This is a genomic window from Streptomyces sp. NPDC090083 (assembly GCF_044747445.1).
Classification (GTDB): Bacteria; Actinomycetota; Actinomycetes; order Streptomycetales; family Streptomycetaceae; genus Streptomyces.
In genome coordinates this window covers 1-57,671 of record NZ_JBIVED010000010.1, presented here as the reverse complement: position 1 = coordinate 57,671, position 57,671 = coordinate 1, and the positions used below count along the sequence as shown (strand labels likewise).

General features: G+C 69.5%; 48 protein-coding genes and 1 pseudogene (1 of these 49 running past the window's edge). 20 read left to right on the top strand and 29 right to left on the bottom strand.

Annotated features, from left to right (window positions below; translation table 11 throughout):
• Both ACIPTO_RS30660 and ACIPTO_RS30655 read left to right on the top strand, forming a co-directional pair.
• Window positions 1-3,723: the final stretch of a ricin-type beta-trefoil lectin domain protein gene (locus ACIPTO_RS30660; RefSeq protein ID WP_401197530.1), read on the top strand. 4,311 nt of this gene lie to the left of the window's left edge; 3,723 of the gene's 8,034 nt are visible here — the last part of the coding sequence; its start codon lies beyond the left edge, outside the window; the stop codon is at window positions 3,721-3,723.
• Window positions 3,724-3,794: 71 nt separating this feature from the next.
• Complete coding sequence (locus ACIPTO_RS30655) at window positions 3,795-4,514, top strand: hypothetical protein (RefSeq protein WP_401197527.1); 720 nt, start codon at window positions 3,795-3,797, stop codon at window positions 4,512-4,514.
• A 22-nt stretch (window positions 4,515-4,536) separates the two neighbouring features.
• On the opposite strand, the gene ACIPTO_RS30650 is transcribed toward ACIPTO_RS30655, so the two are convergent.
• The 10 genes and pseudogenes from ACIPTO_RS30650 to ACIPTO_RS30605 all read right to left on the bottom strand — a co-directional run bounded on the left by ACIPTO_RS30650 (window position 4,537) and on the right by ACIPTO_RS30605 (window position 14,439).
• Window positions 4,537-5,336, bottom strand: a protein-coding gene (locus ACIPTO_RS30650; RefSeq protein WP_401197926.1) for an IS5 family transposase whose coding sequence is annotated in 2 segments (ribosomal slippage) — window positions 4,537-4,997 and window positions 4,997-5,336 — 801 coding nt in all. Because the reading frame shifts where the segments join, the coding sequence is not laid out codon by codon here.
• 44 nt (window positions 5,337-5,380) lie between these two features.
• Window positions 5,381-5,644: pseudogene (locus ACIPTO_RS30645) on the bottom strand (helix-turn-helix domain-containing protein); the annotation flags it as partial.
• Between the two features lie 168 nt (window positions 5,645-5,812).
• The gene (locus ACIPTO_RS30640; protein ID WP_401197524.1) at window positions 5,813-8,926 is read right to left on the bottom strand and encodes an SUMF1/EgtB/PvdO family nonheme iron enzyme; all 3,114 of its coding nucleotides are present in this window, start codon (window positions 8,924-8,926) and stop codon (window positions 5,813-5,815) included.
• Entirely contained in the window at window positions 8,923-10,116 is a 1,194-nt protein-coding gene (locus ACIPTO_RS30635) for a hypothetical protein (protein ID WP_401197522.1), read from the bottom strand. The genes ACIPTO_RS30640 and ACIPTO_RS30635 overlap by 4 nt, the downstream gene beginning before the upstream one ends.
• Before the next feature lie 75 nt (window positions 10,117-10,191).
• A complete protein-coding gene (locus tag ACIPTO_RS30630) occupies window positions 10,192-11,346 on the bottom strand; it encodes a hypothetical protein (RefSeq protein WP_401197519.1) in 1,155 nt (384 codons plus the stop codon).
• 6 nt (window positions 11,347-11,352) lie between these two features.
• A complete protein-coding gene (locus ACIPTO_RS30625; RefSeq protein WP_401197517.1) occupies window positions 11,353-12,330 on the bottom strand; it encodes a radical SAM protein in 978 nt (325 codons plus the stop codon).
• Window positions 12,331-12,357: 27 nt separating this feature from the next.
• Window positions 12,358-12,771, bottom strand: coding sequence for an NUDIX domain-containing protein (locus tag ACIPTO_RS30620; protein ID WP_401197514.1), 414 nt, complete (start codon window positions 12,769-12,771; stop codon window positions 12,358-12,360).
• A gap of 355 nt (window positions 12,772-13,126) precedes the next feature.
• Window positions 13,127-13,498, bottom strand: a complete 372-nt coding sequence (locus ACIPTO_RS30615; RefSeq protein WP_401197511.1) for a hypothetical protein — start codon at window positions 13,496-13,498, stop codon at window positions 13,127-13,129.
• Window positions 13,495-14,103: a transposase gene (locus ACIPTO_RS30610; RefSeq protein WP_401197509.1), complete on the bottom strand. Its 609-nt coding sequence runs from the start codon at window positions 14,101-14,103 to the stop codon at window positions 13,495-13,497. Before ACIPTO_RS30610 ends, ACIPTO_RS30615 begins: the two co-directional genes overlap by 4 nt.
• 111 nt (window positions 14,104-14,214) lie before the next feature.
• Window positions 14,215-14,439, bottom strand: coding sequence for a hypothetical protein (locus tag ACIPTO_RS30605; RefSeq protein ID WP_401197506.1), 225 nt, complete (start codon window positions 14,437-14,439; stop codon window positions 14,215-14,217).
• A gap of 55 nt (window positions 14,440-14,494) precedes the next feature.
• Here ACIPTO_RS30605 and ACIPTO_RS30600 point away from each other — a divergent pair, with 55 nt between their 5' ends.
• Both ACIPTO_RS30600 and ACIPTO_RS30595 read left to right on the top strand, forming a co-directional pair.
• On the top strand, window positions 14,495-14,908 hold the full coding sequence (locus ACIPTO_RS30600) for a hypothetical protein (protein WP_401197503.1): 414 nt from the start codon (window positions 14,495-14,497) through the stop codon (window positions 14,906-14,908).
• A gap of 61 nt (window positions 14,909-14,969) precedes the next feature.
• Window positions 14,970-15,191 carry a recombinase gene (locus ACIPTO_RS30595; RefSeq protein WP_401197501.1) on the top strand — a complete coding sequence of 74 codons (222 nt, stop codon included), beginning with the start codon at window positions 14,970-14,972 and terminating at the stop codon, window positions 15,189-15,191.
• Window positions 15,192-15,456: 265 nt separating this feature from the next.
• Here the strand turns inward: ACIPTO_RS30595 and ACIPTO_RS30590 are convergent, their stop codons facing one another.
• From ACIPTO_RS30590 to ACIPTO_RS30575, 4 genes are all read right to left on the bottom strand, one after another.
• Complete coding sequence (locus ACIPTO_RS30590; protein WP_401197498.1) at window positions 15,457-15,816, bottom strand: hypothetical protein; 360 nt, start codon at window positions 15,814-15,816, stop codon at window positions 15,457-15,459.
• An 828-nt stretch (window positions 15,817-16,644) separates the two neighbouring features.
• Window positions 16,645-16,932 carry a hypothetical protein gene (locus ACIPTO_RS30585; protein WP_366326228.1) on the bottom strand — a complete coding sequence of 96 codons (288 nt, stop codon included), beginning with the start codon at window positions 16,930-16,932 and terminating at the stop codon, window positions 16,645-16,647.
• A gap of 53 nt (window positions 16,933-16,985) precedes the next feature.
• On the bottom strand, window positions 16,986-17,342 hold the full coding sequence (locus tag ACIPTO_RS30580) for a PRC-barrel domain-containing protein (RefSeq protein WP_366326230.1): 357 nt from the start codon (window positions 17,340-17,342) through the stop codon (window positions 16,986-16,988).
• Window positions 17,343-17,472: 130 nt separating this feature from the next.
• Complete coding sequence (locus ACIPTO_RS30575) at window positions 17,473-18,459, bottom strand: LLM class flavin-dependent oxidoreductase (protein ID WP_401197495.1); 987 nt, start codon at window positions 18,457-18,459, stop codon at window positions 17,473-17,475.
• Between the two features lie 179 nt (window positions 18,460-18,638).
• Here ACIPTO_RS30575 and ACIPTO_RS30570 point away from each other — a divergent pair, with 179 nt between their 5' ends.
• Both ACIPTO_RS30570 and ACIPTO_RS30565 read left to right on the top strand, forming a co-directional pair.
• A complete protein-coding gene (locus ACIPTO_RS30570) occupies window positions 18,639-19,679 on the top strand; it encodes a phosphatidylinositol-specific phospholipase C domain-containing protein (RefSeq protein WP_401197492.1) in 1,041 nt (346 codons plus the stop codon).
• A 35-nt stretch (window positions 19,680-19,714) separates the two neighbouring features.
• Complete coding sequence (locus ACIPTO_RS30565) at window positions 19,715-20,272, top strand: glycoside hydrolase family 25 protein (protein WP_366326236.1); 558 nt, start codon at window positions 19,715-19,717, stop codon at window positions 20,270-20,272.
• 41 nt (window positions 20,273-20,313) lie between these two features.
• Here the strand turns inward: ACIPTO_RS30565 and ACIPTO_RS30560 are convergent, their stop codons facing one another.
• Together ACIPTO_RS30560 and ACIPTO_RS30555 are read right to left on the bottom strand one after the other, a co-directional pair.
• Entirely contained in the window at window positions 20,314-21,015 is a 702-nt protein-coding gene (locus tag ACIPTO_RS30560) for an NADPH-dependent F420 reductase (protein WP_401197489.1), read from the bottom strand.
• A 136-nt stretch (window positions 21,016-21,151) separates the two neighbouring features.
• The gene (locus ACIPTO_RS30555) at window positions 21,152-21,829 is read right to left on the bottom strand and encodes an FCD domain-containing protein (RefSeq protein WP_366326240.1); all 678 of its coding nucleotides are present in this window, start codon (window positions 21,827-21,829) and stop codon (window positions 21,152-21,154) included.
• Between the two features lie 239 nt (window positions 21,830-22,068).
• Between ACIPTO_RS30555 and ACIPTO_RS30550 the strand changes: the two genes are divergently transcribed.
• Both ACIPTO_RS30550 and ACIPTO_RS30545 read left to right on the top strand, forming a co-directional pair.
• Window positions 22,069-23,673, top strand: a complete 1,605-nt coding sequence (locus ACIPTO_RS30550; RefSeq protein ID WP_401197486.1) for a 2-isopropylmalate synthase — start codon at window positions 22,069-22,071, stop codon at window positions 23,671-23,673.
• The gene (locus ACIPTO_RS30545; protein WP_401197484.1) at window positions 23,670-24,458 is read left to right on the top strand and encodes an ABC transporter ATP-binding protein; all 789 of its coding nucleotides are present in this window, start codon (window positions 23,670-23,672) and stop codon (window positions 24,456-24,458) included. The genes ACIPTO_RS30550 and ACIPTO_RS30545 overlap by 4 nt, the downstream gene beginning before the upstream one ends.
• A gap of 65 nt (window positions 24,459-24,523) precedes the next feature.
• Here the strand turns inward: ACIPTO_RS30545 and ACIPTO_RS30540 are convergent, their stop codons facing one another.
• Together ACIPTO_RS30540 and ACIPTO_RS30535 are read right to left on the bottom strand one after the other, a co-directional pair.
• A complete protein-coding gene (locus tag ACIPTO_RS30540; protein WP_366326292.1) occupies window positions 24,524-24,736 on the bottom strand; it encodes an EF-hand domain-containing protein in 213 nt (70 codons plus the stop codon).
• A gap of 49 nt (window positions 24,737-24,785) precedes the next feature.
• Complete coding sequence (locus ACIPTO_RS30535) at window positions 24,786-25,703, bottom strand: MerR family transcriptional regulator (RefSeq protein ID WP_366326246.1); 918 nt, start codon at window positions 25,701-25,703, stop codon at window positions 24,786-24,788.
• A gap of 57 nt (window positions 25,704-25,760) precedes the next feature.
• Between ACIPTO_RS30535 and ACIPTO_RS30530 the strand changes: the two genes are divergently transcribed.
• Window positions 25,761-26,396 carry a GNAT family N-acetyltransferase gene (locus tag ACIPTO_RS30530; protein ID WP_366326248.1) on the top strand — a complete coding sequence of 212 codons (636 nt, stop codon included), beginning with the start codon at window positions 25,761-25,763 and terminating at the stop codon, window positions 26,394-26,396.
• 49 nt (window positions 26,397-26,445) lie between these two features.
• On the opposite strand, the gene ACIPTO_RS30525 is transcribed toward ACIPTO_RS30530, so the two are convergent.
• The 6 genes from ACIPTO_RS30525 to ACIPTO_RS30500 form a co-directional block, all read right to left on the bottom strand.
• Window positions 26,446-27,633 carry a hypothetical protein gene (locus tag ACIPTO_RS30525; RefSeq protein ID WP_401197480.1) on the bottom strand — a complete coding sequence of 396 codons (1,188 nt, stop codon included), beginning with the start codon at window positions 27,631-27,633 and terminating at the stop codon, window positions 26,446-26,448.
• Entirely contained in the window at window positions 27,633-28,433 is an 801-nt protein-coding gene (locus ACIPTO_RS30520) for a polysaccharide deacetylase family protein (protein ID WP_401197477.1), read from the bottom strand. The genes ACIPTO_RS30525 and ACIPTO_RS30520 overlap by 1 nt, the downstream gene beginning before the upstream one ends.
• A gap of 203 nt (window positions 28,434-28,636) precedes the next feature.
• Window positions 28,637-29,245 carry an ATP-binding protein gene (locus ACIPTO_RS30515; RefSeq protein WP_366326294.1) on the bottom strand — a complete coding sequence of 203 codons (609 nt, stop codon included), beginning with the start codon at window positions 29,243-29,245 and terminating at the stop codon, window positions 28,637-28,639.
• 180 nt (window positions 29,246-29,425) lie between these two features.
• Entirely contained in the window at window positions 29,426-30,193 is a 768-nt protein-coding gene (locus tag ACIPTO_RS30510; RefSeq protein ID WP_366326254.1) for an enoyl-CoA hydratase-related protein, read from the bottom strand.
• Between the two features lie 80 nt (window positions 30,194-30,273).
• Entirely contained in the window at window positions 30,274-31,518 is a 1,245-nt protein-coding gene (locus ACIPTO_RS30505) for an Ig-like domain-containing protein (protein WP_401197474.1), read from the bottom strand.
• Between the two features lie 191 nt (window positions 31,519-31,709).
• A complete protein-coding gene (locus ACIPTO_RS30500) occupies window positions 31,710-32,942 on the bottom strand; it encodes an Ig-like domain-containing protein (protein WP_366326258.1) in 1,233 nt (410 codons plus the stop codon).
• A 152-nt stretch (window positions 32,943-33,094) separates the two neighbouring features.
• On the opposite strand from ACIPTO_RS30500, the gene glgX reads away from it, so the two are divergent.
• Complete coding sequence (glgX, locus tag ACIPTO_RS30495) at window positions 33,095-35,392, top strand: glycogen debranching protein GlgX (RefSeq protein WP_401197472.1); 2,298 nt, start codon at window positions 33,095-33,097, stop codon at window positions 35,390-35,392.
• On the opposite strand, the gene ACIPTO_RS30490 is transcribed toward glgX, so the two are convergent.
• From ACIPTO_RS30490 to ACIPTO_RS30475, 4 genes are read right to left on the bottom strand one after another with little or no spacing between them, the layout of a single operon-like run.
• Window positions 35,389-36,033: a response regulator transcription factor gene (locus ACIPTO_RS30490; protein WP_366326262.1), complete on the bottom strand. Its 645-nt coding sequence runs from the start codon at window positions 36,031-36,033 to the stop codon at window positions 35,389-35,391. The two genes, glgX and ACIPTO_RS30490, sit on opposite strands and share 4 nt — an antisense overlap.
• Window positions 36,026-37,294, bottom strand: coding sequence for a sensor histidine kinase (locus ACIPTO_RS30485; protein ID WP_401197470.1), 1,269 nt, complete (start codon window positions 37,292-37,294; stop codon window positions 36,026-36,028). Before ACIPTO_RS30485 ends, ACIPTO_RS30490 begins: the two co-directional genes overlap by 8 nt.
• A 27-nt stretch (window positions 37,295-37,321) precedes the next feature.
• Window positions 37,322-38,056 (bottom strand): ABC transporter permease, encoded by a 735-nt coding sequence (locus tag ACIPTO_RS30480; RefSeq protein WP_366326266.1) that lies wholly within the window; start codon window positions 38,054-38,056, stop codon window positions 37,322-37,324.
• Window positions 38,053-38,964 (bottom strand): ABC transporter ATP-binding protein, encoded by a 912-nt coding sequence (locus ACIPTO_RS30475; protein ID WP_366326268.1) that lies wholly within the window; start codon window positions 38,962-38,964, stop codon window positions 38,053-38,055. Before ACIPTO_RS30475 ends, ACIPTO_RS30480 begins: the two co-directional genes overlap by 4 nt.
• 206 nt (window positions 38,965-39,170) lie before the next feature.
• On the opposite strand from ACIPTO_RS30475, the gene ACIPTO_RS30470 reads away from it, so the two are divergent.
• The 8 genes from ACIPTO_RS30470 to ACIPTO_RS30435 all read left to right on the top strand — a co-directional run bounded on the left by ACIPTO_RS30470 (window position 39,171) and on the right by ACIPTO_RS30435 (window position 52,251).
• Window positions 39,171-41,015, top strand: a complete 1,845-nt coding sequence (locus tag ACIPTO_RS30470; protein ID WP_401197467.1) for an ABC transporter ATP-binding protein — start codon at window positions 39,171-39,173, stop codon at window positions 41,013-41,015.
• Window positions 41,012-42,880, top strand: coding sequence for an ABC transporter ATP-binding protein (locus tag ACIPTO_RS30465; RefSeq protein ID WP_401197465.1), 1,869 nt, complete (start codon window positions 41,012-41,014; stop codon window positions 42,878-42,880). Before ACIPTO_RS30470 ends, ACIPTO_RS30465 begins: the two co-directional genes overlap by 4 nt.
• A gap of 96 nt (window positions 42,881-42,976) precedes the next feature.
• Complete coding sequence (locus tag ACIPTO_RS30460; RefSeq protein ID WP_401197462.1) at window positions 42,977-43,903, top strand: alpha/beta hydrolase family protein; 927 nt, start codon at window positions 42,977-42,979, stop codon at window positions 43,901-43,903.
• Between the two features lie 130 nt (window positions 43,904-44,033).
• Window positions 44,034-45,746, top strand: a complete 1,713-nt coding sequence (locus tag ACIPTO_RS30455; protein WP_401197460.1) for an ABC transporter ATP-binding protein — start codon at window positions 44,034-44,036, stop codon at window positions 45,744-45,746.
• The gene (locus tag ACIPTO_RS30450; RefSeq protein ID WP_366326278.1) at window positions 45,743-47,509 is read left to right on the top strand and encodes an ABC transporter ATP-binding protein; all 1,767 of its coding nucleotides are present in this window, start codon (window positions 45,743-45,745) and stop codon (window positions 47,507-47,509) included. The genes ACIPTO_RS30455 and ACIPTO_RS30450 overlap by 4 nt, the downstream gene beginning before the upstream one ends.
• Window positions 47,510-47,719: 210 nt before the next feature.
• Window positions 47,720-49,747 carry a M4 family metallopeptidase gene (locus ACIPTO_RS30445; protein WP_401197458.1) on the top strand — a complete coding sequence of 676 codons (2,028 nt, stop codon included), beginning with the start codon at window positions 47,720-47,722 and terminating at the stop codon, window positions 49,745-49,747.
• A gap of 256 nt (window positions 49,748-50,003) precedes the next feature.
• Complete coding sequence (locus ACIPTO_RS30440; RefSeq protein WP_366326282.1) at window positions 50,004-51,659, top strand: M4 family metallopeptidase; 1,656 nt, start codon at window positions 50,004-50,006, stop codon at window positions 51,657-51,659.
• A gap of 82 nt (window positions 51,660-51,741) precedes the next feature.
• Window positions 51,742-52,251, top strand: a complete 510-nt coding sequence (locus ACIPTO_RS30435; RefSeq protein WP_366326284.1) for a DUF1990 domain-containing protein — start codon at window positions 51,742-51,744, stop codon at window positions 52,249-52,251.
• Window positions 52,252-52,325: 74 nt separating this feature from the next.
• On the opposite strand, the gene ACIPTO_RS30430 is transcribed toward ACIPTO_RS30435, so the two are convergent.
• Window positions 52,326-54,950 carry a glycosyltransferase family 1 protein gene (locus tag ACIPTO_RS30430; protein WP_401197456.1) on the bottom strand — a complete coding sequence of 875 codons (2,625 nt, stop codon included), beginning with the start codon at window positions 54,948-54,950 and terminating at the stop codon, window positions 52,326-52,328.
• Between the two features lie 253 nt (window positions 54,951-55,203).
• On the opposite strand from ACIPTO_RS30430, the gene ACIPTO_RS30425 reads away from it, so the two are divergent.
• Window positions 55,204-56,427 (top strand): S8 family peptidase, encoded by a 1,224-nt coding sequence (locus ACIPTO_RS30425; protein ID WP_401197454.1) that lies wholly within the window; start codon window positions 55,204-55,206, stop codon window positions 56,425-56,427.
• 219 nt (window positions 56,428-56,646) lie between these two features.
• Window positions 56,647-57,671: maltotransferase domain-containing protein (locus tag ACIPTO_RS30420; protein WP_401197452.1), on the top strand; the 1,025-nt coding region annotated here is incomplete at its 3' end.

Here is a 57,671-nt window from a genome sequence, read left to right as displayed (position 1 = left end):
GACAAGTACGACACCGTCGGGAACCTGCTGCAGACCACAGACGCGCGCGGCCAGGTCCTCTCCTATGCCTACGACTGGGACAACCGCCGCACCGCTGAGTACAACGGCGCGTGGTCGGCCACGCCCGACCCCTCCAAAGAGCTCTCGTCCTGGTCGTACGACACTCTGGTCAAGGGCTACCCGACCTCGGCCACCCGCTATGTCGGCGGGACGGCTGGATCGGCGTACACCCAGGCAGTCACCGGCTACAACACGGCCTATCAGCCAACCGGCACCACCCTGACCGTCCCGGCCGCAGACGGCTTCGCCGCAGCCGGCCAAACCGCCGCACCCACGAGTGGCACAGTCACCTACACGGCGTCCGCCTTCTACACCCCGACGCTCGGACTGCTGTCCACCCTCCGCTACCAGGCAGACGGCAAGCTGCCTGCCGAGGACATCGACTACGGCTACACGCAACAGGGCAACCTTGACGGCATCGGCGGATTCATCACCGCGGCCAACACCCCCGACTACCTGGACACCGCCGTCCACGACCCCTTCGGCCGCGTCCTGCAGACCAACTACGGAACCACCGGCAAGGAACTGGCCACCTTCGCCCAGTACGACGCCACCACCGGCCGGGTCACCCAGACGTCCAGCATGCTGCAGACGTCCACCACCGCCCTGGACGTGGCCAACTACCGCTACAACCAGGCCGGCGAGATCACCGCGATCGACGACCTGCAGAACAACACCACCCACGACACCCAGTGCTACACCTACGACTCCTTCCAGCGCCTGACCGCAGCCTGGACGGACACCGCGGGCATCACCAACTCCTCCAGCGCCCCCGTCGGGAGCGTCGGCGGCTGCAACACCGGCTCCGTGCAGACCACCACCACGGCCCCTGTAACGACCAGCACGGTCGGCGGCCCGGCGCCGTACTGGCAGACATACACCTACGACCTGCTCGGCGACCGCACCGGCATGGTCAACCACGACACCACCGGCACCGCCGCCAACAACACCACGCAGACCACCGCCTACACCGGCACCGACGGCACCGCCACCGCGACCCTGCCCGACCAGTCAGGCACCACGACCAGCAGCAACCCCACCACCGGCACCGCCACGTGGACACCGACCTACACCGACCCCGCGTACAGCAACAAGAACGCCGGCGACACCATGACCCGCAAGGTGTCCACCACCGGCCCCGTCAACACCGGGTTCACGCTTACCGGCGGCGGCAAGCTCTGCATCGACGACGCAAGCGCCTCCACCACACCCGGCGCCGTGGTCCGCACCTACACCTGCAACGCCTCCGCCGCCCAGAACTGGACGATCGGCACCGACGGCACGATCAAGGTCCTCGGCACCATGTGCCTGGACACCACCGGCAACGCCTCCACCGCTGGCACCCTCCTGGTGCTCGACACGTGCAACAGCGACGCCACCCAGAAGTGGAAGGCCACCAGCACCGGCACTCTGGTGAGCAACGCCAACAGCGCGATGTGCGTGACCGACCCCGGCGCCAGCGCCACCATCCGCACCCAGCTCACCCTCGCCACCTGCGGCAGCGCCGGCCAGACCTGGACCACCGCCGGCACCGGAGCCCTCCCGCCCGGCCAGACCCAGACCCTCACCTACGACGCCGAGGGCCGCACCGCCACCGTCGCCACCGGCTCGGGCACACACACCAACACCAGCAAGTACCTCTACGACGCCGACGGCAACCTGCTGGAACAGACCAGCGCCGTCGACGGCACCGACAAGACCCGCATCCTCTACCTCTTCGGCGGCACCGAACAGATCACCCTCAACGTCTCCGCCAAGACCTGGACCGGCCTGCGCAACATCACCGGCCCGGACGGCACCACCATCACCCGCTCCAGCAGCGGCACCGTCACCTACCAGGTCGCCAACGCCCAGGGCACCGCGACCACCGCCATCGACGCCAGCACCCTGACGGTCACCCGCCGCTATTACGACCCCTACGGCAACTCCCGCGGTGCCAAGCCCACTTCATGGGTATCCGCAGACGAGAACCACGGCTATCTCGGACAGCCCACCGACACCACCACGGGCTTGGACCTCCTGGGAGCCCGCAACTACGACCCGGCCCAGGGACGGTTCCTCACCCCCGACCCGCTCTTCGAAGCGGGTGACCCCAACCAGATGGGCGGCTACACCTACGCGGGAGACAACCCGGCTTCGGGAAGCGACCCGACAGGAACGATCCTGGTCAACTCCGACGGCACGCAGTGCAGCGGCGGTTGGAACAAATGCGGGGGCCAGGGCGGAGGCAAAAGCTCAAGCGGCGGAAGCTCGGCCAACACAGGCAACTCCAATGGCGACACGACTGCCGCGCCGTCCACCACCCCCACGCCCTCCATCAGCACGACCCCCTCATCCACACAGACCCCCACGCCGACTCTCGGCGAGACTCCCTGCCAACCGGCTGACTTCGGCACGAACCGGTGCGAGAGCTACGGCGGTGGCAAGGTCTTCCTCGGTACTGCAGCCACCTTTGGAGCTGCGGGTTTGGCCGCCGGCGTCTTCATGTGTGTGGACTCGGGTGTCGTTGAGTGTCTATCCGGTCTGGTCCTGGGAGCCGGGGACGCCGAGGCGGGCGGGAGTCTGCTTCTCGGTAGCCGCATCATCGTGGGCCTGGGCGGTGCAGCGGCCGAGGCTACCGAAGAGTACGCCGAGGAGTTGGCGGCCGAGAGCGGAGCGGCCAAGCAAGCCACCGAAGATGCCTCAGCCGCCAAGGCTGCCGCAGCCAAGAAGGCCGACCCACAGGCCGAAGCCGGACACGCCAACGCCGTGGCGGCCGAACCGGACACCCCCGCCAAGGGTGCGAGTGGCTCCCCCAAGGGTTGCAGTTTCTCGCCCGACACACCTGTCCTGCTGAGCGGGGGCAAGACCAAACCGATCGGCAAAATCAAGACCGGCGACAAGGTCGAAGCCGCCAACCCCAAGACCGGCAAGCACCAAGGCGCCCGCACCGTCCAACACGTGTGGATCAACCACGACCACGACCTGCTCGACCTCACCATCCGCACCGAAGACGGCCACACAGCCACCCTCCACACGACCGCCAACCACCCCTTCTGGAACGACACCACCCACACCTGGGTCCCCGCCGGCAAACTCCACAATGGCGACGCCCTCAACACCGTCACCAACGGCCACGCTTTCGTTGTCTCCACCCAGCCCGCACCCGGTGCGGCAAACCGCTGGAACCTGACTGTCCAGCAACTCCACACGTACTATGTGGTGGCGGGCGGCACCCCGATCTTGGTCCACAACACTTGTGGTGATCTGCCAGCTAAGGTCTGGAAGCCGTTCCGCGAGGGAGTCGATCACACCGACCAGGGAACCCTTCCGGCACACGCTGGGATTCCGGCTGGGGAGCCCCTGAATGAAGGTTCGTATCACTTCGTTGTTCACCAGGACGGATCCGTGCGCGCCATGGAAGACTACTCGATGTGGGATCTCAATCCGGATGCCGGACACACGGCCCTGGGTAATCGGCAAGGGGTTCTTATGGCAGGCACGTTCGACGTCAATGCAGACGATGTGATTTCCAGGATTGATAACTTCTCCGGGCATTACCGTCCGACAGATACTCCAGGATTTCAGTCATTGCTGGACGTCACTCGCAATGCCTTCCAAGGGCACAGCTGGGGATTCGCGGACGACGCCTGGAAGTATTATGCCGGGCCGCCAGGTGGTTGATCTTGCATATATTCGCTGGGGCAGCATTCACGGGATGCCCCAGCAGCCTTAAAAAGGCTCTATTCCAATGCGTGGTGATGATGGAGTTTCTGGAATATCCGAACTCTGATATTCTTCTGGCGCGTCTCGTGCAGAGTCAGGACAGCGGACCTTCAAAGGTTGAGCTACCTCCGATTCGAGTGAGTGAAGTTCCTGGCGAGGAATTCCTCAATCGACTGGCGGAGAAGGTTGGTATGCAGAGTCATGACCTCTTCCTTGTTGCTGGATTGACCATTCCGGACGACGCGTTGCATTTCGATGAGGCAGCTAGTCGCGAGCTACCTGAACTGGTGCAACGCGCACTCTCCTTGCCGGCGCCAAGTCGTCAGCGGTTGCGCGACCACGCCGGATCGCTGGCCGAGATGCCACGAGCTGATTCCCCCAGGGGAAAGCGCCCATTTGAGCAGTACCCTCCGGGTTTCGGTTCGCTCCTTGTGCGGATGCTCGCCCTCCGTAATTTGGGATGGTCATCAGCAGCCAAGGTGATGTATCTGATGTCTGGTGTCTACGTCTCAGCGGCGACAATCGGGGCGGTAGGGCGTGGTGCAAAGGAACTCGATGCCGAGCTTCTTGGCGGTTTCGCTGCTGTGCTTGGCATTCCGGTGGCCGTCCTGGCCTCTTTGACTGGCATGGGTGAAGTGGCGGCAGGTCGCACACAACCTGCGGAAACAACCGACGCCGCCGCGCTGCTTTGGGATGTACGGCACCTGACTGCAGCGCAGGTGCGGCAAGTCTCCCATCTTGCAGATTAGCTCTGCATATTTAGAAGTCATCTCATTTGGCAAGCCTGCGGTAGCAGATGAGGGTGCAGGCGATGCTGGTGAAGGCTAGGAAGTGATCGGCTCGGCGTTCGTAGCGGCGGTGCAGTCGGCGGCATCCGGCGAGCCAGGACATCGTGCGTTCTATGGTCCAGCGGTGCCGGCCCAGATGGGTAGAGGACTCGATACCTCTGCGGGCGATGCGATGTCGGATGCTCCGGCTGGACAACCATCGTCGCAGGTGGTTGTAGTCGTAGCCCTTGTCCGCATGGAGTTTTCGGGGTCTGCGCCGTCGGGGGCCGCGGCGCGAGCGGATCGGCGGGATGCCCTTCACAAGAGGGATCAGTGCTTGACTGTCGTGCGTGTTGGCGCCCGAGATACCGATGGACAGGGGCAGGCCGGTCCACTCCGTGATCAAGTGGATCTTTGACCCGTACTTGCCCCGGTCCGCAGGATTCGGACCTGTCAGCTCCCCCTTTTCAGGGCCCGCATGTTGACCGAGTCGATCGCGCAACGGGACCAGTCCAGTTCCCCGCGCGATCCGAGTTCATCGAGGACCAGGCGGTGGAGTCTGGCCCACATCCGGCCCTTGGTCCACTCGGTGAACCGCCGGTGGGCCGTCGCACCCGACGGGCCGAACGAGGCGGCCGGCACTTGCTGCCACGTGCAGCCTGAGGTCGCCACGAAGACGATCGCAGCGATGACTTCACGGTCGCCGTGCCGACGCCGGCCGCCACCTTGCGGCCGGGACGGCGCCTCCGGAACCACTTGCTGGAACAGCTCCCACAGCTCGTCCAGCACCAGCCGCTCAACGATCTTCGACACACCACAAGTCTAGCTAGCCAAATGAGATGATCTCTAAGTTGGCGGGGACGGCCTTCCGCCCACCTAGGGTCCAGACAGGCCAGGCCGATCTCGTTAAACCGGTGGATCACATCCCGGACGGTGTCCTCGTCGGCCTGCACCAGCTGGGCGATCACCGGCACCCGGTTCCCGCCGGCCGACGCCAGCAGCATCATCGCCCGCCGATAGCGCACCGAGTTGGTGCTGCCCCGACGCACGATCTGCTGCAGCTTCTGCCCCTCCTGGTCGGTCAATCTGCGCACACGGACGGGCTCGGCCACCGCACCTCCAGCGGTCGGATCGAACGTCACCGCACATCCAACCGCCACGACCACCGACCCGGCGAACCTATGTGGTCAGAGCACTAGCGACCTGCAATGTCACGTCGATCACCACCGGGGGCAGGGAGGAGGGCGTTCCGGGTGTCTGTCGCGCGGCCGGGAGGCGGACTACAGTTGCTTCATCAGGCGGAAGCCGACATCCCATTCCCGATCGGTCTCACGTACGGTCACATCTGTCCGGGTCTTCACGGAACACCAGTAGTGTGCGAACGAGCCGCCCTTGATCGGGAGGTACCGGTCGGTGGGGGATTTGCTGCGGAATCCGCTACGCCAGGCTGTACCGCGCGGTTCGGGATCGGGCGTGCAGAGCTCCCAGACGTTGCCGCCGCAGTCGAGGAGGCCGAAATGACTCGCCCCGGAGGCGAACAGTCCGACCGCCGTGGTAGTTCTGATATTGGTCTGCCGGCTGTTGCTGCGGGTGATCGCGAAGTCGTTTCCCCAAGGGTATCCGTCGAATCCGTCGGCAGATCTGGCCGCCGCCATCCACTGCGTGACGGTGGGGATTCCGACTCTTTCCCGGCGCAGCGACCCCAGCCAGTCACCGAACGCACACGCCTCGTGATAGCTGATTCCGACAATCGGGTGGTTGGGAAGATTGAATGGCGGCCCGTACTGCTCGGGCGCGAACCACCCCAGTCGGTCCCGACAGGCGATCCCACCCCGCGTCCAGTGGCGGTCGCTGCGGTAGCCACCGTCGCGTAGGAATACCTCGTACTGCACGTTGGTGACCGGGTACCTGCTCATATAGAAGGCAGGCACCAGGACAGCAGAGGATTCGGACACCGGAACACGCTGTTCCGGTATGAAAACCCACTCAATGACCGGAACACTCGTAGCCGTCGAGTGTCCGACTCCGACGCCAGGGCGGTCATCCCCGACCATCCCGAGGGCGCGGCCGAGCGCCGCGAGTTCCGGGGGCGGCCGCTCCGACGTCTCGGCGAGCCGCTCCTTGATCATGCCCCGTAGTGTCTGCCGTGCCGCGTCACCGGACATCTCACTTTGCTGGATGCACATCGCGGCTATCTCCGGTTGCGCCCGGCCTAGCCAGCCGACGACCAAGGCAGGGGTGCCGTGGAACTGGGGGACGAGCTCCAGGACCGCGCGCCAGGGAGACTCGGTCCACCAGGCCGCCGGGGCGATGTAGTCGTCCACCCCGATGCCGTCCGGGATCCGGGCGGACAGCGCCGCCGCGGCGAAGTAGTCCCGGATCACGCGATGGCGGAAGGTGATGCCCGAGCTGTCTTGGTCGACGATGCCCGCCATCACCGCGGCCTCGATGAGCCGGGCAGCGGACGTCTCGCCGACATCGGCCAGCAGTGCGGTCGCCGTGGCTAGATCGTGGCAATCCTGACGCACGCGGATGAGGTGCTCTGCGAGGGGACCGAGACCGGAGAAGAGCCGGTCGAGTGTCAGATCGCGGTAGCCAACCTCGGCGTGCAGCCTGCTCCACAACGATGTGACCAAGTGGTCCAAGACGTCCGGTTGGGACAGATCGAGATACTCCCCCGTCCGCCGAATGGTCACCATCGCCCGGAGCAGGAACGGTATGCGGGCAAGCTGGAGGGCGGCTGGCGGATCGCGCAGCAACCGCAACCGAAGCGCGGCGACCTCGCCAGGAACCGTCCGCGGTACCTGTGCGGACAGGGACCACAACTGCTCGCGGTCGCCGTCGGCCAAGCTCCAGCTGTCCCGGACCACCTCGTAGTCGCGGCCAGCCAGTTGCCAGAACAGTTCCTCCCCAACCGCCGTGCCGAGTTCGCATTTCAGATGGCGCAAGACCTCTGGCGGGTCCAAGGGGAGCAACTCCACCTCCACACAGTTCGGCACGGACCAATCGAGACCGCGGGTGGAGCGGGTTGATAGCGTGATCGACGCGTTCGGGTAGGCGCGCATGAACTTCAGCACCGTGCGCTGGTAGTGGGGTGTCAACTCGTCGAAGTCGTCAAGATAGAACACACATCGGTGGAGGATGTCGTCCAGGGCTGAGCCATCGAGGAAACCCGCGCGGTCCCGGAGGAGCTGCTCGATACTGGCAAACTCGCTCTCCGGGTCACCTTGGCCGCCGATGACGACGCGAACCGGAATGGTCGACCGGTCGACCTGGTACTCGCGGCACTGGGCCAGCGCTAGGAGGTCCAGCAGCACACTCTTGCCCATCCCAGGCGCGCCGGTGACGATCATCCGGCGGATCTCCGAGCGGCGCATGTAGTCGATAACGTCGGGCACCATCGTGTGCTCAGCGCTGATGGCCGTACTGCGGACCTGCGCCCTGGTCACTACCGATGACCGCTCCAAGGAGTCGAACGACGGTCCCATGCCGCTGACCCGAACCTCGCCCACGAGTTGGCTCTCCAGCTTGCGGGCGAGCCGCTGCACGTACTGCCGTTCGTCGGCCACCGGGCCGGCCGCGGCGGACGTCGCCCACGACGCCAACTGATTCGATCGCACACTTCCGTCGTATCCCCGGGACGAGTAGAACACCGGCACCTGCGTGGTGCTCCCTGTCGCCCGCAACCGGTCGAACTCAGCTCCGACCTGCCGGGCGACCAGTTCCATGTCCGGCAGGCTCCCCGGCGTCGTCGGCAACTCCCGGAGCAGCACGGAAGACAGTCGGCCGGTTCCGACGGCGGTGAGATTGGCCGCCAGTTCGCCTTCGCGCGTGGCGCACAACGCGAACTGGTCCGTCTGGACGAGGTCGCCCTTCGGTACCGACACGGTCGGGAGCCCCGCGCGCAGCTCGCGGTGGGAGACATACCGGCGGCAGGCGTCGACCAGCAGGATCTGCCGCTTGACCCGGGCGAACGCCGAGGAGCGCAGGGCCAGCATGAGATCGTCCATGTCGATGTTGCGGAGCACCTCCTCGCGCGCGTCGCTGGTGAACAAGCGCAGGTGGCCCTGAGGATCAGTGATTCCGTGGCCGCCCCAGAAGAGGAAGAAGACGTCGCATCCGTGCTCCCGCACGACGTCGAGGAGTACGGCATGGATGGCGTCGGAGGTTGGCTCGCCGACCTTGATGCCCGTTCGCCGCCGCCAGTCGTCCGTGGTCGATGCAGTGACGGAACTGATGAAGAGGCTGACATGAGCTGGCGGCATGCCCATGGCCAGCAGCCAGTCCGTGAAACGCAGCGCGTCGGCAGCAGGACCCGTCAGTTTCCAGTCCGGTCCGGCAGAGTACCTCTCGACGCCCACCACCAGCGCCCGAGCATGCGCGAAACTGTTCACGGACATACGCTCAGCACAGCGTCCCAGCACTGGCTGTTCCACCAGTAAGCGCTGTGGCAGCGCGGGAAGGGCTGGCCGTTGTCGACCCGGATATCGCGGACACCGTCGCCGAACAGGGGGGAGGCCACGTAGGCGAGGAAGTCGCGCTGGTCATAGATGTTGACCCAGGTCGGGAATCCGGCGGGAAGCGGGGCGCCAGCGCGTAGACCCCACAGGGCGTCGAGTTCCCAGAACAAGGGCGCCGCGGTGCCCACCGTGACCAGGTGGACGTCGGACGAATCGGTGGTGGCGAACAGGTCAGTGCAGATGATCCCACCCAGGCTGTGCGCGACCACCACGACCGGCGGTTCCAGGCGGCTGATGCAATCGCCGACGAACTGGCGAATCGCCGCGCCGTCGCGCTGGTAAACGAGGATGTCGCCGGCGACCAAGGACGCTGACTCGGTGAACGTCTCACGTCGCCGTGAAACGTAGGAGGTGGTCCGCCCCGCGAAAAAGGTGCCGAGCCGCTGTTGGGCCCAGCCGAGCGCGCCGCGGTACTCCTCGCCGGTGGCTGCCAGCACGGTCCGGAGGAATTCCTCTAGGAATCCCCGGTCGTAGACGACCCGCAAGCCCGGCGCGTCGGCCAACTCCGTTCGGCGGACCGCCTCCGCGACTGTCGCGCGGACGACTGTCGGCCAGGCTTCCAGCGCTGCGACGCCGTTGACCTCCAGTTCGCCGAATGGCTGTGATGCGGCAACCGTTCGGCAACTCGGGGCGAACTCACCACCGAGCCCCGCCTCGCGGAACAGTGCCTCCACCGTGTCCGATGTGGCGAAGCGGCGGTACCGCTCCTCCAGGTCGCGGCCCTGCGACTGTCGGCCGGGGTGGAAGCCGCCCCCCTGGCCCTGGGGCCTGTCCGCGGTTGCCAGCAGGCGCAGTTCGAAGAGCGGATCGTCCTGGAGCGTCTCCCAGACAATGATGTCCACGTCACCTGGTGCGCCGTCCGCATCGACGTCCCGGGTTCCGTCGGCAACCGGGATCGACGCGCCGTGAGCGAAGAGACTACTCCCGTGCAAGTCCCCCCAGAAACTACCCTCGACAGTCAGGTCGGGACGCCGAGCGAGCAGCGCGCGGGACATCACCTCGAGCGTTGCGTCGAACGACTCCGCTCGCACGCCGGTGCCGTGCACGAACAGGACTGCCGTCACGGTGGTCCCCCCTTGTCGTGTATTGGGCCGGGTGCCGCCCGTGTGGTGACGAGTGCCCTGGCATGGATCGAGAACTCAGCCGCGCGTCAATCGCTGTTCGATGTTCCACCGGATCGTTCGCCGGTGCCAGGCGTGCACGGTCTGTAGGGCCAGCGCGGTCGTGAACGTCAGCGGTTCGCCGGTACCCACGTACGGCACGGCCTTGATGTATCGGCCCTGTCGTTCATTGCCGATGACCGGGAACTCCCAGCCGTTCGGCTGCCGACTGGTCCGCAGGAAGGTGAGCGGCCCGACGATCAGCCGGTGGAAGGGGTCAACGTCCAGTTGCAGGAGCGCCAACGGCAGGGCGGGCGTGTAGCCCTGCAGAGTGATGGCCTCGCGCGAATCGGGGAGCGTCCCCACCGCGATCTCCAGGCTGGGACCGCACAGCGCGGTGCCGACGGCACGTGACAGCGCGCGGACGCCGTTACCCAGCAGGTCACCGACATCGTTGGTGCCGCACCACCGAATAGCCCACAGCGCCATCGCGGTACTCGTAGGCTCCGGCTCCCCCGCGCTGGTGTGCCAAAGGCCGCTGCGCCGGTGCCGAGTCCGCTTCAGATACTTGGTGGCGGCTTCGACGGCGGGCCAGATCAGCGCTTGGTCGCTCTTGTTGGGGCCAGCCCCAACGAATTCTGCGGCAAGGCGCAGCGTGTACGCGCACACAGCGGTGAGGAACACCGACGGAGGGTTTCGCGCGTCCCGGCTGAAGCCCCAGGCGCCGTCCTCGTCCTGAGCGTCGATCAACCATCGGAAGGCAGCAGCATAACGCCCTTCGTGCGAGCCCCGATAGCCCGTCGCGATAAGGGCCCATAGACACGTCGCCGTCGCCCAGACATTTCGTGACGTCGAACTCCAGCACTCGTTCTCGGGGTACTTGGAATCTCCCACGGTGCCTGTGGCGATCGCGTAGTGGGTAGACCACAGGTATCCGTGGATACGCTCGCGCATGGTCTGATTGAGTAGGCCCACTCGGTGCAGGGCTAGCAATACCGTGGCGGTAGTCTCGGGGAGCGACTCCGAGGCAATGCCGATCTGCTTCGGGACGCCGCAGTCCGGGTTGAAGGAAGCGAGCAGGGGCTCCACCAGATCGTACAACCGGGCTCCCCAGAAGAGTTCGGAGTAGTGGACATCCCAGTTGCGCGCGCGTTCGCGGACGAAGGCCAGATCGTGGTCGTTCCAGATATCCATCAGCGTTCACTTCTCATCGAAAACCAACCCCCCGCTGAGACGAGTCTTTTCGAGTACGCAGGATATCTCCAGGCCCACATCCACCACATTGGCGTTGAGCTGTGGGTTCACATGCCCCATGGCGGGGCAGTGCGCTGCCGTTTCGGCCAGACTTAGCATTCGCTCGGTTCCCGGCCCCGACCGCTCAACGAGTTCGGTGCCCGACCAGGTGAAGGAATGTGCTTCCGGGACGTCAATGAACATCGGACACATGAAAACGCGGCCGTCGGGAAGGAACAGTAGGTTGTCACTGCTGCGGACCGCGCAGTACCGCCGGTGACCGACCGCCGGAACGAAGGTGCGTTCCAGCCGGACGTCAAGTCGGAGATCGGCCGAGCTTTTCCTGATCTCCCGGACCAGTGCCCGCCATTCGGGAACTGACAGCACCATCTCCGGTGTAGCAAATCCCCGGTTGGAGACGTAGTGAATATTCACCCAGCCGAATCCGAGGCGATCACACAGTGCGAGGACGCCGATGACATCGTGCGCGTTGCTCCTACTCACCGACATGATGCCGAACATGCGATAGCCGCGTTCCCGGGCCCGCTCGATGTTTTGCATCATGCGCTCGAAAGACCGTTTGCCCCGAACTGCGTTATGAGTCTCAGGACCCGAGCCGTCGATACTGACACCGGCGACCGGCAATTGCGCACCCTCAAAACGGTCGACAAAGGACCGGAAGCCGTGCAGCCCGTTGGTCACGATCCGTACGTGGAGTCCTTGCGCCTGCGCCAGCCTGACCGCGTCGACGATCCCGGGATAGAGAGTTGGCTCCCCTCCGAGGAAGGTCACTTCCTCGGTCTCCCATTGCCGTCGGGCATCGGTGATCAGGTGCGCCAGGGAATCGTAGGCGAAGCTCTGGCCGGTCGACAGGTTGTCACCGACGAAGCAGTGCGTGCAGCGCAGGTTGCACCGGTAAGTGACATATATGTCCACGGATCGCACTCGCACAGGATCCCACGCCTTTGGTCGCTATTTCACGGTGCGATACATAGTGGTTTCACGGAAGCCAGCCAGGAAAGCCATAGCGTCGAGTTCGTCGATCTCGCTCTTCGACGCCCAGATGAACTGGTCGTGATCAGCGGGATCGAGCTCTACGTCGCCACCCACGTAGCGGCAGAGGTAAACCGTCTGAAATGTCTGACGCTCGGGGAGAGTGGCCAGATTGGTGTAGGCGTAGAGGAGTCGTTCGATGGCAACCTTGATCTTGGTTTCCTCGTGCACCTCCCGGACGAGGGCGTCCTCCAGGCTTTCGCCGGGGTCGACCGTTCCCCCAGGCAGATCCCATTTGAGGGGCATGTAGTCGTCCACGGCGGACCTACGCGTTACCAGAAAACTTCCTTCCCGCTCGATAAGTGCATGTGCCGCCCCGTAGAACAACGTCATTTGTCATCGCCTTCCGCTGTGCAAGTAACCTTGGCATTGATGTTCAGAAGCCAAAGAGCAGTACCGCTACGGGCATTCGAACTCCGGCTGCCGTCGGCCGGGAGATGCGGCCAGGGTAGCGCCAACTGCGCACTGTGCGCGAGGTCTTATGCATCTCTCCCTTTAAGGATCTTGCGATAAATGACCTGGTCGTGCGTCTTCGTCGTCTCTCGGGACCGTTTATGTCTGCGGACGGGGCCGGAAGGCCACGGACAGCGGCGTCTCCTGATCGCGGATCGACGTTTTCGGTTCCGTGCCGGGAATCCGATGCTCCGTTCAGACACGGCAGCTGTAAGTCTTGATCGTCCGGCTCCGGTCATGTGGTTGCCGCCGCGGTGATGTTGTTCCATCGGCGGTGGGCCTCGGTGGCCTGGTGCTGGTGGTGACGGCGCCAGGCAGACCAGTGCAGGGCGTACTCGAGGTGGCGGCGGGATGTGGGGAGTGCGGTGATCCGCAGGACGGCCAAGAGTTCGCGGCCGCTGGCCGGGGCGAGTCGAAGGCCGTGTTCGGTTCCGTCGGTGCTGGTGGCAGCGTGGGTGACGGCGAGGACGGCGGCGGCGAACAGACTGATCAGGATCCAGCGCATCCAGGAGGTCCAGCAGGTCACCTGGCCCTGGTCGAGTCCCGCCAAGCCCTTCGCGCCCTGGAAATCCTCCTCGATCTTCCATCTGGTGCAGATGATGTTCACGAAGACCGCGAGGCTGACGGGGTGGTGGAGTGGCAGCGGTAGAAGGACAGTTCGCGGGTGTAGCGGTGGCGGCGTACGCCGAGGAACGCGTGCCCGGCCTCGTCCCGGTCCGCGGGGCATCGTCGGCCAGGACGTCGATCAGGGCCCAGTCGTAGTGGCGGTCGCCCTTTGGTGCCGTTGCCCGTGCGGCGTCGCGTCCAGGCCCCGGCCGGCACCTTCGCCGCCAGCTCTGTGGCGCTGAGGCGGCCCACGGCAGTGCTCGCGCGATGGTCGGCCCTGACCGCCAGGGCGTAGTCGAAGCCCAGAGTGCGGGCGGTGCGGCGCAAATCCAGGCTGCCGTAGACCTCGTCGCCGGTGAACCAGCGGGCGGGCAGGCCGAGCCCGCGGGCGCGGTGCAGCATGGCGGCGGCCAGCTGGGGGTTGGTGGCGAAGGTGACCTCGTCGTGCACGTGCCGCAGCAGCCTGCGCTCCTCGTCCTCGGCCCAGGCGGCGGGCAGGTAGCGCTCGCGGTCGATCAGTGCGTGACCGCGCGGCGAAGCGTAGGTGAGATGGACGGCGACCTGGCACAGACCCACCCCGCCAAGAGCGCCGGAGTACTGGTGCAAGATTCTTTCCAGTGACTTCCGGTGAGCATTGCGCCCCAGCAGACCGACCAAGATCAGTTCGGTTAAGTTTGTGTCAGATGCTCGCTCCTCCGGCCTGATCCGGCCCAACGGTCACGGCTGGCCGACATCCGCGACAACCTGATCGCTCGGATCGCCGAGGCGGAGCGGGAAGGATGGCTGGGCGAAGTCGAGGGCCTCCAGGTCAGCCTCGCCGGCGCGCAGGGCAAGCTGGACCAACTCGATGCCGAAGCAGCCCGACGACCCTCCACAGTCGATCTCGGCATGCCAACCTTCGCCGACATCGCCATCCGCGCCACCACTACGTCGACGGACCAAAGCTGCCCCTGAAATCCATGGTCGCCACGAAGCTGAACTGCCTACGCTCCAACCCATGCGAACTGTTTTCGTGTTTCCCGCAGGTGAGCGAGCTGAGACCGTCGCCTCGCTCGATCGGCATCTGCCCGAGCAGCGCGATCCGTGGACTCTGGATGGCAACCTCTACATCGACATCGGCGATGAGCAGACCGGCTATCTCTTCTCCGATTGGGATCCTGAGGATGTGGCGATCCTCGAAGCGGCCGTCGGACATCACCCCACTTGGGCGGTGCAGATAGACATCTCCGGGCGGATCGACGGCACCGCAGAGGTTCACCGAATGATCGCGCTGCTGCTTGAGCAGGGAGGCGTGGCAACGGACGACTACGCCACCCACCCATGGACCCTGCCGGAGATCCTGTCTGGGGCAGTGATCGACGGCCTGCGCTTCTTCGACTTTCGTGGCTACCACGAACTCAACCGCGAATAAAGGCACTCCTGCTCGATCACTTCACGAGCCCAAGTTCAGAGAAGCATGCATCCGCTGCCCCATGCTCCAGGTCAACCCGAAGACGCTTCCGCGCCTGGAGGAAGTGGAGAAGGACCTGATCATGAGGCGCAAGCGAGCAGAGGAGGAGCAGTGGCTCGGAGAGATCGAGGGCATCGACCTGACATTGACCTTCCTTCGCACCAAACAGGCCGAGGCAATCCGATCACGACGACGAACCACCGTTGACCTCGGACTTCCACAACCTCGCGCCGAGCACAACTGAGCCCATCATCCCTCCGAATGAAGTGCAGAGAAGCCAGCGCAACACTCACAAGTACGGGTCCGGCGGCAAGCGGGTTCTCTGGGGCAAGGAGCGTGGCGCGAGGAGGCTTTTGATAAGTCAGTGCAGCTCAGCGCCGGTGCAACTGACGCTATCGGACACAACAGATGTAGCGCCATCGTTAGATCGAGCGACATCGCGTCCTGGGTCAACCGTGGTCAGGGAGCGCTAGTAGAAACTCTGTAGCGTGCGACGCGCATACAACTCCTCAGCCGGTTTGCACCCTACGGAGTATCTGCCGAGCGAGCAGCAAAGCAGGCTCGTCTCCTGTGAATAGATCCGAAATGTTTTCTTGCTCCAGACTATAGGCGACCGAGGGAAATGTTTCACCCACCGGAAAACCTACACTCTCCACACTATCGAAAATGCGCTTAGCCATGAAGTATAGGTAGATTTCCCTCTCGAACTCGCTCTCAGGGTAACCGCTAAGGTCCGATTGATAATTGAGGGCAGTTACGGGAATTGCATTGAATCCCAGAAGGGCCGGCCGTACTTCTGCCTGCCCAAGGGTGGCAAGACCCGCGAGGTACCGCTGCCCCACAACCTCGTACCCCTGGCTCACAGCCACTTCCGGCGCTTTCCTCCCACCCCGTGCACGTTGCCGTGGCGGAACCCGGAGCCTCGGCCAACGCCCTGGAGGCTCGGCAGCGGAAACAGGTCACCGTGCAACTGGTTCTCACGAGCTCACACGGCAACCGAATCTACTACCGGACGTGGAACGACCGGAGTTGGAAACCGGCGCTGGCGCCAGCCGGTCTCATCAAGGCCGTGGGCGAGAAGGTCCGCACGGACGGCGGCCGGATCCGGCGGAGGCCTCTCTACGCGGCGCCACGCGAGGACATGTTCCACGTCCTGCGGCACACGTACGCCAGCGTGCAGTCGTAGGCCGGCGAGTCGGTCGTGAGCCTGTCCGAGTGGCTCGGGCACTCCACCCCGAAGGTCACGCTCGACCACTACGCTCACTTCATGCCCGGCGCTGGTCACCGCGGCCAGCTCGCGATGGACGCATGGCTGGATCAAGATCAACTAGAGATTGTCCCCCGAGAAGTCCCCAGCAGCCGAGTGGATCAGGGAAATGATCCCGAACCCGCAGGTCAACGGGCTAGCCGCCGCAGGTGCCACCATGAGCGTGAAGTACAAGGAGACGGCCCGGGGCGGGCTGGCGGTGAACATCATCGAGTGCTGAGCGACGGCGGCGGCCCCGACGAGGCCCGCCGGGTGGAGCGGTGGAGCGGATGGCGTTGCGGGGGGGGTGGGCTCGGCCGGGGTGCTCGCGGCCTGAGCGGGTGGCGGCCGGCGCTCAGGGGGACCGGGCTGCCACGAGCACGCCGTGGACCGCAGCCCGTCCCGCCTGCGTGACTCCGACCGGGAGCCGGTCGGTTCCGGTCGGTTCCGGTCAGTTCCGGTTGACCCCGGTGGCCACCGCGTGGCCGATGAAGAGATAGACGAGGGCGGGCAGGCCGTAGTTGACCACGGTGCGCCAGTCCGCCGAGTGGATGGTGAACAGGTTGTGCGACCAGCCCGAGAGCCAGTTGGCCGCGTGGTGGACCCAGTCGACCGAGTTGTTCGCGGTGTTGGCGTCGAACAGGTACAGAACGATCCACAGGATCAAGATCAGTGCCGCGATATCCGCGATGACGGATATGACCGTCCCCGCGGGGCTTCCGCCGTAGCGTCTGGACATGTTCAACGGGTCGCCCGGAACGCCGGGTTGAAACCTCCCGGCGTCCGGAACCGTCAGCGGCGGGCGAGTTGGCGCTCGCCGCCCGCACCCTGCCGGTAGGGCAGGCCGTAGTGCTTGAAGATCGCTTCCTCCTGCTCGGCGGGCAGCACGTCGTCGGTGCCGATCGAGGGGGCTTCCTTCGCGAGCGACTTGGCGTAGCCGACCTTGACGTAGTCCGGTCCGACGATCGCGTCGTCGAGCGGGACGAAGATCAACCGGTGCCGTGTGGGCAGTCCGACCCGCACCGTGGCCATGGCCGGCTCGTCGGTGGCGGTGTCCACGTACACGGCCTCCAGCACGCCGATCTTGTGCGACTCCGGGTCCACGACGTCGCGCTCCCGCCACTCGCGGACATCGGCTGGGTGAATCATGGCCTTCTCCTTCCGGCGGCCCGTTCACCGATGGCGGGCCGCACCCGCCGCAACCGGTCTCTCCCGCCGCACACCTGCACGTATTCCCGCCCCGCCGGGTCCTACGCCCCCGAGTGATCCCCCGCCCCGGTCAGCCGAACGCGGGCAGCACCTCCCGCTCGAACAGCCGCAGACTGGACCACGCCAGCTCCATCGGCATGCCTCCGCACAACGGATGGAACTGGGTGAACGGCGTCTCCGCCGCCTTCAGCTCCGCCACGAACCGCTCGGGCGTCAGCACCCGGTACTGGTCGCCGCGCCGCAGCTCCGCCACACCGTCGGCGGTGCGGAAGGGCGCGGCCACGTCGTCCTGCGCCTGCCACTCGCCGTAGGCGTTGGTCTCGTGCAGGAAGAACGGGGCCATCCGCGCCCAGCCCTCGTCGGGGTCCCGGGCGAGGGCCACCACCCGGTTCGGCCCGACCGGACTGGGCCCCGGGTCGGGGCGCCCCAGCTTCCGGCTCTCGTCCCGGTAGTGCTCCCACACCTCGGGCACGGACGGCACGAACCCGTCGGCGATCCGGGCGGCCCGGCGCGCGGCGGGCTCGCTGCTGCCGCCGAGCAGGACGGAGGGCCCGCCCGCCCGGAACGGCGCGGGAGTGACCCGCACCGTGCGGCCCCGATAGCCGAACGGCCGCCCCGTGAAGGCCGACTTGAGGGTGGTCACCACCTCGGTGACCCGCTGCGCCCGCTCCTTCGTCGGCACGCCGAACATGGCGAACTCCTCGCGCACGTACCCGCCCGCGACGATCACGTCGACCCGCCCCCGGCTGATGTTGTCGAGCACGGCCAGCTCCTCGGCGAGCCGCAGCGGATCATGGAACGGCGCGATCAGCGCGGCGACGAGGAACCGGACCCGCTGCGTACGCGCGGCCATCGCCGCGAGCATCTGCACCGGGCTGGGCAGATACCCGTCCGCCGCCCCGTGGTGCTCGGACACGGTGATCCGCGTGCATCCCAGCCCGTCGGCCCACTCGGCCATGTCGAGGGCGGCCGCGTACCGGTCGGCCATGGCCGTGCCGGCCGACTCCGGGTTGCGGAAGTCGAATCGAAGAGCGAACCCCACACCAGGACCGGTCATCGTTCGAGAATATGATTCTCGGCGGAGAGAACGCAATATGCGAGATCGGAGGGGCACCTTTTACCGGTTCGGCGGAGGGTGTTGTTCCTCCGACCTCTACCGAGCGGTAACCCCTTCGTCCTACGCTGCTGCCGCCAACACAGCGCCAACTAGGCCACGGCGAAGGGGACTTGACACCCATGAAGGCGACAAGACGGCTGGCGGCGCTGCTCGGCGCCACGGCTCTGCTGGTGACGGGGGCCGCGGGGAACGCCCATGCGGAGGCGGCGAAGTTCTCCGGGACGACGACGATCGGGACGCACAACGCGTACGAGAAGGACAAGTACACGTACTGGGCGCAGGCGTTGGACTCGGGGGCCTCGCTGCTCGAACTGGACGTCTACGTCGACAGTCTGAGCAAGCGGTGGCGGGTCAGCCACAGCGACCTGTTCTCCAACGACAACAACTGCGAGAAGGCGAGCACCCCGGCCGACCTGTACAGCAAGGACCGCAACCAGGACCTCGGCAGCTGCCTGGACAACATGGCCGCCTGGAACACCCTGCACCCGGACCACGCGCCCGTCATCATCAAGGTGGAGATGAAGGTCGGCTTCAACCAGACCATCGGCCTCGGCCCGACCGCCTTCGACACCCTCGTCTCGCAGAAGCTCGGCAACAGCGTCTACAAGCCCTCCGACCTGCTGGGCTCCTCGTACCCCACGCTCGACGCGGCGGCCCGGGCCGACGCGTGGCCCTCGCGCGACGCCCTCAAGGGCAAGTTCATCTTCGAGCTGATTCCCGGCACGGTCGAGCAGGCCAACCCCTTCGACCACTACTGGACCGACCAGGAGTACGGCGACCATCTGCGGGACCTGTACGCGGCCGGCACGATCTCCCAGGCGCAGGCCTTCCCCGCGGTGCTGGGCGCGGCCAACGGCGATCCCCGGGCGACCCGTTGGACCTCGGACACCTCGGTCCGGCCGTGGTTCGTGTTCTTCGACGGTGACGCCGCGACGTACGTCAACAACGGCTACGACACGTCGTTCTACTCCACGAACCACTACATCCTGATCATGACGGACGCGTACGGCGTGGCCCCGGCGATCTCCTCGACGGCACCCACGGACGCGGAGGTCGCCGCCAGACTCGCCCTCCTGGCGGCGGACCACGCGAGCGTGATCACCTCCGACTGGTCGGCGAAACCGGCGTCGGTGCTGTCCTCGGTGGCCACCAGAAGCTGAGGTTCCGGATGCCGGGGACGGGGCACAAGTCCCCCATGTTGCATGGCATCGACGTCAGCGCGTTCCAGTCCACGGCGTACGACACGAGCGGCTCCTCCTTCGTCTTCATCAAGGCGACGGAGGGGCACACGTACGTCAACCCCAGACTCACCGCCCAGACGAAGACGGGCCGTGACGCGGGACTGGTCGTCGGCTTCTACCACTTCCTGTGGCCGGGGAGCATCACCGCCCAGGCGGAGTACTTCGTCAGCAAGGCCCCTGAGAAGGCAGGGGACCTGCTGGCCGTCGACTGGGAGACCACCGGCGACGGCACCCACGCCACGAACGCGGAGAAGGACAGCTTCATCCGCAAGGTGAAGGCACTGCGCCCGAACAATCGGGTCATCCTGTACACCAACCGCGATTTCTGGCTGAACATCGACACGACGTCCTACGCGGGCGACGGCCTCTGGATCGCCGACTACGTCACGGCGGGCAAGCCCCGTATCAAGGCGGACTGGACGTTCCACCAGTACACCTCGGACCCGCACGACAAGGACGTCGCCGACTTCACGACCAAGGCGGCCCTGCAGGCCTGGGCCAAGAAGTCCTGACGGCCGGGGCGCGGGCCTGGCCCGCGCCCCTGAACCGCCGCTCAGCCCCGGAAGTCGCCGGTCCGTTCCGGCGACGCCTCCGCGAGCCCCTTCACGATCCCGTCCACGCCCTCGCGCAGGCCGTACACCGGCGTCCCCGGCTGCTGCCGCCAGGAGTCGTCGAGGCCGCCGGAGTCGACGGTGTCGAAGCCGAGCTCGTCGATCAGCGCCCTGACCACGCGCTTCGCCGCCTCGTCGTCGCCGGCCACCGGGAGGGCCAGGCGGTCGGGGTCGCCGGCCGGGCGGGGGCGGTCCACGATGTCCTGGGCGAAGGTGCCGTTGAAGGCCTTGATGACGGTGTGGCCGATCTGCTGCGCCGTCCAGCGGCTCTCGGTGAGGCCGTCGTCGAGGATGGCGCCGATCCGGCCGTCCCGGCCGGGGTAGTAGTTCCCGGTGTCGATGACCGCGACGTTCTCCGCCGCGCCGTCCAGGAAGCCCTCGGGCAGGTCGGGCACCGCCTTCAACGGCACGGTGACGACGACCACGTCGGCCCCGCGCGCCGCCTCCTCGACCGGTACGGGAGTCGCCCCCGTCTCCTCGGCCAGCGCGCTGAGCGTCTGCGGGCCGCGCGAGTTGGCGACGGAGACGTCGTGCCCGATGGCGGTGAGCCGCCGGGTGAGGTTGCCGCCGATGTTGCCCGCGCCGATGATGCCGATCTTCATGACAGACCCTTCGCCGATCGGAAGTCCGTGATCCGGAACCATGATCCGGCGCCTGCGCGAACCACGCCTGTTCCGAGGCTCGTTCCATGCACGCGCATGCGCCTGGGGGCTCAACCTCCCTCGCCCGTCGCCTATTCCTGGCCCTCCGCCGCAGGAGTGGACGTCCGCCTCGCGCCGGCTACTCCCCGAACGGGTCCTCCAGCTCCGCCCGCAGCACCTCCGCCGCCGTCTCGGCGTCCCCCTCCGCGACCGCCCTGACCAGCGCCTCGTGCGCGTCGTCGCCGGTGTTCGGATCGTGCGCGCGCAGCTCCGTGAGCGCCAGCAGCTCGACCAGCCCCTCCCGCAGCACGGGCGTGAACTGGCCGAAGAGATCGGCGAGTACGGGGTTGTGGGCGGCGGCGACCACGGCCGCGTGGAACGCGATGTCGGCGTCGACGAACGCGATGTCGTCCGCCCCGGAGGCGATCCGCCGCGCCTCCAGCGCCCGCTCCAGCGCCGTCACGTCCTCGGCCGTACGACGGCTCGCCGCGAGCCGCGCCGCCTGGACCTCGACGCCCATCCGCACCTCGTAGACGTCGGTCACCGCGGCCCGCCGCAGCCGGGTGGGCCAGTCCTCCGCGGCCTCGGTGGCGACGACGAAGACCCCGGCGCCCTGCCGGGGTCTGACCAGTCCCGCCCCGGCGAGCGCCCGCAGCGCCTCACGGACCGTCGAGCGGCCCACGCCCAGTTCGGTGGCGAGCGTGGTCTCGCCGGGCAGTCTGGTGCCGACCGGCCACTCACCGGCGGCGATCTGCGCGCGCAGCCGGGCGGCGGCCTGCTCGACGAGCGGACTGGGGCGGAGGGGACCTAGCGGCACGGGCGCTTCACCAACTCGGGATCGTCGGGCTCATCGGCGGTCAGGAACGGTCGTCCATCGGGCACCTCAGGAAATTCTCACTTGTCTGAGGACCTGAGGTGTGGCTAGCCTACCGGCATGACGCTTCGCGGTCTCCTCCTTCTCGGCTGCCGCGGCGGGGCCTGACGCGACCGGCACCCCGCCGCGGGTCGCCGTGCTGCCGGTCACCGTCAGACCGAGCCGAGAGCAGTCAGCAGACGATGACCACCGCGCCCTCCTTCCGCTGGAACCCCCAGCGCCCGAGCCCGATGCCGTACGACCGCTACCGCCCCTTCCACGAACGCGTCGACGTCCCCGCCGGGGACCGCGGCTGGCCCGCCGCCCGCATGGAGCGCGCCCCGCTCTGGGTCCCCGTCGACCTGCGCGACGGCAACCAGGCGCTCGCCGAGCCGATGGACACCCCGCGCAAGCGCCGGCTGTTCGACCTGCTGGTGGCGACCGGTTTCAAGGAGATCGAGGTCGGCTACCCCTCCGCGAGCCGCACCGACTTCGACTTCGTACGGCACCTGGTGACCTCCGGCGCCGTGCCGGACGATGTCACGCCGGTCGTGTTCACCCCGGCCAGACCGGAGCTGATCGACCGCACCTTCGACGCGATCGAGGGACTGCCCCGCGCGGTGGTCCACCTGTACATCGCGACCTCACCGGTGTGGCGCGAGGTCGTGCTGGGCCGGGACCGGAGCGAGGTGTGGGCGACCGTGCGCGCGGCGGCCGGGCACATGGCGCGCCGGGCCGGGGACGCGCCCGGCATCCGTTTCCAGTTCTCGCCGGAGACCTTCAACCTCACCGAGCCCGACTTCGTCCTCGAACTGTGCGACGGGCTCACGGAGTTGTGGGACGCGAGCCCGGACCGTCCGGTCACGCACAACCTCCCGGCCACGGTCGAGATCGCGACGCCGAACATCTACGCCGACCAGATCGAGTACATGCACCGCAACCTCTCCCGGCGCGAGGCGGTGATCCTCTCCGTCCACCCGCACAACGACCGCGGCACCGGTGTCGCCTGTGCCGAACTCGCCGTCCTGGCCGGGGCCCAGCGCGTCGAGGGCTGTCTGTTCGGCAACGGCGAACGCACCGGCAACGTCGACCTGGTGACCCTCGCCCTCAACCTGTACGCCCAGGGCGTGGACCCCATGGTCGACTTCAGCGACATCGACACGGTCCGGGACACCGTCGAGCACTGCAACCGGCTGCCGGTGCACCCCCGCCACCCGTACGCCGGCGACCTCGTCCACACCGCGTTCTCGGGCACCCACCAGGACGCGATCAGCAAGGGTCTCGCCGAACACGCCCGCACGGCGGCCGAGTCGGGGGTGCCCGAGGGCCGACTCCCCTGGTCCGTCCCCTACCTGCCGATCGACCCGGCCGACGTGGGCCGTTCCTACGAGGCGGTGATCCGCGTCAACTCCCAGTCCGGCAAGGGCGGAATGGCGTACCTCCTGCGCACCCATCACGGCCTCGACCTGCCCCCGCGCCTGCGCCCCGACTTCTCCCGCGTCGTCCAGGAGGCGACGGACACGAGCGGCCGGGAGGCGACTCCGAAGGAGCTGTACGAACTGTTCCGGCAGACGTACGTGATCGAAGGCCCGCCGGGGCAGGAGGGGTTGGCGGATCTGGACGGCACCGCCCTGATCGGGGCACTCGCCGCGGCCGGCCGCACGGTGGAGGTCCTGGAGCTGACCGAGGACGGTGCCGCCGCCTACGCCGAGTGCCGGGTCGACGGCGTCACCGTGTGGGGCGCGGCCGAGGGCCCCGCGGCCTCCGGACGGGCCGTGCTCTCCGCCGTGCAGCGGGTGGTCCGATGAGCGAGGTGCTGCGTGCCGAGGACGTCCGGGTCGTCCGCGACGGCCACCCGATCCTCGCGGAGGTCTCCCTCACCGTCCGCACCGGCGAGCACTGGGCCCTCCTCGGCGCCAACGGAGCGGGGAAGTCGACCCTGTTGAGCCTGCTCGGCGCCCAGGTCCACCCCACCGGCGGCACGGTGGAGGTGCTCGGGCGGCGCCTCGGCCGGGTCGACGTACGGGAGTTGCGGTCGTACGTCGGGCACGTCAATCCACGCCATCCGCTCGCCGAGCCACTGCGGGTGCGGGACGTGGTGCTGACCGGGCTGACCAACTCCGTGGCCCCGCTCCCCCGTTGGCGTCCCACGGCCGGCCAGGAGGCACGGGCGGAGCGGCTCGTCGAGACGATGGGGCTGACGGAGCTGCGAGACGCCCGCTGGCCCACGCTCTCGCAGGGGCAGCGCGGCCGGACCCTGATCGCCCGCGCGCTGATGCCCGAGCCCCGGCTCCTGCTGCTGGACGAACCGGCCACCGGCCTCGATCTGCCGGGCCGGGAGCGGCTGCTGGACGCGCTGGACGCGCTGCGCCGGGAGCACCCGGACCTCGCCACGGTGCTGGTCACCCATCACCTGGAGGAACTGCCCGTCGGCACCACCCACGCCCTGCTCCTGCGCGACGGCCGTCCGCTCGCGCAGGGCCCGGCGGCCGAGGTCCTCACCGGCGACCAGGTGGGCAAGTGCTTCGACCTGCCGCTGGTCCTGGACCGGCACGAGGGCCGCTGGAGCGTGCGGATCAGGCGCCGGACCTGACGGAAGGGGCGCCCGTCCGGCATCGGACGGGCGCCCCTTCCGCTCGGGCGAGGATCACTCCCGGCTCACTTGTCCAGGTGGGCCCAGAACTCGTCGAACGACAGGACCTTGTCCCCGTTGAGGTCCCGGCTCTTGATGATGGCCTCGGCGACCGTCTCGGTGACGTTCCAGTCGCCTCCCTGGGCCAGGGCGGTCTTGAACTCGGCCGCGGTGATGAAGCCGTCACCGTCCGTGTCGATCCGCTCGAACTGCTTACGTGCTTCCTCGATGTCCGCCACCGGATCCGCCCCTTCGGTCATGCTGTGCCGCCTGTTGACGGAGGCCAGATTAACCGGCCACGCGAGCGCGCAGTGCGGCGACCACCCACGCGAACTCCTCCCGGTGCGCCGCCGCGGGCCCGCCGCCCTTCACCGTGGCCAGCAACTCCCGGTAGCGGGCGAGCCGGTCGTTGGACGCGGACACCATCCGTTCGAGTACGACGGCCGGGTCGCCGCCGTCGCCGAGCACCTCCCGCAGGATGGCCTCGGCCTCCGGCGAGGCGGGGTCGATCCCCCGCCGCCTGGCCTCCGCGCCCAGCTGCACCAGCCGCATGGGGAACCAGGTGGACCGCCCGCGGACGGCGGCGCGGTCCTGGTCCGAGGCGTTGAACTCGACGGCCCTGCGCATCTGCGCCCGGAACTCCGGGTCCTGCACCGTCTCCGCCAACTCCACCCAGGCGTCCACCTGTTCGGGCGTCGGGTCGTCCGGCAGGTCCACCGCGAGGGACCGCATCCGCTCCTTGATGCACGGATCCACCGTGTCGAGGCCGTGGAACAGCTCCTCCACGAACTCCTCCATGATCCGCCTGCGTTCGGCCGCCGACAGCCGTGCCAGTCTGTTCATGAACGTCATCTCCTCCGCGGTCGAACCGCGTCTCGCGACGGTCGACAGCACCGCCCGGGTCACTCTCAGCGCTCGGATCTGCGCGTCCAGTGCCACCACATGTGCGGCGGCCACCTCCGCGACGGTCGTCTCACCGGCCAGCACCTTGCGTACGTCGTCCAGGCCGAGGCCCAACTCCCGCAGGGTGCGGATCAGTTCGAGCCGGGCGGCGGACTCGGCGTCGTAGAGCCGGTAGCCGCCCGCGGAGCGGGTCACCGGGGTGAGGACGCCCTCGTCGGACCAGTAGCGGATGGTGCGCACGGTCAGTCCGCTGGATCTGGCCAGTTCTCCGATGGTGAGAAGTCCGGTGCCGTCGTCGATCATGTCGTGAGTGTGGGCCTTCCAGTGGGTGGAGACTCAAGCGGCGCGAGGAGCACGGTGATGGAGACTCTGCGGGACATTCTGGACGCGGTGGCCCGGGACGACCTCCCGCCCGCGGACGGCCGCGTGACCGTCGTGCCGCAGCAGTGCGAACGGGACGCGGGGGTCCTCGCCTTCACCGCGCACGCCGTCGTCTTCGTCGACGAGGACCCGCGGTGGGTCCACGACACCCTGGCCGCCGTCCCGTGCGACGCGCTCGCCGCGCCGATGAACCCGTACTTCCTGACGGCCCTGCTCGACCGCACCGGCCGCCGGGCGGAGACGATCGACGCGATGCTGGTGGGCACCCCGCTGCCGGGCGGACCCCCGCTCCCCCTGCGGGAGATCACGGACGGCGGCCATCCGCGGATCGTGTACGCCCGGGGCCGCCGCGACGACGTGCGCGCGTGGACGACGGAGGGCGGTGTGGTGGTGCTGGGCCGCGGGGTCGGCGGCCGGCTGGAGGTCTCCGTCGAGATCGACGAGGACGTACGGCACCGGGGGCTGGGGCGGGCCCTGGTGACGGCGGCCCGCCATCTCACCGCCGAGCCGCTGTGGGCGCAGGTCGCGCCGGGGAACGCCCGCTCGATGCGGGCGTTCCTGGCGGCGGGCTACCGTCCGGTGGGGTCGGAGGCGGTACTGCTCAGCGCACGCTGAACTGCCGTACCAGGGACGGCGGTTCGGGTTTCCGTCGGTTCCGGGCCGGTCAGCGGAAGATGCCCGTGTGGCCCAGCGAGTAGCGGCCGGGCTGCGGGTACACCGCGAGGCCGTGCGGGCCGCCGCCCACCTTGATCCGGGCGAGCTGGGTGCCGGTGCGGGTGTCGATGGCGTAGACCTCGGAGTTGTAGCGGCCGGAGAGCCACAGGACCTTGCCGTCGGCCGAGACGCCGCCCATGTCGGGGCTGCCGCCGTCGGGGAGGTGCCACTTCTTGGTGAGCTTGTCCTGAGTGAAGTCGAAGACGGAGATGGTGCCCTCGCCGCGGTTGGAGATGTACATCTCGCGCGAGTCCCGGCTGATGTACAGGCCGTGGCAGCCCTTGCCGGTGGGCAGGAAGTCCGGCTTGGCGAAGGTGTCGCCGTTCAGGACCCACATGCCGTTGGCCATCATGTCGGCGATGTAGAACTTCTTGCCGTCCGGCGAGATCTTGACGTCCTGCGGCATCGAGCCGTGGAACGGCAGTTTCTGCTGCCCGACGACCTTCATCTTCTCGGTGTCGACCTTCAGCAGCTCGCCGCTGAACTCGCAGGAGACGATGAAGTACCGCCCGTCCGGGGAGAAGTCGGCGTGGTTGACGCCGTAGCAGCCGACGTGGACCGCCTTCACCGTCTTCATCGTGTGCGCGTCCCGGAACACCAGCTGCCGGTCCAGCGAGGCCATGACGATCGCGTATCTGCCGTTGGGCGTGAAGTACAGGTTGTAGGGGTCGTGCACGTCGACGGGCTTGCCCGCCTTGCCCGTTCGCGGGTCGATCGGGGTGAGAGTGTTGCCCCGGTCGTTGTTGACCCACAGCGTCTTCAAGTCCCAGGAGGGGACCACGTGTTGGGGCTGCACGCCGACCGGGATGGTCTCGACGACCTTGTACGTCCTCGGGTCGATCACCGAGACCGTGTTGGAGTTGGTGTTGGGGACGTAGACCCGCGACGGGAAGTCCTTCACCACCGGCGAGAGTTGGCCGGGGCGGTCGGCCGCGTACAGGTCCGCCGGGTTCAGCACCGGCGGCATTCCGGGCAGCGCCCGCACGATCCGCGCCTTCTTCTCCTGCTGCGGCCGGAGGGCGGCCTTGGTGCCGAGGGCTTCGTCGGCGCGGTCCTGGGAACCGCAGCCGGCGAGGGCGGCCAGCGCGGCGAGGACGGTCCCGGCGACGAGGGCGCGGGCGAGGGGGATGTGTCGCATCAGCTCAGCAGCTCCGTGGTCGTCACCGCGCGCAGTCCGCGGCGGTCGAGTTCTTCCAGTACGGCGGGGAGCGCGGCGACCGTGTCGGCGTACCCGAAATGCATGCTGACGACCGATCCGCCGCGGACCTCGGCGAGCACCTTGCGGGTGACGGCGGGGGCGCCGGGCGAGGTGAAGTCGAGGGAATCGACGTCGTAGGACAGCACGTGCGGGTAGCCCACGCGGTGGGCCAGGCGCTGGACGAGCGGGGACGCGGCCGGGGCGCGCGAGGGCCTGAACCAGGTGCCGATCGACCCGGTGAGCCGCTTGAGGCGGTCGGCGCAGCCGGTGATCTCGGCCAGTGCGTCGGCCTCGGACAGGGTGTTGACGGCGATGTGCCGCTGGGTGTGGTTGCCGAGGTCGTGGCCGCCGTCGAGGATGCGGCGGGCCATCTCGGGGTGGGTGTCGAGCCAGGTCCCGACGGCGAGGACGGTGACGTGGGCACCGCGCTTCTCCGCCTCGGCGAGAAGGGCGGTGGCGATCTCGGGGTCGCCCTGGCCGTGGAAGGTGAGCGCGACACGGGGGCGGTCGCGGGGCCCGTGGGTGATCTGGGCGGGCTGGCGGGGGAAGGCGCGGGGGGCGGGTGCGGTGAGCGGGGTGGCCCGGGCGGCGGGCGCCGGTCCACCGGCGGAGGCGTGGGTGGCGGCGGGGGATGCGGCGGAGCCGTTCGCGGCACACCCGGCGGCGAGCGCGCCCCCGGCGACGAGCCCGGCACCCGCGAGCAACGCGGTACGGCGGTCGGTCGTGGTCACCCGCCCCATTTAAGGGGCGCAGGGTAAGAAACCGGGGCATTAACCCGTTTGAGGGACCAGCACGGGTCGCGCCGAGAAGGCGGGCCGGGGGCAACGACGGCAGCGGTCGACTCCGGCCGGACACCACCCCCAGGGGCGCGGGGAACTGCGTGACCGGTCGCGGCGAGCCCGCGGACGACGACCAACCCGACCCGGCATCGACAGCAGTTCGCTCAACGATCGGAGACGCGCATCTCGAACCAGGTGGTCTTGCCGCGCGGCAGCAGATCGACACCCCACCGGTCGGACAGCTTGTCGACGAGGAACAGTCCCCGGCCGCTCAGATCCATCTCCTGAACCGGCATCAGACACGGCAGCCCGCGCGAGGGATCACGCACCTCGACCCGGATCCATCCCCGTCGCCGTTTCATCCGCAGCCCGAACACCCGCGCCCCGGTGTGCCGTACGGCATTTCCCACGAGTTCCGAGACGAGCAGGACCGCGTCCTCGGTCAGTTTCGGAGTGAGCCCCCAGTGCCGCAGCACGACGATCTGGGTGAGCCGCCGGGCGGTCGCCGCGGACTCCGGGCGGGACGGCAGCGGAACCTCCGCCTCCGTGGGATTGCCGAACAACTCGATCGCTTTGATTGCCCGCTCGTCCTCGACCGCAGGCGACCAGCGCGCCGCGGTCGCACGGCCTTGTCCCCGCGGCTGTCCGATACCTTCCAGCCCCGCCATGCGTCCATCATGGCCGTCCCGAAGGGCCTCCGTGGCGGTTCCGGAGGAATACGCCCCCCGGAAGCCTTCGTTCCGCGACATCCGTTCGACATATGCCAAAGGCATTTCAGGGTCGGTGACAGCCCTTCCGACCTGCGGTGAAGGCTCTGCTGGAGGCAATCGACAGGCTCCCTCGGCACGGCAGGCTTAAGGTCACCTTAAGGTTCCCATAAACCGGCCCGCCGAGGGACCCGTATGAGACATCACGTCAACTGCAAGCGGTTGAGCGGTATTTGACGCTCCGGTTCAGCGGAACTTCGCCTTCCCGGGCCCCTCCTCGACGAAGCTCCGCATCCCCCGCTCGCGGTCCTCGGTCGCGAACAGCCCCGCGAACCAGTTCCGTTCGATGGCGAGTCCCGTCTCGATGTCCGTCTCCAGACCGGTGTCGATCGACTCCTTCGCCGCGCGCAGCGCGATCGCCGGCCCCTGCGCCAGCTTCGCCGCCCACGCGAACGCCTCCGCGTACACCTCGGCGGCCGGCACCAGCCGGTCCACCAGGCCCAGCGCCAGCGCCTCGTCGGCCTTGACCATCCGACCCGTGAAGATCAGGTCCTTCGCCTTCGACGGACCGACCAGACGGGCCAGCCGCTGCGTCCCGCCCGCACCCGGGATCAAGCCGAGCAGGATCTCCGGCTGGCCCAGCTTCGCGTTGTCCGCCGCGATCCGGAAGTCCGCGCACAACGCCAACTCGCAGCCCCCGCCCAGCGCGTAGCCCGTGATGGCGGCGACCACCGGCTTGGGAATCCGGGCCACCGCAGTGAACGACTCCTGCAGCGCCCGCGACCGCACGACCATCGCCGCATGGTCCATCCGCTGCATCTCCTTGATGTCCGCGCCCGCCGCGAACACCTTCTCCCCGCCGTGGACCACCACGGCCCGCACGTCCTCGCGGCGCGTGACCTCCTCCGCGAGCTCCTTGAGGCGGTCCTGGGTCGCGACGTCCAGCGCGTTCATCGGCGGGCGGTCGAGGCGGATCGTGCCGACGCCCTCGGCGACTTCGAGATTCACGGTCATGCCGGAAGGTTAACTGCCGCTAACGACAACGGACCCGGTGCCGTGTGTCACAGCACCGGGTCCGGAGGTCGATCAGCCCGCTACGCCTTCCACTTGTCCCACGACATGTTCCAGCCGTTGAGCCCGTTGTCCGGCGCGACCGTGTCGTCGTTCGAGTGCTTGACGACGACCACGTCGCCGATCATCGAGTGGTTGTAGAACCACGCGGCCGGCACGCTGCTGCTGTAGCCGCCCTTGACGTCCCGGAGGCCGACGCAGCCGTGGCTGGCGTTGTAGTTGCCGAAGGCGCCGCCGCCCCAGTAGTTGCCGTGGATGAAGGTGCCGGAGTTGGTGAGGCGGATGGCGTGCGGGACGTCCTTGATGTCGTACTCACCGCCGTAGCCGACCGTTTCACCGTTCATCCGGGTCACTTCGAGCTTCTCGCTCATGACCATCTGGCCGTTCCACGTGTCGTAGCCGGGCTTGCCGGTGGTGACCGGGATGGACTTGATGGTCTTGCCGTCCTGGGTGACCTTCATGGTGTGCTTCTTGGCGTCGACCACGGAGACCTGGTTGCGGCCGATGGTGAAGGAGATCGTCTTGGCCTGCTTGCCGTAGACGCCCGGGCGGCCCTCGACGCCGTCGAGGTTGAGCTTGACGGTGACCTTGGTGCCGGACTTCCAGTAGTTCTCGGGGCGGAAGTCGAGGCGGTCGTTGCCGAACCAGTGGCCCTCGACGTCGACGGGCGGCACGGTCGTGATGGTGATGGCCTTCTTCACGTCGTCCGGGTGCGTGATGCCCCGGGTGAAGTTCACCGAGAACGGCATCCCGACGCCGACCGTCGAGCCGTCCTCCGGGGTGAAGGCGCCGACGAAGGTGTTCTTCGGGGTCAGCGTGGTGAAGCTGGAGTCCTCGGCGGCGACCCGGCCGTCGGAGTCCTTGGCGACCGCGTGCACGGTGTACCGGGTGGCGGCGGCCAGGTGCGTGGCCGGCGTCCAGGTGGCGCCGCCGCCGGTGATCGCGCCGGAGACCTTCGCGCCGTCGGCGTCCTTGACCTCGACCTCGGTCAGCGTGCCCTTCGCGGCACTGATCTTGAGGGCGCCGCTGGTGTCGACGGCCTTCGAGCCGTTCTTCGGGGCGATGGTGACGACCGCCTGCGACTGCTTGGTCTCGGCCGTGTCCGACCCCTTGGCCTTGCTGTCGCCGGAGCCGGAGCCGGAGTTCGAGCCGCCGCCTCCGCACGCGGTGACGGCGAGCAGCAGTACGCCGAGGACCAGCGCCAGCAGTCCCTTGTCTCTCCGGCCGCGCGCGTCAACCGACGCCCCCGATATCGGTCGCACGTTCAAGACTTTCTCCCCTCGCCGGGCCCGGTCAGGCCCGCACCCCTTCGCGCATCTGACGTGCACGTCCGCGCATATTAACCGCCAGGTTTTGAGCTTCATGTCAGCCGAATGTCACCATTCGGTCGCAACTTCAACTGCCGCCTGACACAGGCTCCGTGAACCGCCTCCGCTCGGGCGCGCGCACCGCTCCCCGGTCACCTGAGGGCACTGCCCGCCTTCCACTCCTTCCAACCCATGTTCCACCCGCCGAGGCCGTTGTCCGGAGCGACCTGTTTGTCGTCGCTGTGCACGACCTCGACGACGTCCCCGATGAGGCTGCGGTCGAAGAACCATCCGGCCGGGGTGTCCGATCCGCCGCCCTTCACGTCCCGCAGTCCCACGCACCCGTGGCTGACGTTGACGTGCCCGGGGGCGTCCGGCGCCCAGTAGTTGCCGTGCAGGAAGGTGCCGGAGTCGGTGAGCTTCATGGCGTGCGGGACGTCGGGGATGTCGTACTCGCCGCCGAAGCCGACCGTGCGGCTGTTCATACGGGTCACCTCCAGCATCTCCATGACCACCATCTTCCCGTTGTACGTGGTCTTCCCGGGGGCGCCCGCGGTGATCGGGACGGTGGCCAGCAGGGAGCCGTCGCGCCGCACCTCCATGGTGTGCTTCGCGGCGTCGACGAGGGAGACCTGGCTGCGGCCGACGGTGAAGGAGAACGTCTTGTACTGGAGGCCGTAGACGCCGGGGGCGCCCTCCACGTCGCGCAGCCGGAGGGAGACGGTGACCTGGGTGCCGGGTTTCCAGTAGGCCTCGGGGCGGAAGTCGAGGCGGGTCTTCCCGAACCAGTGCGGGCGGATCTCCACGGCCGGTTTCGCGGTGATGTGGACCGCGCGCTCGACGGCGGCCCGGTTCTCGATGTCCCGGCTGAAGCCGAGGGAGACGATCATCCCGGTGCCGACGGTGGCGCGGTTCTCGGGAGTGACGTAGCTGATGAACCGTTCGTCGGGGACGAAGGTGGTGAACGTGGTGTGCCGGGCCGAGCGGTGGCCGTCGCCGTCGAGGGCGACCGCGTCGACGGTGTACTCGGCGGCGAGCGCGAGCCGCGGGTCCTCGGGTTCCCAGCGCAGCCCATCGTCGGAGATCCGGCCGGGGACGGGCGTGTCCTGGGCGTCCTGCGACTTCACCACCTGCACGGACTCCAGGCGCCCGTCGGGCACCCGGACCTCCAGCCGACGGCCCGGCCGGACGCCCTTGCTGGCGTCGTCGGGCGAGATCCGGATCACATCCTCGGGTGCCGGTGCCTTGCCGAAGATCCCGCCGACACCACCCCCGCCCGACCCGTCCGCACTACAGCCGGCGGCTCCGGCCAGCAGTCCCGCCCATGTCAGTACGGCGGCCAGAACGACCCCTGCGCGCCGCGCGCGTCCTTGTGCATGCCTCACGGGACGGACAACGAGCGGGCCCGCTCCGGGGAAACGTGAGTGCGACCCAAGCTCTGGGCAGAACAGTGGGGAGAACGACATGACAAGGGACCGTGACCGGGACGCCGCGCCCCCTTCACCTCGTCGTTCCATGAGCCGCGGGAGGCCGGACGGTGTCGAGCGCAGCCGAGCAGGAGGCCGTGCAGGAGGAGCGCGTCGACGACGGCGTGCCCGTGGAGCGATCCGTCGACGAGGCGGCCATACCGGCGCCACGTGCCGCGCCCGTGCTGAACGGCGCCCCGCACACGGGACCGCCCCCGGCCGTGTGGCCGGGGGCGCCGATGCCGTTGGGGGCGCGCTACCGGGTCGGTCCCGACGGGGTGGCGGGCACCAACTTCGCGCTGTGGGCGGGGGGTGCGGAGGCGGTCGAGCTGTGTCTGTTCGACCCGGCGGGCGTGGAGACGCGCGCCCCGCTGACCGAGCTGACGCACGAGATCTGGCACGGCTTCCTGCCGGGCGTCCTGCCGGGACAGCGCTACGGCTTCCGGGTGCACGGCCGCTGGGACCCGTGGACCGGCGCCCGCTGGAACCCCGCGAAGCTGCTCCTCGACCCGTACGCGCGGGCGGTGGACGGCGAGTTCGGGCTGCCGCCCGAGGTGTACGCGCACGTCCGTGACTGGCCGCAGCAGCAGGTCGCCGACACCGTGCGCGACGACCGCGACTCCGCGCCCCACGTCCCGAAGGGTGTCGTCGTGCACGACGACACCACCGACGACGAGTGGATGGACGACCGCCGCCCGAAGACACCGTGGGCGGACTCGGTGATCTACGAGCTCCACGTCGGCGGCTTCACCCGGCTGCACCCCGGGATACCGGAGGAACTGAGGGGCACCTACGCCGGGTTGGCGCATCCGGCGGCGATCGAGCACCTGGTGAAGCTGGGCGTGACGGCCGTGGAGCTGCTGCCCGTCCATCAGTTCGCGCACGAGGACCATCTGCTGCGCCGGGGACTGAAGAACTACTGGGGCTACAACTCGATCGGCTACTTCGCCCCGCACGCGGGCTACGCGGCGACCGGCACGGCCGGCCAGCAGGTGGGCGAGTTCAAGCGGATGGTGCGGGCGCTGCACGAGGCCGGGATCGAGGTCATCCTCGACGTCGTCTACAACCACACCGCCGAAGCGGGCGAGTTGGGGCCGATGCTGTCGTTGAAGGGCATCGACAACCGCGGCTACTACCGCCTCCAGAGCGACGCCCGCCGCTACACGGACTACACCGGCTGCGGCAACACCCTGCACGTCGTCCAGCCGCATGTGCTCCGGCTCATCACCGACTCGCTGCGCTACTGGGTCACCGAGATGGGCGTCGACGGCTTCCGCTTCGATCTCGCGGCGGCCCTGGCCCGCTCGATGCACGACGTCGACATGCTCTCCCCGTTCCTCGCGGTGATCGCCCAGGACCCGGTGCTGCGACGGGTGAAGCTGATCGCCGAGCCGTGGGACGTGGGCTCGGGCGGCTATCAGGTGGGCGCGTTCCCGCCCCTGTGGACGGAGTGGAACGACCGCTACCGCAACGCCGTCCGGGACTTCTGGCGGGGCGCGCTGCCGGACGTGCGGGACCTCGGGTACCGGCTGTCGGGGTCGAGCGACCTGTACGCGTGGGGCGGCCGACGCCCGTACGCCTCGGTCAACTTCATCACGGCGCACGACGGTTTCACCCTGCGGGACCTGGTGTCGTACGAGCGCAAGCACAACGAGGCCAACGGCGAGGGCAATCGGGACGGTACCGACGACAACCGCTCCTGGAACTGCGGGGTCGAGGGCGAGACGGACGACGAGCGCGTGAAGGCGCTGCGGCGGCGGCAGTTGAGGAACCTCCTCACCACGCTGCTGCTGTCCACGGGCGTGCCGATGCTGGTCGCCGGGGACGAGCTGGGGCGGACGCAGGGGGGCAGCAACAACGCCTACTGCCAGGACAACGAGATCAGCTGGGTGGACTGGGGTCTGCAAGAGGACCCCGGCTGGCGGGCGTTGACCAACCTCACCGCCCGGCTGATCGCCCTGCGCCACCGCCATCCGGTGCTGCGCCGCCGGGCGTTCTTCTCCGGGCGAGCCCGTTCGGCGGACGGGATAAGGGACTTGGCGTGGTTCACCGCGCACGGCACGGAGATGACGGAAGGGGACTGGTACGCGCCCGCCGCCACCCTCGGCATGTACCTCTCGGGCCGGGACATCCCCGGCCGGGACGAACGCGGCGCCCCCGTCCTCGACGACAGCTTCCTCGCCGTGCTGCACGCCGGTGACCGGCCGGTGGGCTTCGTGCTGCCGGGGTCGCCGTGGGCGGAGCGGTACGAGGTGGTCGTCGACACGTCACACGAGGAGCAGGCGGAGGCGCCGAGGGTGGTGCACCGGGCGGGGGCCGCGATCACGGTACCGGCGCGGGCGGTGCTGCTGCTGAAGGTAATCGGCTAGCCGAGGATGCCCCGGTCGTAGGCGACGGCGACGGCCGCCGCTCGGTCCTTGACGCCCAGCTTGCCGTACAGATGGGTGAGATGGGTCTTGACCGTGGCCTCGCTGATGAACAGCTCGCGGGCGATCTCGCGGTTGGAGGTGCCCTTGGCGACCAGGGCGAGGACCTCGCGTTCGCGGGCGGAGAGCGGTTCGTTTCCGGGGGTCTGCGGGGCGCGGACGGCGGAGACCAGGCGGGAGGCGACGGCGGGTGACAGGACCGTGCGGCCCTCCGCCGCCGCGCGGACGGCGGTGAACAGCTCGTCGCGCGGGGCGTCCTTCAGCAGATAGCCGGTCGCGCCCGCCTCGATCGCGGGGAGCGTGTCGGAGTCGGTGTCGTACGTCGTCAGGACGAGCACCTTCGCGCGGGCGGCGCGGCGGGTCAGCTCGCGGATGGCGTCGACGCCCGCGCCGCCCGGCATGCGCAGGTCCATCAGGATCACGTCCGGGTCGAGGGCGGCGGCCCGCTCCACGGCCTCGACCCCGTCGGCCGCCTCCCCCAGCACACGGAAGCCGGGCGCGGACTCGAACATGCCGCGCAGACCGTCCCGTACGACGGGATGGTCGTCGACGATCAGCAGGGAGATCAGCAACTCGTCACTCATGGCGGACCAACGGTACGCGAGCCGACAGGGCCGTGCCGTGTCCGGGCTCGGACTCGATCGTCAGGGAACCGGCGATGCGTTCGGCGCGGGCGCGCATGCCGTCGAGGCCGAAGCCGCCGGTGCGGGTGCGCTCGGGCAGGGCCAGCGGGTCGAAGCCCCGGCCGTCGTCGCGGATGTCGAGGATGACCTCCTCGCCGAGGAAGGAGAGGGTCACTCCGACGCGGGTGGCGCCGGCGTGCCGGGCCGCGTTCGACAGGGCCTCCTGGGCGATGCGCAGCAGGGTCGCGGAGACCTCGTCGTGGAGCTGCTCGGTGATGCCGGTGACGGTGAACTCGGCGCGCACGGAGGCGCGTTCGCCCCACTCCGTGACCGTGTTCTTCAGCGCCTCGGGCAGTCCGTCGTGCTCCAGGGCGATCGGTGCGAGGTTCTGCACGGAGCGACGGGCCTCGCCGAGGCTGTGCCGGGCGAGGGTGGAGGCGCGCTCCAGGTGGGTGCGGGCGGTCGTCAGGTCGGGTGCGCCTGCCACGACTTGGAGCTGGGCGATGATGCCGGTCAGGCCCTGGGCGATGGTGTCGTGGATCTCGGCGGCGAGCCGCCTGCGTTCGTCGGCGACCCCGGCTTCCCGCGCCTGGACGAGGAGTTGGGCGTGAAGGGCGGCGTTCTCGTCGAGGGCCTGCTGGAGGGCGGTGTTGGTGCGTTCGAGTTCGGTGATGGTCTCGCCGCGCTCGTGGGAGCGCAGCGACTCCTGCTCGGTGAGGTGCGCGATGGCCATCTGGAGAGCGGAGTTGGCGGCCACGAGCGCCGCGAACAGACCCCACTGGACCACGCCCCCGAACGGCATCCCGCCCGCCTGCGCGCCCGCCACGGTGACGGCGCTCGCGAACAGCGCGATCCGCTGCGCCGTCCTGCCCGGGATGAGTTCGTCGGCGTCCATGAAGCCGGCGGCGGCGTAGAACGCGAAGAACGGGTCGATCCAGGTGAGGGCGAAGGCGATGGCCCAGCGGAGCACGTAGTACGCGGCTCCCGCCCGCGACGGGATCCGGCCGCGGCCGGGGCGGCGGGACCGGGTGCCGTGCCACCACAGCTGGAGGACGAGCGCGGCACCGGCCAGGGACCAGCCGGTCCACCACTGGGTGGAGGTGTGGTGGAACAGATCGGCGGAGGCGAGCGCGAGGACGACACTGACACCGAGCAGCCCGTACGGTCCCCAGGTGTGCAGCTGCTCCCAGCGCCGGTCGATCTGCCTGTCCCTCGTGGTCATCTCCCCAGTCTGCACGGCCGCTCCCTCCTACTCCCAGCGGAACCAGCGCGAGGCGCCGGCGGTCAGGAGGACGGTCCACGCCACCAGCACGCCCAGGTGCGTCCAGCCCGGCCAGTTGCCGGCCGCCGCCCGGTTGAGGGCCTCGGCGGCGGCGCCGAACGGGGTGTAGCCGACGATGCGGGCCATGACGTCCGGCATGGAGTTCACCGGGATCCACACGCCCGCGCAGAACATCATCGGGAAGAACACCGCCGACCCGATCGCCCCGGCGATCTTCGTGGTCCGGGACAGCGCCGAGACCACCGCGCCCAGCGCGAGCGCGGCCAGCACCGCGAGGAGCAGGGCGAGGAGATACCCGCCGGGCTGCTTCGGCAGCCGTACGCCGAAGGCGAGGCGTCCGACGGTCAGCGCGCACAGGGCGGAGGCCAGGGCCGCCACGCCGTAGACGGCCATCTGGGCGGCGAGCAGGGCGGTCGGGCGGACCGGGGTGGCGGACATCCGGCGCAGGATGCCGCGTTCGCGGTAGCCGGTGAGGCTCTGCGGCATCGACTGGAGCGCGCCGACGATCATGCCGAGCAGGACGGCGACCGGGACGTACACGTCGACCGTGCGCAGCCCGCCGAGGTCCGCCTGATGGTGCCGGAAGCCCGGGATGGACCCCAGGATCACCAGCAGCAGCGTGGGGAAGAACAGGATCCAGAAGAGCGCGCCCGGTTCGCGGCGGAAGAGCCTCAACTCGGCGCGCAGCACGGCGGTGTTCATGCGGTGACCTCCGTCAGGTCCAGGAACGCGTCGTCCAACGTGGCGTCGGACACGCGGAGTTGATGGGCGGTGATGTGGTTGCGGGCGAGCAGCGTGATGACCGCGTTGACGGTCTCGTCCGAGCCGGAGAGCGTGATCCGGCCGTCCTTGCGGGCCACGGAGGCGAGTGCGGGAAGCGTGTTCAGGTCACCGTCGTCCAGCGGCGCGGAGGGCGTGAAGCTGATGACGGTGGAGCCCGCCGAGCGCCGGATCAGTCCGTCCGGGGTGTCCAGGGCGGCGATCCGCCCCTTGTCGATGACGGCGATGCGGTCGCACAGCCGCTGCGCCTCCTCCATGAAGTGCGTGACGAGCAGGACGGTGACCCCGCTCGCCCGCACGTCCTCGATGAGCTGCCAGGTGTCACGGCGGGCGCGCGGGTCGAGGCCGGTGGTCAGCTCGTCGAGGACGACGACCCGAGGGTTGCCGATCAGCGCGAGCGCGATGAACAGCCGCTGCTTCTGGCCGCCGGACAGCTTCGCGAAGCGGGTGGTCGACTTCGCGGTCAGGCCCAGGCGTTCGGCCAGCGGACGCCAGTCGGCGGGGTGCGGATAGAACGAGGCGTACAGCTCCAGCGCCTCCCGGACGGTGAGCTTGGCCTGGAGCTCGCTCTCCTGCAGCTGGGCGCCGAGGACCCGGGCGACCTCCGCGTGGTCGGCCACCGGGTCGAGGCCGGTGACCCGGACCCGGCCCGCGTCGGGGACCCGCAGGCCCTCGACGCACTCGACGGTGGTGGTCTTGCCGGCGCCGTTCGGGCCGAGGATGCCGAAGATCTCGCCCTCCTCGACGGCGAAGGACACCCCGTCCACGACGGCCCGGCCGCCGTAGGACTTCCGTAGTGCGCTGACTTCGATGACTGGTGTGGCTGGCATGTACCGAGAATCCCGCCGGCGCCGGGTCCGCCGCATCGCCCATCGCGCTCGAAGGGACATCAACCGATCGGTTGATGCGCGCCTACGACTCCCCCCGGCGCTCCGCCACGGTCTCCCGGACACCCAGGTCGTAGGACCAACGCCCGACCCGGGTCCGGCCAAAACCCGGTGGGCACTGTCAGTGCCGGTCCGTAGGCTCGCCCGTGATGTCCACGACGCGTGCAACCACCGAGAACCGATCCGCCCTCCGCACCCTCGCGCGGCTCTGGCCCTACGTCCGGCCGGTGCGGGTACGGCTGTTCGGCGCGGCCGGGGTCGCCGTCGTCGCGTCCTGCACGGGGCTGGTGTTCCCCCTCGTCCTGAAGTGGATGGTGGACGGCCCGGTGGCCGACCGGGACGCGGCGGGCGTATGGCTCGGCGCGCTGTACCTGCTGCTGCTCGGCGTCGCGGAGGCGGGCCTGTTCGGGCTGCGGCGCTGGCTGGTCGCCCGGCCGCTGTCCCATGTCGAGGCGGAGATGCGGGCGGACCTGTACCGGCACCTCCAGCGCCTGCCGGTCTCGTTCCACGACAGATGGCCCTCGGGCCAGCTCCTCTCCCGGGGCACCACGGACCTGATGCTGCTCCGGATGTTCCTCGCCTTTCCGCTGACGTTCCTTCTGGTCAACGCGGTGACCATCCTGGCGGGCGTGATCATCATGCTGCTCCAGGACTGGACGCTGGGGATGGTGATCCTGGGCCCCGCGATCCCGGTGGTCGTCACCTGCGTGATCTTCGAGCAGCGGTACGCGCGCGTGGCCCGGCTCGCGCAGGACCAGGTCGGCGACCTCACGACGGTCGTCGAGGAGAGCGTCCTCGGCATCCGCATCATCAAGGGCTTCGGCCGGCACCGCACCCAGGCCCGCGCCTTCCGCGACCTCTCCCGCACCCTGCGCGGCACGGAACTCCACAAGGCCCGGCTCCTCGCCACGATCTGGGGCGTCATCGTCACCCTCCCGGAACTCTCGCTGGGAGCGACCCTGGTCCTGGGCACGGTCCAGGTCGCGGACGGCGACCTGTCGGCAGGCACCCTGGTGGCCTTCCTCTCCACGGCTCTGGCCCTGCGCTGGCCGGTCGAGTCGATCGGCTTCCTCCTCGCGATGAGCCAGGAGGCGGCGACGGCGACGGAGCGCTACTTCGAGGTGATGGACGAAACCCCCGAGCAGGAAGCCGCCCGAGGGTCCGCGCCGCGAAGGGGCGCGGGAAACCGCGCACCCGGCCCCCGCGCACCCGAACCCGCACCCGCACCCGCACCCGCACCCGACGACGGCATCCGCTTCACCGAAGTCACCTTCCGCTACCCGGACGCCCCACCGGATTCCCCACCCACCCTCGACAACATCACCCTCCACATCAGACCCGGCGAATCCATGGCCCTGGTGGGAGCCACCGGCACCGGCAAGACCACCCTCACCGCCCTCGTCCCCCGCCTCCACGAGGTCACCTCGGGACGGATCACGCTGGACGGCGAGGACATCACCGCCATGCCCAGGGAATCGCTGCGCGCCCTCGTCGCCGTGGCCTTCGAGGAACCCACGCTGTTCTCGGCCACCGTCGGGGAGAACGTCCTCATGGGAACCGAAGAGGCCGCGGGGGAAGCGGAGTTGGAGCGGGCGCTGGCGGTCGCGCAGGCCGACTTCGCGCACGCCCTCCCGCAGGGCACGGACACCCAGGTGGGCGAGCAGGGCCTCAGCCTCTCCGGCGGCCAGCGCCAACGCCTCGCCCTGGCACGGGCGGTGGTGGGCAGACCCCGCTTCCTGGTCCTGGACGACCCGCTCTCCGCGCTGGACGTGCACACCGAGGCGGCGGTCGAGGCCGCGCTGCGCCACGTCCTCGCCGACACCACGGCGTTGATCGTGGCCCACCGTCCGTCCACGGTCCTGCTCGCCGACCGCGTGGCCCTCCTGTCGGACGGCCGGATCACGGCGGTCGGCACCCATCAGGAACTCCTGCGGACGAACGCGGAGTACGCACACCTCATGTCGGGCGCCGACCACCAGGGGGACGAACGATGACCTCGGCCACCACCTCCGCCCCCGCCACCGGCGGCGACGACCACCCGGGACCGCCGCGTCCGCGCGCCGCCGCGGACGACCCCTTCGACCACGACGTCCTGCCCACTCCCCCGGGCGCGACCGGCGCCCTGCTGCGCTCCCTGCTCGCGCCGATGAGGGCGCGGGTCGCCGTCACCTCCCTGCTCCTGCTGCTCCAGCAGGCGGCGGTGCAGGTCGGCCCCCTCCTCGTGGCGTACGCCATCGACCGCGCGGTCCCGGCGTTCCGGGACCACGACCACGGACCGCTGATCGCCGTAGGAGTGGGCTATCTGCTCTGCGCGCTGCTCTCCGGCGGGCTCCAGTACGCGTTCATCGGCGCCTCCGCCCGCGTCAACCAGGACGTGCTGCTCGATCTGCGCGGGCGGATCTTCCGGCACGCGCAGGCGCTCAGCATCGACTTCCACGAGCGGTACACGTCCGGGCGGCTCATCTCCCGTTCCACCACGGACATCGAGGCGCTGCGCGAACTCCTCAGCGAGGGGCTCCAGGAGCTGATCACGGTCATCCTGTCGTTCGTGTACATCTCGGCGATGCTGCTCTGGCTGGACCTCGGCCTCGGCGCGGTCGCGGTGGCGTCCTTCGTGCCGCTGTACCTGCTGGTGCGGGTCTACCAGCGGCGCGCGGTACAGGTGTACGCGGTGCGGTCCACGGCCATCGCGCGCGTGATCGTGAAGTTCGTCGAGACGATGAACGGCATCCGCCCGGTCCGCGCGTTCCGCCGCGAGGCCGTCAACGACGCCGACTTCCAGGTCCTCAACCAGCGGCACGAACGCTCCAACGGCGATGCCCTGCTGGAGATGGCCCGCTATGTGACCGGCTCCCGCCTGGTCGCCAACACGGCCGTCGCGGCGATCGTCCTGTGGGGTTCCTTCCGGGTCTCGGACGGTTCGCTGGAGCTGGGCGTACTGGCCGCCGCGGTCCTCTACCTGCGGCGGCTCTACGACCCGATCGACCGGCTCGGCATGTTCCTCAACTCGTACCAGTCGGCCGCGGCCTCCCTGGAGAAGATCGCGGGTCTGCTGGCCCAGACCCCGTCGGTCCCGGAGCCGTCGACGGCCGTCCGGCTGCCGGAACTCGCGTCGGACCAGCCCGGTCGCGAGGTCGTCTTCGACGGTGTCCGCTTCGCCTACCGCACCGGCGGCGAGGTCCTGCCCGTCTTCGACCTGACCCTCCCGGCCGGCCAGACGGTCGCCGTGGTCGGCTCGACCGGTGCGGGCAAGTCGACCCTGGCCAAGCTGCTGGCCCGCTTCTACGACCCCTCGGAGGGGCGGGTGCTGCTCGACGGGGTCGATCTGCGCGAGCTGTCCGGGCCCGAACTGCGGCGCGGGGTGGTGATGGTGACGCAGGAGGCGTTCCTGTTCTCCGGCACGGTCGCCGAGAACATCGCGATCGGCCGTCCGGACGCGCCCCGGGAGGAGATCGAGCGGGCCGCGAAGGCGATCGGCGCGCACGACTTCATCAGCGCGCTGCCCGACGGCTACGACACGGACGTGCGCAAGCGGGGTGGCCGTATCTCGGCGGGGCAGCGTCAACTCGTCGCGTTCGCGCGGGCGTTGCTGGCCGACCCGGCGGTGCTGATCCTGGACGAGGCGACGAGTTCGCTGGACGTGCCCGGCGAACGGGCGGTGCAGCGCGCCATGTCGACGGTCCTGCGCGGCCGTACGGCGGTGGTGATCGCCCACCGGCTCTCGACGGTCGAGATCGCGGACCGGGTGCTGGTCATGGAGCACGGGCGGGTGGTCGAGGACGGCGCACCGGCCGAGCTGATCGCCGGGACCGGACGGTTCGCGGATCTGCACCGGGCCTGGCGCGACAGCCTGGCGTGACCTTCGGGCACGACCTGCCGGCCTTGCTAACCGGAACACGGTTCCGTATTGTTTCCGGAACAAGGTTCCGCTTAGCCGTGCCCGGAGGACACCGTCATGCGCCCCACCACACCCCTGCCCGACTCACCCCCCGCGATCGTCTCCGTGAAGCCGGTGACCCTCCCGGCCCCCGGCCGGGGCGAGGACCTCCAGGTCCGCGTCTCCGCCCCCGTCACCGGTGACGGCCTGCCCGTCGTCGTCTTCTCGCACGGCTACGGCCAGTCGATGGACGGCTACGCCCCACTGGCGGACCACTGGGCCGCACAGGGCTTCGTGGTCGTCCAGCCCACGCACCTCGACTCGAGGACGCTCGCCCTTCCCCAGGAGGACCCCCGTTTCCCCCGGATCTGGCGCTTCCGCGTGGAGGACCTCACGCGCGTGCTCGACGAACTCGACGTCCTGGAGGCCTCCGTACCCGGCCTCGCCGGACGCGTCGACCACGACCGCGTCGCCGTGGCCGGCCACTCCTGGGGAGCCCAGACGGCCAGCACGCTCCTGGGCGCCCGCGTCCTGGACCCCGACGGCGTCCCCGGCGAGGACCTGTCCGACCCCCGCGCCACGGCGGGCGTCCTGCTCGCCCTGACCGGCCTCGGCGACACCCTGAGCCCGTTCGCCGCCGAGCACTTCCCCTTCATGCGGCCGTCGTTCACCACGATGACCGCCCCGGCGCTCATCGTCGCCGGCGACCACGACGACTCCCCGCTCTCCACCCGCGGACCCGACTGGTTCACCGACCCGTACACCTACAGCCCGGGCGACAAGACCCTGCTCACCCTCTTCGGCGCGGAACACTCGCTGGGCGGCGTCGCCGGCCACGAGATGGCCGAGACGACCGACGAGAACCCCGCCCGCGTGGCCCTGCTCCAGCAGCTCACCACGGCCTATCTGCGCAGCGCCCTGCACCCCGAGGACACCGGCTGGAAGACGGCGGTCGCCGCCCTGGACCAGGACCCCGGCCCGCTGGGCGCGGTGACGAGCAAGTAGCCGCCCGGCGGGCGGGCGCCCGATATTCGATGGGCAACCGCGCTCACGCTCGGTAATCTTCGTTGCCTCCAACCACCCCCGGACCGCTTACGGCTGCCCGCGCTCGCCCGGCAGCCCGGGCAGGAGGCACATGATCGACGCGTACGAGGAGCCCGGGACGCCCGACTGCCGGGGCGGATGGCGTTTTCTGTGGTGGCTGGTGCGGCGGCAGTCGGGGCGGGCGGTGTCCGGGGCGCTGCTGTCGAGCGTGTGGATGGTGCTGATGGCGGCGGCGCCGTATCTGATGTCCCGCGCGGTGGACGACGGGCTGGTGCCGGGGCGGATGGGTCCGCTGGCCTGGTGGACCGGGGCGCTGTTCGTGGTCGGCGCGGTCAACTCGTGGCTGAGCATCATGCGCCACCGCACGATGACCCGGGTCCGGATCGACGCCAACTTCCGTACGGTCAAGCTGATCGTGGGCCAGGCGGTCCGGCTGGGCGCGGTGCTGCCGCGCCGGGCGCGGGCCGGCGAGGTGATCACCACAGGCGTCGGCGACGTGTGGACGATCGCCCAGTCCCTGACCGTCGTCGGCCCCGGCTTCGGCGCCCTCGTCGTCTACGGCGTGGTCGCGGGCGTGCTGCTGTCGATCTCGGGTCCGCTGGCCGCCGTGGTGCTGCTGGGCGTGCCGGTGATCGCGCTGCTCGCGGGGCCGTTGACGCTGCGGTTGCAGAGCGTGGAGACGGAGTACCGGGAGCGGCAGAGCGTGCTGACGGCGCGTATCGGCGATCTCGCGGGCGGCCTGCGGGTCCTCAACGGCCTGGGCGGCAAGGGGCTGTTCGCGGACGCGTTCCGCGGTGACTCGCAGCGGCTGCGGGCGCAGGGGTACCGGGTGGGCGCGGTGGCGAGCTGGGTGCAGGCGATCGGGGTCGGGCTGCCGACGCTGTTCCTCGCCGTGGTGACCTGGCTCGCGGCCCGCCTCGCGGCCCAGGGGCAGCTGAGCATCGGCGAGTTGGTCGCCGTGTACGGCTATGTCGCGGTGCTGATCGGCCCGGTGGCCTTCTTCATCCAGATGGTCTACGAGTTGAGCCGGGGCGTGGTGGCCGCGCGCCGGGTCGTGGCGCTGCTCCGGCTCGAACCCGTGCCGGGCGGCGGCGAGTCGGACGCCCCCGGCGAACCGGCCGTGCTGCACGATCCGGACTCGGGGGTGCGGGTGGTGCCGGGGCGGCTGACGGCGCTGGTGGCGGCCCGGCCGGGGGACGCGCTGGCCGTGGTGGACCGGCTCGGACGGTACGCGCCGTCGTCGGTGACCTGGGGCGAGGTGCGGCTCGACGCGATTCCGCTGGACCAGGTGCGGGCGCGGATCCTGGTCGCCGACAACGAGGCGGACCTGTTCGCCGGGCCGCTGACGGAGGTGGTGTCGGGGCGGCGGGAGCGGTCGGCGGAGGCGGTGGCGCGGGCCGTGCACGCGTCGGCGGCCGACGACATCGTGCAGGGGCTGCCGGCGGGTCTCGACTCGGCGGTGGCCGCGCAGGGGCGGAGCCTGTCCGGCGGCCAGCGTCAACGGGTGCGGCTGGCACGGGCGTTGCTCGCCGAGCCGGAGGTGCTGCTCGCGGTGGAGCCGACGTCGGCGCTCGACGCGCACACGGAGGCGGCGGTCGCGCGGCGGCTGCACGCGGAGCGGTCGGGCCGTACGACGGTGGTGACGACGACGTCCCCGCTGGTCCTCGACCACGCGGACACCGTGCACTACCTGGTCGACGGCAAGGTCGCGGCCAGCGGCGGCCATCGCCGGCTGCTGGCGGCGGAACCCGGCTACCGCGCGCTGGTGGCCCGGGACACGGACGCGGAGGAGGTCGTACGGTGACGGCGGACAAGGGTCAACTGCCGGTCGCGGACCGGGCGGACGTACGGCGGGCCGCGCTGCGGCTGGTGCGGGCGGACCGGCGGGCGTTCGCGGTCGTGCTGGTGGTGAACGCGCTGGCGGCCGGGGCCGGGCTGGCCGGGCCATGGCTGCTCGGGCGGATCGTGGACGAGGTGCGGGCCGGGGCCGGGGTGAGCGCCGTGGACCGGCTGGCGCTGGTCATCGTGGTGTGCGCGCTGGCCCAGTTGCTGCTGGCGCGGTGGGCGCGGTACGTGGGGCACCGGTTCGGGGAGCGGACGCTCGCGCGGGTCCGGGAGGACTTCGTGGACCGGGCGCTGGCGCTGCCCGCCTCGGTGGTGGAGCGGGCCGGGACGGGCGACCTGACCGCGCGCGGCACGGCGGACGTGGCGATCGTCGGGACGACCCTGCGCGATGTGGGTCCTGAGCTGCTGGTCAGCTCGGTGCAGGCGCTGTTCGTGATGGGCGCGGTGTTCGCGCTCGACCCGCTGCTCGGACTGTTCGGGGTGCTGGGGCTGACGCCGGTGTGGTTCGCGCTGCGCTGGTATCTGCGCCGGGCCAGGGACGGCTATCTCGCGGAGGGCTCGGCCAATTCGGAGGTCGCCGAGATCCTGACGGCGACCGTGGCGGGGGCTCGTACGGTGGAGGCGTTCCGGCTCCAGGAGCGGCGGGTGACCGCGAGCCGGGACACGCTGGGAACGGCGTTGCGGAGCCGCCTGTACACGCTGTTCCTGCGGACGGTGTTCTTCCCGGCGGTCGAGGTGTCGTACACGATCCCGGTGGCGGGCGTGCTGCTCGTCGGGGGCTGGCTGCACGGGCGCGGGGCGGTGGGTGTGGGCGCGGTGGTCGCGGCGGCGCTGTATCTGCGGCAGTTCACGGAGCCGCTGGACCAGATCCTGATGCGGGTCGAGCAACTCCAGAGCAGCGGGGCCTCGTTCGCGCGGGTGGAGGGGCTGGCCGCGGCGCCCCGCGCGGAGGGCGACGGCGACGCCCCGGCTCCGGCGGACGACCGGATCGACGTGACCGGTGTGCGGTACGCGTACGAACGCGGCGGTGAGGTGCTGCACGGCGTGGACCTGACCGTGCGGCCGGGTGAGCGGCTCGCGGTGGTCGGTCCGTCCGGCGCCGGGAAGACCACGCTGAGCCGCCTGCTGGCGGGGGTGGACGCGCCGACCGAGGGCACGGTGACCGTGGGCGGGGTGCCGGTCTCGGCTCTCGCGCCGGAGACGCTGCGCCGTCAGGTGGTGCTGGTCACCCAGGAGCACCATGTGTTCCTGGGCTCGGTCCGTGACAACCTCCTGATCGCCGAACCGGCCGCCACGGACGAGGAGTTGTGGGCCGCTCTGGCGGCGGTCGGTGCCGAGGAGTGGGTGCGGGAGCTGCCGGACGGCCTGTCCACCCGGCTGGGTGCGGACGGCCGGCGCACGGACGGCTCGCAGGCCCAGCAACTCGCCCTCGCCCGCGTGGTGCTGGCCGACCCGCACACGCTGATCCTGGACGAGGCGACGGCCCTGCTGGATCCGGCCACCGCCCGGCACACCGAGCGCGCCCTGGCCGCCGTGCTGGAGGGCCGTACGGTCATCGCCATCGCGCACCGGCTGCACACCGCCCACGACGCGGACCGGGTGGCGGTCATGGAGAACGGCCTGCTGACCGAACTCGGCCCGCACGAGGAGCTGGTGACGGCCCAGGGGGCGTACGCGGCGCTGTGGAACTCGTGGCACGGGGACCCGTCGGACCGCCCTTAGCCATCCACGGTTCGGATATCGAACACGAACATCCGGACAACGAACGAATTCCGGCCAAGTTCCTGACGCGCCCCTGACAGAAAGCGCGGGCTGCTGCCACTCTTCCCACTGGCGCTTCACAGCAACCCCACAGTTTCACCCCAGTGATCACTGTGCTCTCTGTGATCTCCCCAGGTCGCGCGATCCGCGACCGTCTCGAAGGAGTCAGTGTTGAGAAGCAATTCCTCGCGCAGACGCACCTCCCACATAGTCGCCGCAGCCGGCGTCACCGCACTGCTCGCCGTGGCCGTCCAGGCCGGGGCCACCTCCACCGCCGCCCCGGCCAAACCCCTGGCCGCCAAGGGGAATCCGGCGCACATGGCGCTCGCGCTCTCGCCCTCCCAGCGCGCCGAGCTGATCCGCGACGCCGACACGGCGCGGGCCGCGACCGCCAGGGACATCGGCCTCGGCGCCAAGGAGACGCTCGTCGCCCGTGACGTCATCAAGGACGCCGACGGCACCGTCCACACCCGCTACGAGCGCACCTACGGCGGACTCCCGGTCCTCGGCGGCGACCTGGTCGTCGACACCGCCAAGTCAGGTGCCACCGAGCGCGTCATCAAGGCGACGAACGCCACCATCGCGGTCGCCGACCTCACCCCGAGCGTCACGACCGGCGCCGCCGAGAAGCAGGCCGTCTCCCGCGCCAAGGCCCTCGGCTCCACCAAGTCGGCCGCGGACTCGGCCCGCAAGGTGATCTGGGCGGCGAGCGGCAAGCCCGTCCTCGCCTACGAGACCGTCGTGGGCGGCCTCCAGGACGACGGCACCCCGAACGAGCTGCACGTCATCACCGACGCGGCCACCGGCAAGAAGCTCTACGAGTACCAGGGCATCGAGAACGCCACCGGCACCGGCAACACCCAGTACAGCGGCTCGGTCCCGCTGACCACCACGCAGTCGGGCTCGAACTACACCCTGACCGACGGCGACCGCGGCGGCCACAAGACGTACAACCTGAACCACGGGACGTCCGGCACCGGCACGCTGTTCTCGCAGACCAGCAACACCTGGGGCAACGGCACCACGTCGAACGCGGCGACGGCCGGCGCCGACGCGCACTACGGCGCCGCCGAGACGTGGGACTTCTACAAGAACACGTTCGGCCGCACCGGCATCAAGAACAACGGCGTCGGCGCCTACTCCCGCGTCCACTACGGGAATTCGTACGTCAACGCGTTCTGGGACGACAGCTGCTTCTGCATGACCTACGGCGACGGCTCCGGCAACGCGGACCCGCTGACGGCCCTCGACGTGGCCGGCCACGAGATGAGCCACGGCGTCACCTCCAACACCGCGGGCCTCAACTACTCCGGCGAGTCCGGCGGGCTGAACGAGGCGACCTCCGACATCTTCGGCACCGGCGTCGAGTTCTACGCCAACAACTCGTCCGACGTCGGCGACTACCTCATCGGCGAGAAGATCGACATCAACGGCAACGGCACGCCGCTGCGCTACATGGACAAGCCCAGCAAGGACGGCGGCTCCAAGGACTCCTGGTACTCGGGTGTCGGCAACCTCGACGTGCACTACTCGTCGGGCATCGCCAACCACTTCTTCTACCTGCTGAGCGAGGGCAGCGGCGCCAAGGTCATCAACGGCGTCAGCTACAACTCGCCCACCTCGGACGGGCTCCCGGTCACCGGCATCGGCCGGGACAAGGCGCTGCAGATCTGGTACCGCGCGCTCACCACCAAGTTCACGTCCACCACCAACTACGCGGCGGCCCGCACCGGGACGCTGGCGGCGGCCGGTGAGCTGTACGGGACGACGGGCGCCGAGTACAAGGCGGTGCAGGACGCGTGGGCGGCCGTCGCGGTCGGCGCGCGCTCCGGTGGCGGCGGGGGCGGCGGCACGTCGTTCGAGAACACGACCGACGTGTCGATCCCGGACCACGGGGCAGCCGTCACCTCGTCGGTCACCGTGTCCGGACGGACGGGCAACGCCCCGTCGAACCTGGCCGTCACGGTCGACATCGTGCACACCTGGCGTGGTGACCTGGTGATCGACCTGGTCGCCCCGGACGGGTCGACGTACCGCCTGAAGAACTCCAGCTCGTCCGACTCCGCGGACAACGTGCAGGCGACCTACACGGTCGACGCGTCCTCCGAAGTCGCCAACGGCGTCTGGAAGTTGAAGGTCCAGGACGTGGCATCACAGGACACCGGCTACATCAACAGCTGGAAGCTTACGTTCCCGTAAAATCCAGCCGTCCAGTTCAGGCCGCAGGAACCAGTCGCCGCCCCGGGGTTTCAACTCCGGGGCGGTGCGCTGTTGTGGGCGTTTACAGCGCTGCAACGTTCACCGGACAGTCGATTTTGAGCCAACATCACTTCAGGGTCCTGACATGTACGCGCCCCCGGTGCCACTCTTCCCTCACGCCGCTTCACCACAGCTACTTCACAGTCGCTCCGGTCAGTAACCCCACACTGCCGGACTCCCCCACAGAGGAGCTTGCGTGACCCCCCTCTACGCGCGTCACAAGCGCACCACCCTGGCCATCGCCACCGCGGTCGCCGCCGGCGCCCTGCTCGCCACCGGTGTGTCCACCGGTGCCTCCGCCCAGCCCGCCGCGGGCAAGGTGGCCCCCCTCGCCGCCGCCCCGCAGCTGCTCTCCAACTCGGCGCGCGCGGCGCTGGTCCAGGAGAAGCAGGCCGCGGCGCCCGAGACGGCCCAGCAGATAGGCCTCGGCACCAAGGAGAAGCTGGTCGTCAAGGACGTCGTCAGAGACAACGACGGCACCGTCCACACCCGCTACGAGCGCACCTACGCGGGCCTCCCGGTCCTCGGCGGCGACCTGGTCATCCACACCGCGCCGTCCGGGAAGACGGAGGGTGTCACCAAGGCGCACTCGGCGGCCATCAAGGTCGCCACGGTCACGCCGAAGATCACCGCCGCGAAGGCCGAGAAGCAGGCGCTGACCGCGGCCAAGGCCGCCGGTTCGGACAACAGCGCCGCCGACGGCGCCCGCAAGGTCATCTGGGCCGGCTCCGGCACCCCCGTCCTCGCCTACGAGACGATCGTCGGCGGCCTCCAGGAGGACGGCACCCCGAACCAGCTGCACGTCATCACCGACGCGGCCACCGGCAAGAAGCTCTTCGAGTACCAGGGCATCGAGAACGCCACCGGCACCGGCAAGACCCTGTACTCGGGCACCGTCAGCCTCACCACCACGCTGTCGGGCACGACGTACTCGCTGACCGACGCCTCGCGCGGCAACCACAAGACGTACAACCTGAAGCACGGGACGTCCGGCACCGGCACCCTCTTCACCCAGACCACCAACACCTGGGGCACCGGCACCGCGTCCAGCTCCACCACGGACGTGACCGCCGCCGCGGACGCCGCCTACGGCGCCCAGGAGACGTGGGACTTCTACAAGGACACGTTCGGCCGCAGCGGCATCAAGAACAACGGTGTCGGCGCCTACTCCCGCGTGCACTACGGCAGTTCGTACGTGAACGCGTTCTGGGACGACAGCTGCTTCTGCATGACCTACGGCGACGGGTCGGGCAACACCCACCCGCTCACCTCGCTCGACGTGGCCGGCCACGAGATGAGCCACGGCGTCACCTCCAACACCGCGGGCCTCAACTACTCCGGCGAGTCCGGCGGGCTGAACGAGGCGACCTCCGACATCTTCGGCACCGGCGTCGAGTTCTACGCCAACAACAGCAGCGACGTCGGCGACTACCTCATCGGCGAGAAGATCAACATCAACGGCGACGGCACCCCGCTGCGCTACATGGACAAGCCCAGCAAGGACGGCGGCAGCGCCGACTACTGGTCCTCCACGGTCGGCAACAAGGACGTCCACTACTCGTCCGGCGTCGCCAACCACTTCTTCTACCTGCTGTCCGAGGGCAGCGGCGCGAAGACCATCAACGGCGTGAGCTACAACTCGCCGACGAGCAACGGCGCCACCCTCACCGGCATCGGCCGCGCCAAGGCGCTGCAGATCTGGTACAAGGCGCTGACGACCTACTTCACGTCGACCACCAACTACAAGTCGGCCCGCACCGGCACCCTCAGCGCGGCGGCGGCACTCTACGGCTCCGGTTCCGCCGAGTACAACGCGGTGGCGGCCACCTGGTCGGCCGTCAACGTCAGCTGACGGCAACGGAGTTGACAGGTTAGAGCACAGGGCGGTACCCGGAGCGAAGGCACCTCCGGGTACCGCCCTACTCTTGGGTCCCATGTCCTTCACGTACGACGACGTCGGCGCGACCCGCGAACGCGGCTTCTGCCCCCCGGGTTTCCACCCCCTGTATGTGCGCACACGTCTCGGCGAGGGCGAGAAGGTCTTCCGCCGGGCCGCCGAAGCGGTCATGACCTGGGAAGTCCAGCGCGAGACGGGGATCGGCATCGAGGCGTCCGCGGACAAGGCGGCCCCCGGCGTGGACGTGACGGTCACCCTCGCCGGCCTCATCAAGGCCCCCTGCCGCATCGTCTGGACCCTGGAGGAACACCGCCGCGCGGGCTGGGCCTACGGCACCCTCCCCGGCCACCCCGAATCCGGCGAGGAGTCCTTCGTCGTCGACCGCACCGGTGACGGCACGGTCTGGTTCACGGTCGCCGCCTTCAGCCGGGCCGCCAAGTGGTACGCCCGCCTGGGCGGCCCGGCGACCAGGGGCCTGCAGCACGCGTACGCCCGGAAGCTCGGCGGCACGCTGCGCCAGATGTGCGCGCCGTACTCGGAGGTGTAGGGAGGGGACCACCCGCGCCCCACAGGGGCGCGGGGAACTGCGCGACCAGCCACGGCGGACCCGCGGACGAAGAGCTACCGCATCAACACCCCCGCACCCTCCACCCCGTCCTCGGAGGGCACCGCGACCAGCCCCAACTCCGCACCGGACGCCAGCAGTCGGTGCGCGGGCAGAATCCGCACCGTGTACCCATAGGGCCCGGTGCGATCCAGTTCGAGCGGCCCCTCGTACAGCCAGTGCCCCTCCGCGTCAGGACCCCCCACCGGCTTCAGGGGCACCGTCACCGCGTCCCCGATCCGGTCCTCCGGGTCAACGCGCCCCGACACCGCCTGCACTTCCACATCATCCGGAGCAAGCCCCGCCAACCCCACCCGCACCCGGAGGTTGAGCGTCGTACCCAGCTCCGCCGTGGCCGTGGCCGCCGACGTCTCCACGTGGTCGACGGTCACCCCGTGCCAGACGGACCGCACCCGGCCCTTCCACGCGGCGAGTTCCCGCGCCGCGTCCGGGGTCATCGCGCGATGGGCGTGCGCGGCAGGGGCGTACAGCCGCTCCACGTACTCGCGGACCATGCGCCCGGCGAGGACCTTCGGCCCGAGCAACGTCAGGGTCCTGCGCACCATTTCGATCCAGCGGTCGGGGAGACCGTCCTGACCGCGCTCGTAGAAGCGCGGGGTGACCCGCTGCTCCAGGAGGTCGTAGAGCGCCGCGGCCTCCACGTCGTCCCGGTGGTCGGGGTCCGTGCCCGTGCCGTCCGCCGTGGGGATCGCCCAGCCGAAGTCGGGCTGGAACCACTCGTCCCACCAGCCGTCCAGGACCGAGAGGTTGAGGCAGCCGTTCAGCGCCGCCTTCATCCCGCTGGTGCCGCAGGCCTCCAGCGGGCGGAGCGGGTTGTTGAGCCAGATGTCGCAGCCGGGGTAGAGCTTCTGCGCCATCGCCATGCCGTAGTCGGGCAGGAAGACGATGCGGTGCCGGACGCGCGGGTCGTCCGCGAACCTCACCAGCTCCTGCACCAGCCGCTTGCCCCCGTCGTCCGCCGGGTGCGCCTTGCCCGCCACCACGATCTGGATCGGGTGGTCCGGGTGCAGGAGGAGGTCCATCAGCCGGTCCCGGTCACGCAGCATCAGCGTCAGCCGCTTGTACGACGGGACGCGGCGCGCGAAGCCGATCGTCAGGACGTCCGGGTCGAGGACGCCGTCGATCCAGCCCAACTCGGCCGATCCGGCGCCGCGTTGACGCCAGGACGCGCGCAGCCGCTCCCGTACCTCCACGACCAGCTGTTCGCGCAGCTCGCGGCGGAGCTCCCAGATGTCCTGGTCCGGGATCTCCGCGACCGCGTCCCAGCGGTCCGAACCGCCCACCGTCAGCGCGTCCTCGGTGCGGTTCGCGCCGATCTGCCGGGAGCCGAGCCGTAGCACCTCGGGGGCGACCCAGGTCGGCGCGTGCACCCCGTTGGTCACGGAGGTGATCGGCACCTCCTCGGCGTCGAAGCCCGGCCAGAGCCCGGAGAACATCTCGCGGCTGACCTGACCGTGCAACAGGGAGACGCCGTTGGCCCGTTGCCCCAGCCGCAGGCCCATCACGGCCATGTTGAACAGGTTGGGCTCGCCGCCCGGGTAGGTCTCCATGCCGAGGCTCAGGATGTGCTGGACGTCCATGCGAGGGAGTTCGGCCCCGGGACCGAAGTGCCTGGCCACCAGCTCCCGGTCGAAACGGTCGATTCCGGCCGGTACGGGCGTGTGCGTGGTGAAGACCGTGCCGGCCCGCACCGCCTCCAGGCCGGCCTCGAAGTCCAGCCCCGCGTCGCAGAGTTCGGCGATCCGCTCCAGGCCGAGGAAGCCCGCGTGTCCCTCGTTCGTGTGGAACACCTCGGGCTCGGGGTGACCGGTCAGCCGGCAGTACGTCCGGACCGCCCGCACACCCCCTATGCCGAGCAGCATCTCCTGCAGCAGCCGGTGTTCACTGCCGCCGCCGTAGAGGACGTCGGTCACACCGCGCTCGCCCGGGTCGTTGTCCTCGACGTCCGAGTCGAGCATCAGCAGCGGGACCCGGCCGACCTGCGCGAGCCAGATCCGGGCGTGCAGCGAGCGCCCGCCGGGCAGTGCGAGGGAGACCTTGGCCGGGGAGCCGTCCTCCTCCCGCAGCAGCGCCACCGGGAGTTCGTTCGGGTCGAGGACGGGATAGTGCTCCTGCTGCCAGCCGTCCCGGGACAGCGACTGGCGGAAGTAGCCGTGCCGGTACAGGAGTCCGACACCGATCAGCGGTACGCCGAGGTCGCTGGCCGATTTGAGATGGTCGCCGGCGAGGATGCCGAGACCGCCGGAGTACTGGGGCAGGGCGGCCGTGACGCCGAACTCGGGCGAGAAGTAGGCGACGGCGGCGGGGAGTTCACGGTCGGCGGCCTGGGTCTGATACCAGCGGTCACCGCCCACGTAGTCGGCGAGGTCTCCGGCGACCTCGGTGAGCCGGCGCAGGAATCGGCTGTCCTCGGCCAGCTCCGTGAGGCGCTCGGCGGAGACGCTGCCGAGGAGTCGTACGGGATCGTGTTCCGCGGCGGCCCAGCGTTCGGGGTCCACGGACTGGAAGAGATCGCGGGTGTCGGCGTGCCAGGACCAGCGCAGATTGCGCGCCAGGTCGCTGAGAGGTCGGAGGGGTTCGGGGAGAACGGGACGGACGGTGAATCGACGGATCGCCTTCACAGCTCCACCTCGGCGCTTCGCAGGATGACACACGGCAATGTGTGTCGTCGTGTGTGATGACGGTACCGGCGATGGTGGTGCCCCCGCTGGGAGCTTCGCCGCGGATCTCCATCGGTCCGAAGCACGCCGCCCTCCCCGCCGGACGGGCCGATTACCACCATCCTGAACCCATTGGGACCCCTCATGCGCCCTTGTGGTGCTTCGCGCCTCACGAGAGGCTGCCCCGTGGAGAGTTGAAGGAGGGGAACTCGACATGGCACGGACGCGTACGCGGCGTCTGCGCCGGGCGGGGGGCCTGACCGCGGTCACCACAGTCGTGGTGCTGTCGGCCGTCACCCTGCCCGCGCACGCCGCACCGGAGGGGACCGTACTCGGCGCCGGTGCACCCGGTTCCGTCAGCGGCAGCTATCTGGTGACGCTGAAGGGGGCAACGAAGGCTCCGTCGGCCGCCGGAAAGGGCCTCGCGGAGAAATACGGGGCGAAAATACGCCACACCTACGGCACGGCCCTGAACGGCTACGCCGTCGAGGCGAACGAGAGACAGGCACGGCTCCTCGCCGCGGACCCCGAGGTCGCCTCGGTCTCCCAGGACACCCGCGTCACCCTGGACAGCGGCAGCCGCGGCACCGGCCGTGTCCAGCACGATCCGCCGTCCTGGGGTCTCGACCGGCTCGACCAGCCGGGTCTGCCGCTGGACAGGAGCTACACCTCGCCGGCCTCCGGGGGCAGCGGCGTGACGGTGTACGTGATCGACACCGGCATCCGCATCACCCACAGGGACTTCGGCGGCCGGGCCTCCTACGGCTGGGACTTCGTCGACGACGACGCCACCGCCCAGGACGGCAACGGTCACGGCACCCATGTCGCCGGCACGATCGCCGGCACCACGTACGGCGTCGCCAAGAAGGCCAGGGTCGTCGCCGTACGCGTCCTGGACAACGCCGGGGCCGGTACGACCTCGCAGGTCATCGCGGGCATCGACTGGGTCACCCGGCACGCGCGCAAACCCGCGGTCGCCAACCTCAGCCTGGGCGGCCACCACAACGCCCAGCTGGACGCGGCCGTACGCAACTCGATCGCCTCCGGAGTCACCTACACGGTCGCGGCGGGCAACGACGGGCAGCCGGCCGGCCTGTACTCCCCCGCGGACGTGAAGGAGGCCATCACGGTCGGCGCCGTCGGCAGGAACGACGCACGGGCCGCCTTCTCGAACTTCGGTCCGTCCGTCGACCTGTTCGCCCCGGGCGTCTCGATCACCTCCGCGTCCTATGCCAGTGACACGGCGAAGGCGACCTACTCGGGTACGTCGATGGCATCACCCCATGCGGCCGGAGCCGCGGCCGTCCAGCTCGGCGTTCACCCGCACGCCACCCCCGCCCAGGTCTCCGCCGCGCTCGTCGCGGAGGCGGTTTCCGGCAAGGTGTCCGGCGCGGGGCCCGGTTCGCCGGACAAACTTCTGCAAGTACCGCGGTCGTAGTGCGGGAGTGACGGCTCCGGCCCCGTTCGCCCTGGACGGGGCCGGATCTTTCTGTGGAGATCTGCGCGTAAGTAGTTAGCAACCTGCCGGATTGCTAACACGAATAGGGTGGGAAGGCTCCACCGGTACGCCCCCAGACGCACCACGGGATCTTCTTCGCAGGACCCACCTCCCCACAGCCATCCGCCCACACCTACGTTGACGCGGACAGGAGCGGTCATGCCCGCCACGCACCACTCGTCAGCACCCCCGACACCCGGCGCGGCCACGCCCCCCGGGCGCCCCGCCGGCACGGCACCACCCGTCCCGGAGCCACCCTCCGCGGACGGCACATCGCCCGGCATCGGACGCATCCCCGTCCTCGATGTCCGGCCGGTCGTCCAGCACGGCCACCGGTCCGCCAAGGCGGTGACCGGTGAGTCGTTCGAGGTCTCGGCCCTCGTCTTCCGTGAGGGCCACGACGCGGTCGCCGCGAACGCGGTCCTGTACGACCCGGAGGGCCGTCCGGGTCCGTGGACCCCGATGCGGGAACTCGCCCCCGGCACCGACCGCTGGGGCGCCGAGGTCACCCCGGACGCGCCGGGCCGCTGGTCCTACACCGTGGAGGCCTGGAGCGACCCGGTCACCACCTGGCGCCACCACGCCCGGATCAAGATCCCGGCCGGCATGGACACGGACCTGGTCCTGGAGGAGGGCGCGCGCCTGTACGAGCGCGCCATCGCCGGCGTTCCCAAGGGCAAGGGCCTCCGGCCCGTCCTGCGCACCGCCGTCACCGCCCTCCGCGACGAGACCCGTCCGCCCATGTCCCGGCTCGCCGCCGCGCTGACACCGGAGGTGGACAAGGTCCTCGCCCGCCATCCGCTGCGGGACCTGGTGACGGTCTCCGAGCCGCGCCCTCTCCTGGTCGAGCGGGAACGCGCCCTCTACGGCGCCTGGTACGAGTTCTTCCCGCGCTCCGAGGGCACCCCGGCCCAGCCCCACGGCACCTTCCGCACCGCCGCGAAACGACTCGACAAGATCGCCGCCATGGGCTTCGACGTCGTCTACCTGCCACCGATCCACCCCATCGGCACCACCTTCCGCAAAGGCCCCAACAACACCCTCTCCGCCGGACGCGAGGACGTCGGCGTCCCCTGGGCCATCGGCTCACCCGAAGGCGGCCACGACGCCATCCACCCCCAGCTCGGCACCCTGGAGGACTTCGACGCGTTCGTCACCCGGGCCGCCGAACTGGGCATGGAGAT

Coding starts and splice junctions, on each gene's coding strand:
- ACIPTO_RS30465 (WP_401197465.1), top strand. CDS start 41,012: ATGACCTCGGCCACCACCTCCGCCCCCGCCACCGGCGGCGACGACCAC.
- ACIPTO_RS30620 (WP_401197514.1), bottom strand. CDS start 12,771: ATGACGTTGTTCTACGGGGCGGCACATGCACTTATCGAGCGGGAAGGA.
- ACIPTO_RS30525 (WP_401197480.1), bottom strand. CDS start 27,633: ATGCGACACATCCCCCTCGCCCGCGCCCTCGTCGCCGGGACCGTCCTC.
- ACIPTO_RS30630 (WP_401197519.1), bottom strand. CDS start 11,346: ATGGATATCTGGAACGACCACGATCTGGCCTTCGTCCGCGAACGCGCG.
- ACIPTO_RS30515 (WP_366326294.1), bottom strand. CDS start 29,245: ATGCCTTTGGCATATGTCGAACGGATGTCGCGGAACGAAGGCTTCCGG.
- ACIPTO_RS30535 (WP_366326246.1), bottom strand. CDS start 25,703: ATGATCGACGACGGCACCGGACTTCTCACCATCGGAGAACTGGCCAGA.
- ACIPTO_RS30545 (WP_401197484.1), top strand. CDS start 23,670: ATGAGCGAGGTGCTGCGTGCCGAGGACGTCCGGGTCGTCCGCGACGGC.
- ACIPTO_RS30550 (WP_401197486.1), top strand. CDS start 22,069: ATGACCACCGCGCCCTCCTTCCGCTGGAACCCCCAGCGCCCGAGCCCG.
- ACIPTO_RS30565 (WP_366326236.1), top strand. CDS start 19,715: ATGTTGCATGGCATCGACGTCAGCGCGTTCCAGTCCACGGCGTACGAC.
- ACIPTO_RS30425 (WP_401197454.1), top strand. CDS start 55,204: ATGGCACGGACGCGTACGCGGCGTCTGCGCCGGGCGGGGGGCCTGACC.
- ACIPTO_RS30455 (WP_401197460.1), top strand. CDS start 44,034: ATGATCGACGCGTACGAGGAGCCCGGGACGCCCGACTGCCGGGGCGGA.
- ACIPTO_RS30435 (WP_366326284.1), top strand. CDS start 51,742: ATGTCCTTCACGTACGACGACGTCGGCGCGACCCGCGAACGCGGCTTC.
- ACIPTO_RS30580 (WP_366326230.1), bottom strand. CDS start 17,342: ATGATTCACCCAGCCGATGTCCGCGAGTGGCGGGAGCGCGACGTCGTG.
- ACIPTO_RS30530 (WP_366326248.1), top strand. CDS start 25,761: ATGGAGACTCTGCGGGACATTCTGGACGCGGTGGCCCGGGACGACCTC.
- ACIPTO_RS30575 (WP_401197495.1), bottom strand. CDS start 18,459: ATGACCGGTCCTGGTGTGGGGTTCGCTCTTCGATTCGACTTCCGCAAC.
- ACIPTO_RS30480 (WP_366326266.1), bottom strand. CDS start 38,056: ATGAACACCGCCGTGCTGCGCGCCGAGTTGAGGCTCTTCCGCCGCGAA.
- ACIPTO_RS30460 (WP_401197462.1), top strand. CDS start 42,977: ATGCGCCCCACCACACCCCTGCCCGACTCACCCCCCGCGATCGTCTCC.
- ACIPTO_RS30585 (WP_366326228.1), bottom strand. CDS start 16,932: ATGTCCAGACGCTACGGCGGAAGCCCCGCGGGGACGGTCATATCCGTC.
- ACIPTO_RS30560 (WP_401197489.1), bottom strand. CDS start 21,015: ATGGTTCCGGATCACGGACTTCCGATCGGCGAAGGGTCTGTCATGAAG.
- ACIPTO_RS30595 (WP_401197501.1), top strand. CDS start 14,970: ATGCTCCAGGTCAACCCGAAGACGCTTCCGCGCCTGGAGGAAGTGGAG.
- ACIPTO_RS30600 (WP_401197503.1), top strand. CDS start 14,495: ATGCGAACTGTTTTCGTGTTTCCCGCAGGTGAGCGAGCTGAGACCGTC.
- ACIPTO_RS30470 (WP_401197467.1), top strand. CDS start 39,171: ATGTCCACGACGCGTGCAACCACCGAGAACCGATCCGCCCTCCGCACC.
- ACIPTO_RS30520 (WP_401197477.1), bottom strand. CDS start 28,433: ATGGGGCGGGTGACCACGACCGACCGCCGTACCGCGTTGCTCGCGGGT.
- ACIPTO_RS30490 (WP_366326262.1), bottom strand. CDS start 36,033: ATGAGTGACGAGTTGCTGATCTCCCTGCTGATCGTCGACGACCATCCC.
- ACIPTO_RS30475 (WP_366326268.1), bottom strand. CDS start 38,964: ATGCCAGCCACACCAGTCATCGAAGTCAGCGCACTACGGAAGTCCTAC.
- ACIPTO_RS30570 (WP_401197492.1), top strand. CDS start 18,639: ATGAAGGCGACAAGACGGCTGGCGGCGCTGCTCGGCGCCACGGCTCTG.
- ACIPTO_RS30485 (WP_401197470.1), bottom strand. CDS start 37,294: ATGACCACGAGGGACAGGCAGATCGACCGGCGCTGGGAGCAGCTGCAC.
- ACIPTO_RS30510 (WP_366326254.1), bottom strand. CDS start 30,193: ATGACCGTGAATCTCGAAGTCGCCGAGGGCGTCGGCACGATCCGCCTC.